This window comes from Rhizobium aouanii (genome assembly GCF_037002925.1).
Taxonomy (GTDB): Bacteria; Pseudomonadota; Alphaproteobacteria; order Rhizobiales; family Rhizobiaceae; genus Rhizobium; species Rhizobium aouanii.
Genome location: NZ_JBAMYD010000002.1, coordinates 1 through 55582, shown reverse-complemented (window position 1 = coordinate 55582; position 55582 = coordinate 1). Strand labels below are relative to the sequence as shown.

58 protein-coding genes (1 of these 58 cut by a window edge) are annotated in these 55582 nt (G+C 61.6%); 24 read left to right on the top strand and 34 right to left on the bottom strand.

Annotation, left to right across the window (positions count from 1 at the left end; all coding sequences use genetic code 11):
* From mctS to V8P77_RS03695, 3 genes are all read right to left on the bottom strand, one after another.
* Window positions 1-189, bottom strand: partial view of a two-component system sensor histidine kinase MctS gene (gene mctS, locus V8P77_RS03705; RefSeq protein ID WP_335910775.1) — the 5' portion only. Its footprint begins 1197 nt before the window's first position; only the first 189 of its 1386 coding nucleotides appear in the window; its start codon is at window positions 187-189; the stop codon falls past the left edge of the window.
* A 179-nt stretch (window positions 190-368) separates the two neighbouring features.
* Complete coding sequence (locus V8P77_RS03700; protein WP_335910774.1) at window positions 369-632, bottom strand: hypothetical protein; 264 nt, start codon at window positions 630-632, stop codon at window positions 369-371.
* Between the two features lie 128 nt (window positions 633-760).
* Complete coding sequence (locus tag V8P77_RS03695) at window positions 761-1546, bottom strand: IclR family transcriptional regulator (RefSeq protein ID WP_335910773.1); 786 nt, start codon at window positions 1544-1546, stop codon at window positions 761-763.
* A gap of 218 nt (window positions 1547-1764) precedes the next feature.
* Here V8P77_RS03695 and V8P77_RS03690 point away from each other — a divergent pair, with 218 nt between their 5' ends.
* The 8 genes from V8P77_RS03690 to V8P77_RS03655 all read left to right on the top strand — a co-directional run bounded on the left by V8P77_RS03690 (window position 1765) and on the right by V8P77_RS03655 (window position 10059).
* The gene (locus V8P77_RS03690; RefSeq protein WP_335910772.1) at window positions 1765-2838 is read left to right on the top strand and encodes an ABC transporter substrate-binding protein; all 1074 of its coding nucleotides are present in this window, start codon (window positions 1765-1767) and stop codon (window positions 2836-2838) included.
* Window positions 2839-2872: 34 nt separating this feature from the next.
* Window positions 2873-4387, top strand: coding sequence for a sugar ABC transporter ATP-binding protein (locus V8P77_RS03685; protein WP_335910771.1), 1515 nt, complete (start codon window positions 2873-2875; stop codon window positions 4385-4387).
* Window positions 4384-5346, top strand: a complete 963-nt coding sequence (locus tag V8P77_RS03680) for an ABC transporter permease (RefSeq protein WP_335910770.1) — start codon at window positions 4384-4386, stop codon at window positions 5344-5346. The genes V8P77_RS03685 and V8P77_RS03680 overlap by 4 nt, the downstream gene beginning before the upstream one ends.
* Window positions 5343-6284 (top strand): ABC transporter permease, encoded by a 942-nt coding sequence (locus V8P77_RS03675; protein WP_335910768.1) that lies wholly within the window; start codon window positions 5343-5345, stop codon window positions 6282-6284. The genes V8P77_RS03680 and V8P77_RS03675 overlap by 4 nt, the downstream gene beginning before the upstream one ends.
* Window positions 6281-7225: an amidohydrolase family protein gene (locus tag V8P77_RS03670; protein ID WP_335910767.1), complete on the top strand. Its 945-nt coding sequence runs from the start codon at window positions 6281-6283 to the stop codon at window positions 7223-7225. The genes V8P77_RS03675 and V8P77_RS03670 overlap by 4 nt, the downstream gene beginning before the upstream one ends.
* Window positions 7218-8528 (top strand): alanine racemase, encoded by a 1311-nt coding sequence (locus V8P77_RS03665; protein WP_335910766.1) that lies wholly within the window; start codon window positions 7218-7220, stop codon window positions 8526-8528. Before V8P77_RS03670 ends, V8P77_RS03665 begins: the two co-directional genes overlap by 8 nt.
* Window positions 8529-8564: 36 nt before the next feature.
* On the top strand, window positions 8565-8909 hold the full coding sequence (locus tag V8P77_RS03660; RefSeq protein ID WP_335910765.1) for a RidA family protein: 345 nt from the start codon (window positions 8565-8567) through the stop codon (window positions 8907-8909).
* A gap of 136 nt (window positions 8910-9045) precedes the next feature.
* Entirely contained in the window at window positions 9046-10059 is a 1014-nt protein-coding gene (locus tag V8P77_RS03655) for a succinylglutamate desuccinylase/aspartoacylase family protein (protein WP_335910764.1), read from the top strand.
* A gap of 15 nt (window positions 10060-10074) precedes the next feature.
* Here the strand turns inward: V8P77_RS03655 and V8P77_RS03650 are convergent, their stop codons facing one another.
* The 11 genes from V8P77_RS03650 to V8P77_RS03600 form a co-directional block, all read right to left on the bottom strand.
* Window positions 10075-11259, bottom strand: a complete 1185-nt coding sequence (locus V8P77_RS03650; RefSeq protein ID WP_335910763.1) for a hypothetical protein — start codon at window positions 11257-11259, stop codon at window positions 10075-10077.
* Window positions 11260-11378: 119 nt separating this feature from the next.
* A complete protein-coding gene (iolD, locus tag V8P77_RS03645; protein ID WP_335910761.1) occupies window positions 11379-13214 on the bottom strand; it encodes a 3D-(3,5/4)-trihydroxycyclohexane-1,2-dione acylhydrolase (decyclizing) in 1836 nt (611 codons plus the stop codon).
* Window positions 13211-15124 carry a bifunctional 5-dehydro-2-deoxygluconokinase/5-dehydro-2-deoxyphosphogluconate aldolase gene (locus tag V8P77_RS03640; protein WP_335910760.1) on the bottom strand — a complete coding sequence of 638 codons (1914 nt, stop codon included), beginning with the start codon at window positions 15122-15124 and terminating at the stop codon, window positions 13211-13213. Before V8P77_RS03640 ends, iolD begins: the two co-directional genes overlap by 4 nt.
* Window positions 15125-15240: 116 nt before the next feature.
* The gene (locus V8P77_RS03635; RefSeq protein ID WP_335910758.1) at window positions 15241-16182 is read right to left on the bottom strand and encodes a sugar phosphate isomerase/epimerase family protein; all 942 of its coding nucleotides are present in this window, start codon (window positions 16180-16182) and stop codon (window positions 15241-15243) included.
* 96 nt (window positions 16183-16278) lie between these two features.
* A complete protein-coding gene (locus tag V8P77_RS03630; RefSeq protein ID WP_335910757.1) occupies window positions 16279-17451 on the bottom strand; it encodes a Gfo/Idh/MocA family protein in 1173 nt (390 codons plus the stop codon).
* A gap of 31 nt (window positions 17452-17482) precedes the next feature.
* Window positions 17483-18508: a Gfo/Idh/MocA family oxidoreductase gene (locus tag V8P77_RS03625; RefSeq protein ID WP_335910756.1), complete on the bottom strand. Its 1026-nt coding sequence runs from the start codon at window positions 18506-18508 to the stop codon at window positions 17483-17485.
* On the bottom strand, window positions 18505-19410 hold the full coding sequence (locus tag V8P77_RS03620; RefSeq protein ID WP_335910755.1) for a sugar phosphate isomerase/epimerase family protein: 906 nt from the start codon (window positions 19408-19410) through the stop codon (window positions 18505-18507). The genes V8P77_RS03625 and V8P77_RS03620 overlap by 4 nt, the downstream gene beginning before the upstream one ends.
* A gap of 108 nt (window positions 19411-19518) precedes the next feature.
* Complete coding sequence (locus V8P77_RS03615) at window positions 19519-20340, bottom strand: ATP-binding cassette domain-containing protein (protein ID WP_335910754.1); 822 nt, start codon at window positions 20338-20340, stop codon at window positions 19519-19521.
* A 10-nt stretch (window positions 20341-20350) separates the two neighbouring features.
* Window positions 20351-21349 carry an ABC transporter permease gene (locus tag V8P77_RS03610; protein ID WP_335910753.1) on the bottom strand — a complete coding sequence of 333 codons (999 nt, stop codon included), beginning with the start codon at window positions 21347-21349 and terminating at the stop codon, window positions 20351-20353.
* A 10-nt stretch (window positions 21350-21359) separates the two neighbouring features.
* Entirely contained in the window at window positions 21360-22409 is a 1050-nt protein-coding gene (locus V8P77_RS03605) for an ABC transporter permease (protein WP_335910751.1), read from the bottom strand.
* Window positions 22410-22511: 102 nt separating this feature from the next.
* Window positions 22512-23486, bottom strand: a complete 975-nt coding sequence (locus V8P77_RS03600) for a sugar ABC transporter substrate-binding protein (protein WP_335910750.1) — start codon at window positions 23484-23486, stop codon at window positions 22512-22514.
* A gap of 157 nt (window positions 23487-23643) precedes the next feature.
* Here V8P77_RS03600 and V8P77_RS03595 point away from each other — a divergent pair, with 157 nt between their 5' ends.
* A complete protein-coding gene (locus tag V8P77_RS03595) occupies window positions 23644-24678 on the top strand; it encodes a LacI family DNA-binding transcriptional regulator (RefSeq protein ID WP_335910748.1) in 1035 nt (344 codons plus the stop codon).
* Between the two features lie 84 nt (window positions 24679-24762).
* Here V8P77_RS03595 and V8P77_RS03590 read toward each other — a convergent pair whose 3' ends face one another.
* From V8P77_RS03590 to V8P77_RS03565, 6 genes are all read right to left on the bottom strand, one after another.
* Window positions 24763-25437, bottom strand: coding sequence for a 4-carboxy-4-hydroxy-2-oxoadipate aldolase/oxaloacetate decarboxylase (locus V8P77_RS03590; protein ID WP_335910747.1), 675 nt, complete (start codon window positions 25435-25437; stop codon window positions 24763-24765).
* A gap of 90 nt (window positions 25438-25527) precedes the next feature.
* Window positions 25528-26364, bottom strand: a complete 837-nt coding sequence (locus tag V8P77_RS03585; protein WP_335910745.1) for an ABC transporter substrate-binding protein — start codon at window positions 26362-26364, stop codon at window positions 25528-25530.
* 31 nt (window positions 26365-26395) lie between these two features.
* Window positions 26396-27160, bottom strand: a complete 765-nt coding sequence (locus tag V8P77_RS03580) for an amino acid ABC transporter ATP-binding protein (protein WP_335910744.1) — start codon at window positions 27158-27160, stop codon at window positions 26396-26398.
* Complete coding sequence (locus V8P77_RS03575; RefSeq protein WP_168303959.1) at window positions 27157-27915, bottom strand: amino acid ABC transporter permease; 759 nt, start codon at window positions 27913-27915, stop codon at window positions 27157-27159. The genes V8P77_RS03580 and V8P77_RS03575 overlap by 4 nt, the downstream gene beginning before the upstream one ends.
* Window positions 27912-28619, bottom strand: coding sequence for an amino acid ABC transporter permease (locus tag V8P77_RS03570; RefSeq protein WP_335910742.1), 708 nt, complete (start codon window positions 28617-28619; stop codon window positions 27912-27914). The genes V8P77_RS03575 and V8P77_RS03570 overlap by 4 nt, the downstream gene beginning before the upstream one ends.
* Window positions 28616-29419, bottom strand: coding sequence for an SDR family oxidoreductase (locus V8P77_RS03565; protein ID WP_335910741.1), 804 nt, complete (start codon window positions 29417-29419; stop codon window positions 28616-28618). The genes V8P77_RS03570 and V8P77_RS03565 overlap by 4 nt, the downstream gene beginning before the upstream one ends.
* A 248-nt stretch (window positions 29420-29667) precedes the next feature.
* Here V8P77_RS03565 and nac point away from each other — a divergent pair, with 248 nt between their 5' ends.
* Entirely contained in the window at window positions 29668-30573 is a 906-nt protein-coding gene (gene nac / locus V8P77_RS03560; protein ID WP_041472690.1) for a nitrogen assimilation transcriptional regulator NAC, read from the top strand.
* A 13-nt stretch (window positions 30574-30586) separates the two neighbouring features.
* Here nac and V8P77_RS03555 read toward each other — a convergent pair whose 3' ends face one another.
* The 7 genes from V8P77_RS03555 to V8P77_RS03525 all read right to left on the bottom strand — a co-directional run bounded on the left by V8P77_RS03555 (window position 30587) and on the right by V8P77_RS03525 (window position 36617).
* Window positions 30587-31789 (bottom strand): pyridoxal phosphate-dependent aminotransferase, encoded by a 1203-nt coding sequence (locus V8P77_RS03555; protein ID WP_335910740.1) that lies wholly within the window; start codon window positions 31787-31789, stop codon window positions 30587-30589.
* A 61-nt stretch (window positions 31790-31850) separates the two neighbouring features.
* Window positions 31851-32618 carry a 5-oxoprolinase subunit PxpA gene (locus tag V8P77_RS03550; RefSeq protein WP_025398259.1) on the bottom strand — a complete coding sequence of 256 codons (768 nt, stop codon included), beginning with the start codon at window positions 32616-32618 and terminating at the stop codon, window positions 31851-31853.
* 52 nt (window positions 32619-32670) lie between these two features.
* Entirely contained in the window at window positions 32671-33666 is a 996-nt protein-coding gene (locus V8P77_RS03545; RefSeq protein WP_335910739.1) for a 5-oxoprolinase subunit C family protein, read from the bottom strand.
* Window positions 33663-34370: a 5-oxoprolinase subunit PxpB gene (gene pxpB, locus V8P77_RS03540; RefSeq protein ID WP_221985364.1), complete on the bottom strand. Its 708-nt coding sequence runs from the start codon at window positions 34368-34370 to the stop codon at window positions 33663-33665. The genes V8P77_RS03545 and pxpB overlap by 4 nt, the downstream gene beginning before the upstream one ends.
* Window positions 34367-34789 carry an acetyl-CoA carboxylase gene (locus V8P77_RS03535; RefSeq protein ID WP_335910737.1) on the bottom strand — a complete coding sequence of 141 codons (423 nt, stop codon included), beginning with the start codon at window positions 34787-34789 and terminating at the stop codon, window positions 34367-34369. The genes pxpB and V8P77_RS03535 overlap by 4 nt, the downstream gene beginning before the upstream one ends.
* A complete protein-coding gene (locus V8P77_RS03530; RefSeq protein ID WP_335910736.1) occupies window positions 34786-36177 on the bottom strand; it encodes an acetyl-CoA carboxylase biotin carboxylase subunit in 1392 nt (463 codons plus the stop codon). Before V8P77_RS03530 ends, V8P77_RS03535 begins: the two co-directional genes overlap by 4 nt.
* Complete coding sequence (locus tag V8P77_RS03525) at window positions 36177-36617, bottom strand: acetyl-CoA carboxylase biotin carboxyl carrier protein (protein WP_221962868.1); 441 nt, start codon at window positions 36615-36617, stop codon at window positions 36177-36179. Before V8P77_RS03525 ends, V8P77_RS03530 begins: the two co-directional genes overlap by 1 nt.
* A gap of 278 nt (window positions 36618-36895) precedes the next feature.
* Here V8P77_RS03525 and V8P77_RS03520 point away from each other — a divergent pair, with 278 nt between their 5' ends.
* Window positions 36896-37150, top strand: coding sequence for a type II toxin-antitoxin system prevent-host-death family antitoxin (locus V8P77_RS03520; protein ID WP_335910732.1), 255 nt, complete (start codon window positions 36896-36898; stop codon window positions 37148-37150).
* Complete coding sequence (locus tag V8P77_RS03515; protein WP_335910730.1) at window positions 37147-37578, top strand: type II toxin-antitoxin system VapC family toxin; 432 nt, start codon at window positions 37147-37149, stop codon at window positions 37576-37578. The genes V8P77_RS03520 and V8P77_RS03515 overlap by 4 nt, the downstream gene beginning before the upstream one ends.
* An 86-nt stretch (window positions 37579-37664) precedes the next feature.
* On the opposite strand, the gene V8P77_RS03510 is transcribed toward V8P77_RS03515, so the two are convergent.
* A complete protein-coding gene (locus tag V8P77_RS03510) occupies window positions 37665-38735 on the bottom strand; it encodes a LacI family DNA-binding transcriptional regulator (protein WP_025398251.1) in 1071 nt (356 codons plus the stop codon).
* 222 nt (window positions 38736-38957) lie between these two features.
* Between V8P77_RS03510 and V8P77_RS03505 the strand changes: the two genes are divergently transcribed.
* From V8P77_RS03505 to ppk2, 7 genes are all read left to right on the top strand, one after another.
* Window positions 38958-39911 carry a sugar phosphate isomerase/epimerase family protein gene (locus tag V8P77_RS03505; RefSeq protein ID WP_335910728.1) on the top strand — a complete coding sequence of 318 codons (954 nt, stop codon included), beginning with the start codon at window positions 38958-38960 and terminating at the stop codon, window positions 39909-39911.
* A 58-nt stretch (window positions 39912-39969) separates the two neighbouring features.
* Window positions 39970-41202, top strand: a complete 1233-nt coding sequence (locus V8P77_RS03500) for an ABC transporter substrate-binding protein (protein WP_335910727.1) — start codon at window positions 39970-39972, stop codon at window positions 41200-41202.
* A gap of 105 nt (window positions 41203-41307) precedes the next feature.
* Window positions 41308-42195, top strand: a complete 888-nt coding sequence (locus V8P77_RS03495) for a carbohydrate ABC transporter permease (protein WP_335911192.1) — start codon at window positions 41308-41310, stop codon at window positions 42193-42195.
* The gene (locus V8P77_RS03490; protein WP_025398247.1) at window positions 42195-43079 is read left to right on the top strand and encodes a carbohydrate ABC transporter permease; all 885 of its coding nucleotides are present in this window, start codon (window positions 42195-42197) and stop codon (window positions 43077-43079) included. The genes V8P77_RS03495 and V8P77_RS03490 overlap by 1 nt, the downstream gene beginning before the upstream one ends.
* A gap of 7 nt (window positions 43080-43086) precedes the next feature.
* Window positions 43087-44169: an ABC transporter ATP-binding protein gene (locus tag V8P77_RS03485; protein WP_335910726.1), complete on the top strand. Its 1083-nt coding sequence runs from the start codon at window positions 43087-43089 to the stop codon at window positions 44167-44169.
* 83 nt (window positions 44170-44252) lie between these two features.
* Entirely contained in the window at window positions 44253-45905 is a 1653-nt protein-coding gene (locus tag V8P77_RS03480; RefSeq protein WP_335910725.1) for a GMC oxidoreductase, read from the top strand.
* A gap of 109 nt (window positions 45906-46014) precedes the next feature.
* Entirely contained in the window at window positions 46015-46929 is a 915-nt protein-coding gene (gene ppk2, locus V8P77_RS03475; protein ID WP_335911191.1) for a polyphosphate kinase 2, read from the top strand.
* A gap of 103 nt (window positions 46930-47032) precedes the next feature.
* On the opposite strand, the gene V8P77_RS03470 is transcribed toward ppk2, so the two are convergent.
* Window positions 47033-47908: an aldo/keto reductase family oxidoreductase gene (locus tag V8P77_RS03470; protein ID WP_335910724.1), complete on the bottom strand. Its 876-nt coding sequence runs from the start codon at window positions 47906-47908 to the stop codon at window positions 47033-47035.
* Window positions 47909-48015: 107 nt separating this feature from the next.
* On the opposite strand from V8P77_RS03470, the gene V8P77_RS03465 reads away from it, so the two are divergent.
* A complete protein-coding gene (locus V8P77_RS03465; RefSeq protein WP_335910723.1) occupies window positions 48016-48924 on the top strand; it encodes a LysR family transcriptional regulator in 909 nt (302 codons plus the stop codon).
* Window positions 48925-49143: 219 nt separating this feature from the next.
* Here the strand turns inward: V8P77_RS03465 and V8P77_RS03460 are convergent, their stop codons facing one another.
* From V8P77_RS03460 to V8P77_RS03445, 4 genes are all read right to left on the bottom strand, one after another.
* On the bottom strand, window positions 49144-49623 hold the full coding sequence (locus V8P77_RS03460; RefSeq protein WP_077980891.1) for a pyridoxamine 5'-phosphate oxidase family protein: 480 nt from the start codon (window positions 49621-49623) through the stop codon (window positions 49144-49146).
* Window positions 49624-49733: 110 nt separating this feature from the next.
* Window positions 49734-49928, bottom strand: coding sequence for a hypothetical protein (locus V8P77_RS03455; RefSeq protein ID WP_020047796.1), 195 nt, complete (start codon window positions 49926-49928; stop codon window positions 49734-49736).
* Window positions 49929-49989: 61 nt separating this feature from the next.
* Entirely contained in the window at window positions 49990-50226 is a 237-nt protein-coding gene (rpsU, locus tag V8P77_RS03450) for a 30S ribosomal protein S21 (protein WP_003538346.1), read from the bottom strand.
* 40 nt (window positions 50227-50266) lie between these two features.
* Entirely contained in the window at window positions 50267-50419 is a 153-nt protein-coding gene (locus tag V8P77_RS03445) for a hypothetical protein (RefSeq protein ID WP_165503840.1), read from the bottom strand.
* Window positions 50420-50871: 452 nt separating this feature from the next.
* On the opposite strand from V8P77_RS03445, the gene rapA2 reads away from it, so the two are divergent.
* The 3 genes from rapA2 (at window position 50872) to V8P77_RS03430 (ending at window position 53314) form a co-directional block, all read left to right on the top strand.
* Window positions 50872-51585, top strand: coding sequence for a calcium-binding lectin RapA2 (rapA2, locus tag V8P77_RS03440; protein WP_025398239.1), 714 nt, complete (start codon window positions 50872-50874; stop codon window positions 51583-51585).
* A gap of 164 nt (window positions 51586-51749) precedes the next feature.
* Entirely contained in the window at window positions 51750-51938 is a 189-nt protein-coding gene (locus V8P77_RS03435; protein WP_025398238.1) for a hypothetical protein, read from the top strand.
* A gap of 86 nt (window positions 51939-52024) precedes the next feature.
* Window positions 52025-53314 (top strand): helix-turn-helix transcriptional regulator, encoded by a 1290-nt coding sequence (locus tag V8P77_RS03430; protein ID WP_373694571.1) that lies wholly within the window; start codon window positions 52025-52027, stop codon window positions 53312-53314.
* A gap of 188 nt (window positions 53315-53502) precedes the next feature.
* Here the strand turns inward: V8P77_RS03430 and otsB are convergent, their stop codons facing one another.
* A complete protein-coding gene (gene otsB, locus V8P77_RS03425; protein WP_335910721.1) occupies window positions 53503-54282 on the bottom strand; it encodes a trehalose-phosphatase in 780 nt (259 codons plus the stop codon).
* A 122-nt stretch (window positions 54283-54404) separates the two neighbouring features.
* Between otsB and V8P77_RS03420 the strand changes: the two genes are divergently transcribed.
* A complete protein-coding gene (locus V8P77_RS03420; RefSeq protein ID WP_335910720.1) occupies window positions 54405-55490 on the top strand; it encodes an ROK family protein in 1086 nt (361 codons plus the stop codon).
* Window positions 55491-55582 lie beyond the last annotated feature (92 nt).

Sequence of the window (55582 nt, the reverse complement as noted above, 5' to 3'; positions counted from 1 at the left end):
GGCGGATAGAGCAAGGTAGGTCAGATTGAGGATTTCGGCTTCCTTGGTCTTCAGCATATTCTGCTCGAACGTGTCGATGCTGTTCTTGGCGAGGTTTGCCGATTGCCAGGTGATGAAGGTGGTGATCGCAAGGATCGAAATGACGAGCGGAACGATCGCCAATGCGATGATCTGGTGTCGTAACGTCAACGATCATTCCTCCCGAGAATTTGCGCCGGGAATTATGCCCTTTGTCAAATGCGAGTCCAGCGGCTTGTCGGAGCGCGATCCGTGACAGTCGGAACCCACTACCGGCGGGCATCGCGCGCTAGTCCAGGGGCACGAACAGGCCGAGCTTGACGTAGCGCGATACTTGTCCCGCTCGATCTTCATCCGGCGGTGAGCACTTTCGCTCTCCCCGTCGCCTCGCGGTCGCCGACGGGCACCTCCGCCCTGATGCCCGCTTCCTCGCGCAGGCTCTTCAATCGCGTCTGCACGGCCGAGACCGATAGTCCGATCCGCTTGGCAATCGTTTCGGCTTTCTGCGGGCAGTAGTCGCGCTGAGGACATTGAGAATCTCGCGGCGGCCGCTCGCGCCGGCACTGATATCGATCCTGCTGGTGAAGACCACCATCTGGCTGTTGCCCTGTCATGTGTGGCCTGATCGCACGTAAGAATCTGCTGCGGCAGCGGAGCTCCTACACATCCGCGGAACTCGATTGGCGACCGTATCTGACTGTCGGGCCGAAGAGCGAGTCGCGATAGCCGCGCCGCTCAGGCATCAGCCCCGTTTCGGCCGGGTCGGAGCGTGGTCGAGGCCGGCGGCGGCCTCCTTCAGGCAGTCGAGGTAGCGGTCGCGGTTGGCGATGCCATCGTCGCGCGGGGTGACGAGGCAGAGCGTTGCGGCTGCATGGCCTTCCTCGCCCCGCACCGGTACGGCAAAACAGTGGGTGAAGCTGTCGACGATACTGTTGAAGGTGAAGAGACCTTCACGTTCGGCCTGGCGCACCTCGGCGATGAAGGTTTGCGGCTCCAGCCATTCGCCGTTCGGCAGGCGAAAATCCTGCGGCGGAATGAAGTTCAGGATGTCCTGATCCGACAGATGCGCAACGAGCAGGCGGCCCGACGCCGTCCACGGGATCGGCACCGATTGCCCGACATCCGTCGAAATGCGGAAGGGGCGCGCGCCTTCGCGCATGCGAACGACGGTGTATCTGTTTCCATCCAGCATGCAGAACTGCGCCGTCTCCCGCGTCTCGTCGGCAAGCTGTTCCAGTGCGGCCTCGCATTCGCGGGTGAAATCAAAATGGTTCTCATAGGCTGCGCCGAGGAAATACAGCTTGCGGCCGAGATAGACACGCCCCTCGCCGCCGGTGAATTCGAGGATGCCATTTTGCAGCAGCAGGTTGACGAGCTCGTAAACCGATGAGCGTGGCGCGCCGATCTGCGCGGCGATTTCATTCGGCTTCAGGGCCTGGCGTTTCTGGCGCAGGAAATCGAGGATCTCGAAGGCGCGGTCGAGCCCTCGGGCGCGTTTGCCGGCTGCTTCGTCCTGAACTGCATCCATTGCTTCGATCCCTTTTTTGTCCGGCCAAGCTTTTCAAACCGACTGCCGCATCTGTCAATCGATCCCGTGTTTCCTAGCGAATGAAATTATCCCACCCCTCTTGCGAGGTAGAAAAATCGGCATAAGATCACATCGTCCAATATATAGATCACATGTACGATATATTGGACACGAATGGCAAGCCGTCAACGCTGCCGCACACAAAAAAGGGGATCGACATGAAAAATCTTGAAAACGGTATTTCCGCTTCGCTGCGCCGCCGCCTTCTGGCGGGTGCTGCCGCCGCTGCGGCACTCCTCGTTTTTTCGGCCGGCACGGCCTCGGCCGCCGCCAATTGCATCAAGGGTGACAGGAAAGCGCCCTACACGGTCGGCTGGGCAAACATCTATTCGGTGCCGACCTGGATGAAGCAGACCGAAGGCACCATCACGGCTGAAGTGGAGGAGCTGAAGAAGGCGGGGCTTGTGAAGGACCTGATGATCACGGACGCGCAGGGTAACGCGCAGACGCAGATCCAGCATATCCAGTCGATGATCGACGCCAATGTCGACGCCATCGTCGTGATCGCCGGTTCCTCCAACGCACTCGACCGTGTCATATCAGATGCCTGCGACAAGGGCATCGCGGTCGTGAATTTCGACAGCCTCGTTAACACCGACAAGGTGACGGCGAAGATCAACACCGATTCCAACGAATGGGGCGCGACTGCTGCCAAGTGGATGGTCAGCCAGCTCGGCGGCAAGGGCAAGATCATCATCATGAACGGCCCGGCCGGCATTTCGGTGAGCGACGACCGCCGCAAGGGCGCCCAGCCGGTCCTCGACGCCAATCCCGGTCTCCAGGTGATCACCGAGACGAACACGGAATATAACGTCGCGCCAGCACAGGAAGCGATGACCAGCCTGCTCTTCGCCAATCCCGAAATCGACGGCGTGCTGTCGCTCGGCGGCGCACTGTCGGCCGGCTCGGTGCTGGCCTTCGAGCGCCAGGGCCGCGACCAGGTGCCGACCACAGGCGAAAACGCCAGGCAGTTCCTGGAACTCTGGAAGGAGAAGGGACTGAAGGGCTGGGCGACCATGCAGCCCAACTGGCTCGGCGCGCTTTCCGTTTACACCGCCGTGCAGGCGCTGGAAGGCAAGGACGTTCCGGCCTTCGTCAAGGTGCCGCTGCCTGTCATCGACGACAGCACAATCGGCAGCTATCTCGCACGGGCCGACAAGTTTCCGGCTGACGGGTATATCTACTCGGACTACGACAAGGCGCTCTTCGACAAGCTGCTTGCCGCCAAGTAATCCGCCCAAATAACTCGGGTTAAGGAAAGCCGTCATGACGGAAGAAAGACCCCTGCTGGAAGCCCGGCAGGTGTTCAGGGGATTTTTCGGCAATCCCGTTTTGAAGGGCGTCGACATTGCCCTTCTGCCGGGCAGGGTCCACGCCCTGCTCGGCGAAAACGGCGCCGGCAAGTCCACGCTGATCAACCTCCTGTCCGGCGCTCTCCAGCCGGACGGCGGTTCCATCCTCGTCGACGGCAAGCCGGTCGAGCGCTTCAGCCCGGCGGCTGCGCGCGCGGCCGGTATTGCCGTCGTTCAGCAGGAACTGAGCCTGACGGCCAGTCTCTCGATTGCCGAAAACATCGGGCTCGGCGCCTTTCCAAGACGGTTCGGTCTCATCGATTACAGAGCGCTCCATCGCGGCGTGCGCGATGTTTGCGACATGGTCGGGCTCACCGAGCCGCTCGATATGCCGGTCGCCGATCTGGCGCTCGGCCGCCGTCAGATGGTGGAGATCGCCAAGGCGCTATTCCGCAAGCCGCGTGTACTGATCCTGGACGAACCGACTTCGTCGCTTTCCGCGCATGAAGCCGGCATCCTTGCCCGCCTGATCGAGACGCTGAGGGACCGCGGCACCGCACTTCTCTATATTTCCCACCGGCTCAACGAGGTGCAGGCGCTCTGCTCACATGTCACGGTGCTGAAGGATGGCTTGGTCACCGCCGACCAGTCGCTGTCCGGCATCGACGGCGAAGGCCTGGTGCGCCTGATGGTCGGTCGTGAGACCGGCAACCTGTTCCCGCCGCGCCTGACAGCAGCACCCGGCCCGATGCGCATCAACGTCGAAGGTTTTTCCGCCGGCATGGTGCGTGACGTCGGCTTCTTCGCCCGCGCCGGCGAGATCGTCGGTATCGGCGGGCTGGTGGGACAGGGGCAGGAAGACCTGCTGCTCGGCCTCTACGGCGCGATTCCGGCCGCGGCGTCCAGAGCGGAGGTATCCGGCAAGCCCGCCCTGCCCGCTGATGTCGGCGAGGCGAATGCCGCCGGCATCGTCTATGTCCCGGCCGACCGCAAGCATGAGGGGCTGGTGCTGCCCCACTCCATCGCCTCCAATCTCATCCTGCCCTCGCTTGGACGGCTCGCCCGCAAGGGGCTGCGCGACCGGCCGGCGGAAAACGGCCTGGTCGCCGATCTCGCCCGCCGGCTGACGATCAAGGGTGATACGACCCGCCCGGTGCAGGCGCTTTCCGGCGGCAACCAGCAGAAGGTGGCGCTCGCCAAATGGCTGCCGCTCGATCCTTCCGTTCTGCTCCTCAATGATCCGACGCGCGGCGTCGACATCGAGACCAAGCGGGAAATCTACCTCATGCTCCGCGCCTTCGCCGCCGAGGGGCGGCTCGTCATTCTGGCCAGTTCCGATACGCCGGAGCTCGTGCATCTCTGCGACCGTGTCGTGGTTCTGCGCGAGGGGCGTGTCGCCGCGGTGCTGTCGCAGGATGAAATCAGCGAAGGGGCGATTGTCGGCGCGGCCATGGGCATCACCACCGCGACGCAGGGTGAGGCAGCATGAGCACAACTTCGTCATCCTGGCTCTACGGCGCGATCCAGCTCCGCCGCAACCGCGGCCTTGCGGGCCTCTATCTGGTTGTCGCCGCCTTTCTCATCCTCTATGCGCTGCTCTTTCCCGGGATCCTTTCGATCGGCGGCTTCTCCAAATTCACGCAGAACTGGTTCCCGCTCGCGCTCGTCACCATGGCGCAGGCGCTGCTCATGCTGAACGGCGGCATCACGCTGGCGATCGGCCCTCTCGTCAGCTTGGGAGCCGTGATCGCTGCGACGACGATGGAAGGGGCGCTCGGCGTGCCGGGCGGCATTCTTGCGGTAGCACTTGCCGGCCTTTCGATCGGCGCCGTCATCGGCGCTATCGTCACGCATCTGAGGCTTCCCGCAATCATCGTCACGCTTGCCGGCTCCTTCATCATCGGCGGGGTCGCACTCATCCTGCTGCCGCGGCCGGGCGGGTTCATTCCCGATTGGCTGTCGACGACGCTGGCCGGCCACACGCCGGTCGCCTTCCTGCTGCTGGTCTTGATCCTGGCGCTCTGGAAGATCTTTCTTGCAACGCCGCTCGGCCTCGGCATCTACGCAGCCGGCGACAATCCGGTCGGCGCATTCCGCTCAGGCGTCCCGGTCGAACGGGTGAAGGTTGTCGCCTTCGCCCTGTCCGGTCTTCTCGCCGCCCTGACCGGTCTCTTCGTCGCTGCGCAGACCGGCTCGGGTGATCCGGTCATCGGCACGCCCTTCACGCTGAACTCGATCGCCGCCGCCGTGCTCGGCGGCGTGGGTTTCCTCGGCGGCAAGGGCACGATGCGCGGGGCGATCTGCGGCAGCCTGCTGCTCTCGGTGATGATCAACGTCATGTTCTTCCTGGGCTTCCCGCCGGTCGCCCAATATGTCGCGCAAGGGTTGATCATCGTCGGCGCGGTCGCCGTCCCGGAACTTCTTGGGGCTTGGAGGGCAAGACGATGAACATCATCAGGTCTGCATTCCGCAATCCACCGCTGCTGACCTTCCTTCTGGTCGCGCTCGTCTGGATCGTCGCAAGCCTCACACTGCGCGGTTTCGGCGCCTATGGCCACCTGCGCTATCTGCTCGAACTCGCCGCGGTGATCGGCATTGCCGCCGCCGGCCAGACGCTCGTCATCCTGATGGGCGGCATCGATCTCTCCGTCGGCGCGGTCATAACAGTCACGGCGATCCTGCTGCCGCTGATCTCGCCCGCCTGGGACCCGACCGGCCTCGCCGGCATCGCGGCGGCCCTTGCCATCGCCACCGGCATCGGTCTGATGAACGGTGCCGGTGCTGCTTATCTTCGCGTGCCGCCAATCATCATGACGCTGGCCATGGCGACCTTCCTGCAGGGCCTGCTCGTCATCGTCGCCGGCGGCAGCGCGGTCACCGTCAGCAACCCGGCGGTCATTCTGCTCGGGCAGGCGCGGCCGCTCGGCATTCCCTCGGGCATCATTTTGTGGCTCGTCGTCTCGATCGTCGTCCTGCTGCTCGTCCACCGCATGCCGATCGGCGCACGGTTCCTGGCGCTTGGGGCGAACCCGCTGGCGGCCCGGCTTTCCGGCGTCAGCGTCACTCGCAATACGCTGATCGTCCACTCTCTGTCGGGTTTTTTCGCAGGGCTTGCCGGCATTCTCGTGCTCGGCATGAACCGGCAAGGTTATGTCGGCATCGGCGACCCCTATCTGCTGACCTCGATCGCCGCCGTCGTGCTCGGCGGCACCTCCATCCTCGGCGGCCGCGGCACCTATGCCGGGACCATTCCCGGGGCAATCCTGCTCGTTACGACGACGGCGCTGATCACTGTCGTCAACGCCTCGCCCGGCTGGCGGTCGATCATGTTCGGCACGCTGATCCTCGCCCTTTTGCTGGTTTCCGGCCGCGAGGCGCGCAGATGACGGAGCTCTATAACGGGCCGGTGATCGACCCGCATCACCATCTCTGGGACCTCAGCTTGCAACGCCATCCCTGGCTGCAGAAGGGCGAAGAGATGGTCTTCGGAAGCCTCGCACCGATCCTGCGCGACTATGGCATCGACGATTATCGCGCCGATGCTGCCCGCCAGAACGTGATTGCAACCGTGCATGTCGAGGCCGGCTGGTCCGTTGCGTACCCGCTGGAAGAGAGCCGCTGGCTGGATCTCCTCGACCGCAGCTCCGGCGTGGCGCATCGTTATATCGCGCGCGTACCCCTCGACGGGCCGGACGCCATGCGCCTGCTCGAGGCGGAAGCGGCGAACCCGAATGTCGTCGGCATCCGCGATATTTTGAGCTGGCATCCGGACGCGGCGAAGAGTTTTGCGCCGCGCCCGAACCGCATGGGCGATCCCGCCTGGCGGGTGGGGCTTGCCCATGCCACCCGGCTCGGGCTGGTCTTCGACCTGATGCTCTATCCCTGGCAGATGAGCGAGGCGCTCGAACTGGTGCGGGCTTTTCCGGAAACGCTTTTCGTGCTCAACCACGGCGGCAGCCCGGCTGACCGGACGGAGGACGGAATGGCGCTCTGGCGCCGCGGCCTGCGGGCGCTCGGCAGCGAGCCGAATCTGCGCCTGAAGATTTCCGACCTCGTCGCCTATGACAATAAGTGGACGCTCGAAAGCCTGCGGCCGGTGATCGAGCATTGCCTCGATTGTTTCGGCCCGGCGCGCGCCATGTTCGCGAGCGACTTTCCGGTCGCGGGCCTGCACGCCTCTTTCGACGAGGTCTACCAGGTTTTCCGAGCTGTCGCCTCGCAGCTCTCTTGCGACGAGCAGCGCGCCCTGTTCTTTGCCACCGCCAACGACACTTATCGCCTCGGTATCGCCGATCCGGCCGAGATCAGGAGTGGCTGCGATGTCTGACCTTCATACCGCGACGGAAAACGTCCTGATCGACGAGCGGGTGCGCGGCTTTCCGCCCGGCAATCCGCCGCTTCCGCTTGCTGCAATCGGCGAGCAGGGATGGAAGCCCTATGACGGCAGGATGGCCCTGCCGCTGATCTCACTCGACCGGCAGGCATTCGCCAGCAATGTCGAACTGATGATGACCTATGTGAAGAGCCACGGTGTCGACATCGCTCCGCACGCCAAGACACCGATGTCGACGGCGCTGGCGGACGCGCTTCTGGCGGCAGGCGCCTGGGGCACGACCGTCGCCGACATCCGTCAAGCCGCCGTTCAGCTGAGGGCGGGGCAGCGCCGGCTGATCCTTGCCAACGAGATCGGCGGGGCTGCCGCCGCCTGCCGGCTCGCGGCCCTGCTTGGCCGCTATCCCGATGCGGAACTGCATATCTTCGTGGATTCCGCAGCGCTGGTCGAGGCTCTTCGCTCGGCATGGCAGGAGCGTGGCGGTTTGCCGCCCCTCGGCCTGCTGGTGGAGTTCGGCGCCGGCCGTGCCGGTGCCCGCAGCGTCGACGCCGCCGAGGTAATTCTCGAGGCGATCCTTGCCACGGAGACGCCGGCGTTCCGGCTGACCGGCATCGCGGCCTATGAAGGCGCGGCCGCGACCACCGATGCGGAAGAAACGATGCGTCGCATCGACGCGCTGATGGCGGTGACATCAGGTTTCCTGCCGAAGGTGCGCGCCCGCATAGGCAAGGAGCGGCCGCTCCTCGTCACGGCCGGCGGCTCGGTGTTTTTCGATGTGGTGATTGCCAGGCTTTCAGCCGCCGTCGCGGCCGATCCCGCCTGCCGGCTGGTGCTGCGCAGCGGCGCGATCTTCTTCCACGATCACGGCATCTACGAGCGCGGCCTTGCCGGTCTCGATGCACGCGGCGGTTTCCGCATCGGCGGCGAGACGATCTCGGCCGCCGCAGCCTTCCGTCCGGCACTGCGGGTCTGGGCCGAGGTCCTCTCCCGGCCGGAGGCGCGGCTGGCGATCTGCGGCATGGGCATGCGCGACGTGGCGATGGACCAGGGCCTGCCGCGGCCGTTGGCGCTCTATCGCAATGGGGCGTATCTCGCCGATCTCGAAAACGCCGAGGTGTTTCGCCTCAACGATCAGCACGCCTTCGTGGCCCTTGCCGACGGCAGCGACGTCGCGGTCGGCGACGTTGTCGAGTACGGCATCTCGCATCCCTGCACCTGCCTTGACCGGCATGCCATTCTTTACGGCCTCGACCCGGACCATTCGGTGACCGCGGCCTATCTGACCAGCTTCGGCTGAACTCTCCCTCCAAAAGCAAGAAAAGGAAAACCCGCCATGATCCAGCGTTATCAGAAAGGTTCGCGTATGAGCCAAGCCGTCAGCTACGGCGGTCTCGTCTATATTGCCGGCCAGGTCGCGGAAAATCGCAAGGCTGATATCGAGGAGCAGACCCGCGACGTGCTCGGCAAGATCGACGCCCTCTTGAAGGAGGCGGGCGTCGACCGCTCGCGCCTCATCGCCGTCAATGTCTTCCTGCCGGCGATCGTTGATTTCGAGGCGATGAACAGCGTCTATGATGACTGGATCGACATCGAAAACCCGCCGGCCCGCGCCTGCACCGAAGCTCGTCTCGCCGATCCCGATCTGCGCGTCGAAATGACCGCGATCGCCGCCCTCTAGCGCATCGGCCCGAAAATCGGATTTCGATTTTCGGAAAGCACGATGCGTAAGTTGAAAGTGTTACAGCGTCCTTTGCGCGTCTCAAAAAGACGCGCGGCGCTGTAACGGCATCGCAACCGTCCGCACTGGAGACATCATGCATAACGGTCTCGTCAATCCGATCGACTTTTCGCGCGAGGGCCGGCAGGCCGGCCACCTCGCCATTCCCTATTCGATCGACCGTTCGCCCTATTATCAGATCCGCATTCCGATCCTCCGCCTGAAAAATGGCGAGGGACCTTCTTTGCTGCTGATGGCCGGCAATCATGGCGACGAATATGAGGGCGAACTCCAGCTCGGCCGGCTGATGCGTCTGTTGGATGTCGCCGAAATCCGCGGCGCTGTCACCATCCTGCCGATAGCGAACCTGCCGGCGGTGATGGCGGCCAAGCGCTGCTCGCCCTTCGACGGCGGCAACCTCAATCGGGCATTTCCCGGCGATCCCACCGGGTCGCCGACGGCGCGGATGGCGCATTTCCTCGAACATGAACTTTTTCCGCGCCATGACGTCGTGCTCGATCTGCATTCAGGCGGCACCTCAATGGCCCACCTGCCCTGCACGCTGATCGAGCGGCAGGCCGATGCCGCCCGCTTCGAACGGTCGGCTTCGCTGATGCGCGCCATGGGTTCGGCGCATGCCTTCATCGCCGATAACGGGCCGACCGCACCAACATCGATGGGGGCTGCGGCAAGGGCCGGAACCATCGGTCTTTCCGGCGAATTCGGCGGCGGCGGCACCGTGACGCCTGAGACAATGGGTTTCACCGCGGCGGCGATCGACCGGCTGCTCGTCACACTCGGCATTGTCGAGCGTCCGGTCCTCTCGCGCGCGGTGCTCGCCGAGCCGGGACCGTTGCAACTGCTGTCGCTATCCCGGCACAGCCAGGGCATCTATGCGAACCGCAGAGGCTGGTTCGAGCCGGCCGTAGTCCTCGGCGCCATCGTTGCCGCCGGCGAGCTTGCCGGATGGTATCATGATCTGGAACGCCTGGAGCAGCCGGAGGAAGAGCTGCGTTTTGCCGAGAGCGGCATTGTCATTTCCCGCAGGCTGCATTGCGACAGCCAGGCCGGCGACTGCCTGATCCAGGTCGCCGAACCCATCGCATCCTGAGAAGCGCTGATCTGCTCAAGCGATTGCGTCTACCGCTGCCTTGACCCAGTCGAGACGCTTTGCCGGTATCAGGCCGTAATTGTAGAAGTTCACGCCGTCAGCGCCGGCATTGACGGCCGCCTTGGCGCGTGCAGCGAGCACCGCCGGCCCGTTGACCTCGGGATAAAAGACGCGCAGGCCCACCCCGAGGAACTTGCCGGGTCCGATTGCCGCCCGGCCTGTCCGGATGACATCGCCGATGGCGTCCGGTTCCATGTCGTAGCAGCAGAGCATCGCCCCGTCGCAGAGCCTGCCGACGGCTGCGAGATCGACGCCGCCGAGCCAGCCGTCCTTCAGGTCGATGAGCACGATGCGTGTTGCCGGATCGGCCGCCGCCTTGATCTCGCCGATCAGGCTGGTCACCGGTTCGCTGCGCCAGGTGAGATAAGCATGCAGCTCGGGATGATCGCGAAAGGCATTGATGCCGGCGGCCGGGAAGTCGGAGAATTGCCGTTCCGGGACAGCTCGTTCGCAGAGTTCGGCGATGAAGCGCGCGACCGTTCCGCGCGCGCCTTCGACCGGCGCGCCGGCCTTTTCGGCGCGCGCCGTGCAATGGTCGCAGAAGCAGAGCGACAGCAGGAAATCGTCTTCGGCATTCAGGCCGACGCCGTCCTTCTCGTGATGGTATTCGTGCGCGAATCCCATGAAGTTCGGGCTCTCGAGTTCCACCATATCGGGCCGGTAGTTGGTCGTGATGTCGCGCACGAGAGTGACGGCATAGTCCCGCGCTGCCGGGCTGGAGGGGCAAAGATTGTAATAGTTGGGATTGCCGAAGGCGTTCCGCGTCACATGATCGGGATGCAGCATGCCGAGACGGGTATTGTGCAGGCAGACCGTCCAGCAGGAGACCTTTAGACCCGTCGCCCCGCGTCCCTTGACGAGTGCTTCCAGCATGTCGCCGCGCTCAGTGACATTCCCAGCCATCAGCGGCCGGATCAGCTTGTCCCGCCACAGGCTCTCATCCGGCCGGAAGTAGACCGTCCCGTCCTCGGGGAAATAGGCCTTCTGCCGCGGGCTCCGCGGCTGCAGAAACCGGCCGGCGTGATAGGAGGTCGCCAGGCTGACCGTGTTAAGGCAGGCGCGGCCGAGAAGCTCGGCGGCAAAGGCGTCAAAACCCTGGTCCTGAATGTCCCAGGGGTAGGTCCACATGGAAAGATGCATGGCGAGCTCCCGTCAAGTCTGTCCATTTTATAGAACACGTGTCCATAATAGTGTCCAGATTTGATTTTTGGGGGCGGGCGTACGCAGACGCCGGCCGTGTAACGGGAGCACGCTGTCCTTCAATCGAACGCGCGTTGGTTGGCGGCATTTTCGTTGTAACGCGCGCGGGCCTGCTCGAGCCGCTCCGGGCCGCCGACCTGCGGGACGGCAACGTCCCACCAGTGGCCACCTGCGTCGGTCCCGGGAACCGCATCGGTGTCGATCACCAGAACACTCGGAATGTTCCGTTCCCGCGCCGCCACGATGCGTGCCTCGAGCTCGGCGATGGACCCTATCTTTTCGGCATGGGCGCCCATCGAAGCGGCATGCGCGACAAAATCGATCTCGGGCTGCACGTCGACATTGCAGTCCTTGTACATGTTGTTGAATTCGGCACCGCCGCACTCGATCTGAAGACGGTTGATGCAGCCGTAACCGCGGTTGTCGGTCAACACGACGGTGAACGGCACCCGCCGCATGACGGCGGTTGCGAGTTCCGAATTGGCCATCATGTAGGAGCCGTCGCCGACGAAGCAGATGACCTCCTTGTCAGGCCGGGCAAGCTTGATGCCCATGGCGCCCGCCACTTCGTACCCCATGCAGGAGAAACCATATTCCATGTGATATCCGCCCTTGGCAGATTGCCAGAGCACCTGCAGTGCGCCCGGCATGGTGCCCGCCGCACACATGACCACGGAGTTTTCCGTCGCCACCCGCTGCACGGCGCCGATGACCTGCGCATCGGTGGGCAGATTGGCAGGTCCATCAGCCTCCGGTGCCGCCGTCACGCGCTCGACCGTTTGGTGCCAGTCGGTCCTGCTCCCGGCATCGACGTCAGGCCCGCGATACGCCTCGAGCGCGGTGGACAGGCGCTTGAGCGTGACCTTGGCATCACCGACACAGGGCAATGCCGAATGCTTTGTTGCATCATATCCGGCAAGGTTGATCGAAGCGAGCCGGCGCGAGGGATTGCGGAAGAGCGCCCAGCTGCCTGTCGTGAAATCCTGGAAGCGCGTGCCGATGCCGATCACGAGGTCCGCGTCGGCGCAAAGCACATTGGCCGACGCCGATCCGGTCACACCAGGCGACCCGAAATTCAGCGGGTGCTCCCAGCTGTTGGCACCCTTCCCGGCTTGTGTTTCGACAAATGGGATATGATGCTTTTCCGCGAATGCGGCGAACTCGGCCTCGGCCTCAGAATAGATGACGCCGCCACCGGAAATGATCACTGGCCTGCGTGCAGCCCGGATGGCATCGGCAAGATCTGCGACTTCCCGCGGATCCGGTTCGGGACGGCGGATGCGCCACACCTTCGGTTCGAAAAATGCTTGCGGGTAGTCGTAGAGCTCTGCTTGCACATCCTGGCAGAAGGCGAGCGTCACGGGGCCGCAACTGCCGGGATCGGTCATGACGGCCAGGGCTCGCGGCAGGCAAGTCAGGAGATGCTCGGGACGGGCGATCCGGTCGAAATAGGCCGAGACCGGCCGGAAGCAGTCATTGGCGCTGACGGTTCCGTCGTTCATATCCTCGATCTGCTGCAACACGGGCTCGGGGCGGCGATTGGCGAATACATCGCCGGGTACGAAAAGCACGGGTAATCTGTTGACATGGGCAAGCGCGCAAGCCGTGACCATATTGGTGGCGCCCGGGCCGATCGACGATGTCACCGCCTGGGCGCGCCGGCGCTTCAGCGTCTTCGCATAGGCGATTGCCGCATGCGCCATGGTCTGTTCGTTCTGGCCGCGCCACGTGGGAAGGGCGTCGCCGATCCCATGCAGCGCCTCTCCGATGCCGGCGACGTTGCCGTGACCGAAGATTGCCCAGACGCCTTCGATGAAGCGTTCGCCATTCTCCGTCATCTGGACCGAGAGCCATTTTACCATAGCCTGCGCGGCGGTCAGTCGTATCGTTGTCATTCTGCTGCCTCCTGCACGCGCGCCCGCGCGCCGTCCCAGACCGTGCAAAGGCGGGAATATCGTTTCGCCATCTCCTCGACGGCCTCTTCGTCACTGATCGAGCCCTCGAACCAGCCGCGGGCGACCGAGCCGAAGATTGTCCGGCCGACGGCAAATCCCTTGACGAGCGGGAAGCGCGCGGCAACTTCGAAGCTCGCCTTCAACACGTCCTCCGGCGCATCCAGGCCGAGGACGACGATCCCTCTTGTATGACGATCGTTGTCCTCGATGGCGGCACAGACCCGCGTCCAAGCTTCGGGCTCGTCCATCGGTTCCAGCTTCCACCAGTCAGGATAGATGCCTTCGGCGTAGAAGCTGCGGATCAGTGTCGCTGTCGTGTCCGTGGTGATGCTTGCGACCTTGGAAGGGATGACCTCGAGCAGGAATTCCAGCCTGTTGCGTCGCGAGGCCACGTAAAGTCGCCGCACTTCCGCCAGTTGCCGAGCCCAGGTCGCATCGTCGTCATCGGGGTGGCAGAAGCAGAGCACCTTGACGACATTCTCGCGTGCCCATTCCGAGAGCCCCCCGCAATCTGGACCAAGCGACGGCTCCAGGCTAAGCGGTCGAGACCCCGGCCACTCGCAGGGACGACCGATCCAGAGGCCGGTCCCGGAGGCGGCGTGGAGTGCGCGCCGGCCGATCCGGTCGTCGCAGAGGATTCCGTAGCCGGAACGCCCGTTCTGTACCTTGAGTGCCGCTTCAAGGCAAAGCTCCTTGAAGGCGCCGCCCTTCGACGGCGTGTAGCCCGCCATGCTTTCGAGCTGCATCCGGTGATCGAAGGCGAAGACGCGCATCTCAGACCAGTCGCCATGCCGGTTGGTCGACCAGTGTATCTGCTCCAGCGCGGGGTCATTGCGCAGGTCGGGGCGCGTCATGCCGCGCTCGAGGAAGAAATTCAGCTCCTCAAGTGACGGATATGCCGGCGTGCAGCCGTGACGAGAGACGGCAAAAGCGCCGCAGGCATTGGCGTATCTGAGCGCGGTCGACCAATCCTCGCCATCGAGCCAGCCTTTCAGCAGCCCGGCGAAAAAACCGTCTCCGGCGCCGAGAACATTGAAGACTTCGACCGGGAAACCTTCGCCGGAAATGCCCTCGTCCAGATTGTCCGGTATTGCATCTTCGAATGCGACCGCCCCTTTGGCGCCGCGTTTGCAGACGAGCGTCGCCGCAGTCACGGCGCGCACGGCCCGCAGAGCCGCCACGGTATCGGTCGTCCCGCCGGCGATGTGGAATTCTTCCTCTGTCCCGACGATCAAATCGAACAGGTAAAGAGTCGTCTGGAGCTTTTCGGTCACCTGCCCGCTTGCCACATAGCGGCTTTCCCCTTCGCCATGGCCGGCCATTCCCCAAAGGTTTGGACGATAGTCGATGTCGAGCGCCGTCTTGGCGCCATGCTTGCGCGCAAAGCCGAGCGCCTTGAGCACGGCCGCTTCCGTGCGCGGATGGGAGAGGTGTGTTCCCGTCACCAACACCGAACGGGCGCCGGAAACGAAAGTCTCGTCGATATCCTTCTCGCAAAGCGCCATGTCGGCACAGTTTTCCCGATAGAATATCAGCGGGAAACGTTCCTCGTCCCGAATCCCGAGAATGACCAGTGCCGTCAGCCGCTCGGGATCCGTCACGACGCCCCTGCCATCGACGCCATGCCGGGCAAGCTCCTCGCGAATGAAGCGGCCCATATGCTCATCGCCCACCCGGGAGATCAGCGCCGACTTGAGGCCCAGTCGCGCCGTCCCGCAGGCAATGTTGGTCGGACTGCCGCCGATATATTTTTCGAAGGATCCCATATCCTCCAGCCGTCCTCCGACCTGTGCCCCATAGAGGTCGACGCCGGCTCGCCCGATCGTGATCACGTCCAATGTCTTGGTCATGTCGGTTTCCTCGCAATAGTATTGAATTCGGTCATGGTGATCGGGTTTGGTATCGTCGGCGTCTCACAAGAAACGACGAATCGGGGCGCGGGCGAACGACCGCCCGCGCCTGTCCATCAACGGCTGATTGTTGCCTGCAGCGCGTCGATGGAGGATTGGATGCCCGCCTCGGTCGACATGGTGAAGTCTTCCATCTCGAGGCTGACCCAATCGTTGTAGCCGACCATGCGCACCACGGAGAAGAACTCCTTCCACCATTGCAGGTCATGGCCGGCGCCGACGGCGACATAGTTCCAGCTGCGATTGGCGACGTCGGTCACGTCCTTGAGCTCGAGCAAGCCGTTGACATCGGCCAGGCCCCGCTCGATGCGGGTATCCTTGCCATGGCAATGATGGATGGCATCGCCCAGCGCACGGGCGGAGGCGATCGGGTCGGCGCCCATCCACATCAGGTGCGACGGGTCGAGGTTCATGCCGACTTTGGGGCCGACTTCGTTGCGCAGGCGGAAGAGGGTTTCGGGATTCCAGACGAGCATGGCCGAGAAGTTTTCCAGCGCGTATTTTTCGACTCCGACTTCTTCGGCGAGCTTGACAAGGCCGTGCCAGAGCGGGAAGGCTCGATCTTCCCACTGATATCGGTCGCGCTCAGGCATCTCGTTCGGCCAGCTCTTGGTGTAGACGAGCCAGTTCGGCACCGTGTCGCCGGGGGCGGCTTCCGGCAGGCCGGACATGGTGACGATCTTCTTCACGCCGATTTCGCCGGCGAGCCGGATGGTGTCTTCCATTTCCTTGCGGTGGCGCTTGCCCATGTCACCCGGGTCGAGCGGGTTTGCCGAGCAATTCAACGCGGCGACTTCCAGGCCGCGGGCTCCGATTTCCTTCAGCTTGGTCTTGAGCAGGCCCCTGTCGGCCAGCAACTCGTCCGCACGGAAGTGCGGCCCGCGCGACCAGCCGCCGCCGGTCATCTCGATACCCTCAACACCGAGTTTGACGCATTTGTCGAGCATGTCGGTGAAGGAGAGGTCGCCCATCACGTCGGTGCAGATCGAAAGTTTCATGTCATTGTCTTTCTAAAAAGGGTGTCAGACTAAAAGAGAGTGTCGGGGACGCGCCTGGGAGGAGGATGGAGGAGATCCGGCACGCCCCCTGTTCGATCACTTGAACTCGACCCAGGCCGAACCTGCGTCTGCCGAGCGGACGCAGTTTTCCAGCCAGCGCACACCTTCGGTGCCGGCTTTGATGCCGGGATAATGATGGCGCTTGAGGAAGGCCTCGTCGCCGCGGCGTCTTGCGTCGATCGCCTGGGCGATCCAGAGGTAGATGTTCGCCCAGCTGTCGCCGAGCCCTTCGGTGTGCAGCGCGCCCATGCGATCGAAGGCGAGGCTTTCCTCTTCGAGGTAGGGCATGCCGTGGTGCAGGGTTCGGTTCGGCTCGCCCTGTATTTCGTAAATCAGCTGGTCGGGGTGGGAATCCGACCATTCGATCGAGGCTTTGGAGCCGACGAAACGATAGCGCTGCGAACCCATATTGCCGGCATTCACCGAGGACACCCAAAGACGGCCGCGGGCGCCGTTGTCGTAATGCATGAGAACGGTCGCATGGTCTTCGAGCGGTGCACGGGTCGGAATGAAGGCCTTGCGGTCGCAGAGCAGCTTTTCGATCTTCATATGCGGCAGCACCACTTCGGAGAGATAGTAGAGGTGCGTGCCGATATCGCCCAGAACGAAGGTCGGGCCAGCCGTCTTGGGATTGGTGCGCCATTTCACGGCTTCGCCGGCGCCCGCATCGTCACCCGCGTTGAAGCCGTGGGTATATTGCATGTCGACGATGCGGATATCGCCGAGCATGCCCTTCTTGACCATCGCCGCCATCTGATGAACCAGCGGATGGCCGGTGAAGCCATAGGTGACGCCGACGATCAGGCCCTGCTCTTCGGCGAGCCTCGCGACCTCGTCGCATTCGGCGACGGTGAAGAACAGCGGCTTTTCGCAGATCACGTGAAGACCGGCTTCGAGGCACGCCTTGGTGATCTCGTAATGGGTGAAGTTCGGCGTGGCGATCGAGACGACCTCGATACCGTCCTCACGCCCGGCCTCCTTGGCGATCAGCTCCTTATAATCGCCGTAGCACCTGCCCGCAGCGACGCCGAGCTTCGTGCCGAAGTCGCGTCCGCGCTCGGCGTCGAGATCGAAGGCTCCGCAGATGAGCCGGTAGGTGCCGTCCCGCGTTGCGCCGGTTCTATGCTTGTAGCCCACCTGCCCGGTACGGCCGCCGCCGACCATGCCCCAGCGCAGGGAGCGCTCGATGGATCTTTCTCCGTTGATCATCCGATCATCGCTCCTGTAGTAGCCAATAGTGTCATTCCGCCGCCATGGCGGTCGGAGGTCCGTAAAGATTGGCTTTCGGTATCATCGCGACCGGTTCGAGGCGGCCGCTCACCACGGCACGAAGAGCGGCATCGGCCACGAGCGTGGCCGCGTATCCGTCCCAGGTGGAAGGGCCGCTCGCCGTGCCCTCAGAGGCGGCTGCGATCCATTCACGGAATTCCTGGTCGTAAGCGTCGATGAAGCGCTCGCGCCAATCCTCGGGGATCGCCTGACGAATGCCGTTCGAATCTGAAATCACGGTTGCCGGGCGGTTCGGCAGCGCGGCGACACCTGCCTCGCAGCTGATCTCACCGCGGATGTCATAGCCATAGGCGATGTTCACCGAAATCTCGACGTCAACAAGCGCGCCCGAGGCCATGTGCAGGAGCACGAAAACCGGATCGCGCAATTCCCCACCGCGCGAGGAGCGGCGCGGAACACGCACCTCCACTCCATTGACCTCGTCCGACAGCAGCCAGCGGGAAATATCCGCATCATGGACGAGCGTGTCATTCAGCGGCATCTCCGACGTGTACAGCCCCTCGGGAACCGAAGCATTGCGATGCACGGAATGGAACATGAGCGGCGCGCCAAGTTTTCCGCCGTCGATGACCGCCTTCAGGCGGCGATAATCGGCATCGAAGCGGCGCATGAAGCCCACCTGCACGAGCCGCCGGCCGAAGGCCACTTCGGCCTCCATCACGCGAAGCGCGGCCGCCTCGGATGTCACCAGGGGCTTTTCGCAGAAGACCGGCTTGCTGGCGGCGATGCAGGCGAGCAGCTGCTCCTCATGTGCCGGCCCCCATGAGCAGATGATCACGGCCTGCACTTTTTCCGAAGAGATCAGAGCCGAGGGGGTGGCGAACACCTCCGCCCCTGCGGGGGCGGCAGCGGCAGCGCGGGCCTGGTCGATATCGGTAACACCCACGATTTCGACACCGGAAACGACGTTCGTCAGGCGGCGGATATGATCCTGGCCAATCATACCCGTGCCGATTATGCCAACCTGAAGGGTCATTTTGCCCCCCGGTACTTATCAATGTAACGCTGCATTTCGGCGCGCATGAAGGTGCTGCTCTGGTCTGCCTTGTCTTCCCAGGCAAAGACGCAGGCGGTCATGATGCCGTCGAAGCCGATCTCGGCCAGCGTGCCGAAGAAATCGTCCCACGGAACCTCTCCCTGCCCGATATTGAGGTGCTGGTGCACCCGGGCGTTGGTGCCGGGCGGGTTGAGGATATAACGAAGGCCGGACGAGGCTTTGTGGTTGAAGGTGTCGCCGACATGCACATGGGCCAGAACGTCCTTGGCCTCACGCAGCATCGCCTTCGTATCATCGCCGAAATAGAAGGTGTGCGGAGCGCAGTAGAGAAATTTGACGCTCTTCGAATTGACCGTGCGGATGATGTCGAGCGCTGGCTGCAGCGTCTCGCACCAGTCCTCCGGATGCGGTTCGACATGGAGGGTGATGCCTTCCTTTTCGAAGATCGGCACCAGTTCCTCCATAGAGCGCCACCAGGCGTCCTCGCATGCCTCGATCATAGACCCGGTATGGCAGCAGTAGCACGATCCCTTATCCGGGTGCGGGCCGCGGCCGAACTCCGAATTCATCGTGTCGACTTCCATCTCGACGGCGATCTCAATCGCGCGCTTCCAATGCTTCACCGCCGCCTGGCGCTCAACTTCATCATTGGAGGCCCAGCGGTACATTGGCAGGATCGACGCAATGCCGACGTCCGCCTCCGTCAGTGCGCGCTTGAACGACTTGATCCGTTCAGGAAACACACGCGGCGCCTTGAACCATTCGAGGAAATCTCCGCGCGGGGATAGTTCGATCCAGTCGTAACCGAGTTCCCTCACCTTCCTGGGCAACTCCTCGAGGGAGAGATGCCGATGCATGAAGGGGTCGAGTGCGATCTTCATTTTGACCTCCAGATTCCGGACATGATTTTCCTTCCCCGGCGGCGGTATTTTCTGGCGCTGCCGGATATTGTGCGTTTTGCGCTGTCTCGTTTGTGGTGCCGTCAGCGGTTACTGGGCCGGCGGCGGATGCCCCTCGTGGCTTGCCATGTAAGTGTCGATTTGGGCCTCGAGGTCGGCCATGGTTTCCCCGCCGGCCATCAGGTCGGTAATCTCCTCGCGGGTCTTGTCGCCCTTGCGGAAATCAGCGGCGATTGCCCCACGGATGAGCACGGCGAAATGATCACCCACCGCCATCGCATGCATGACCTGGTGGGTGATGAAGACTACGGCCAGACCTCGCCGCTTCGCCTCGTTGACGATCCGCAGCACATGCGCCGCCTGTTTGACGCCGAGGGCTGCGGTCGGCTCGTCGAGGATGAGCACACGCGCCCCGAAATGCACGGCCCGGGCGATCGCAAGCGATTGGCGTTCGCCGCCGGAAAGCCCACCGACGAGACGATCGCCGTCGTCGATGCGGGTGATTCCGAAGTCCTGCACGGCCTTGACGGCGATCTCGTTGGCCTTCCTGCGGTCATAGATCTTGAACGGACCCCAGCCCTTGGTCGGTTCGACGCCGACGAAAAAGGAGCGGCCGATCGACATCAGCGGAAATGTGCCGCCGAATTGATGCACCGTCGAGATGCCCTTCTCCTGCGCGTCGCGCGGTCCGCTGAATTCGACCGGCTTTGCGTCCATCAGGATGGTGCCGCGCGTCGGTTTGTGAACGCCGGCAAGCGTCTTGATGAGTGTCGATTTGCCGGCGCCGTTGTCGCCGAGCAGGCAGAGCACTTCGCCGGCACGGACCTTGAGCGAGATGTCGTGCAGGACGTCGATCGGACCGAAGCTCTTGTCGACATTTTGAAGTTCAAGGATCGGAATATTGTCGGACATTGTTGCATACTCACTTGTTTTTCTTCGGCGCGAAGCTCAACGCCATCTGCCGGAACGTGTCGTTCATCAGAACGGCGGCCATCAGCATCACGCCGATGATCAAGTTGGACCAGTTTCGGTCGATATCGGTGAAGTAGATGCCCTGGTTGACGACGGCGAAGGTCAGCGCGCCGAGAAAGATCCCGGCGACCGAACCGAAGCCGCCGGTGAGCAGCACGCCGCCCACCACGATCGAGACGACCGTATTGAAGATGTAGTTCATGCCGCCCGAAACCTGCGCGGAATTGAACAGGATGGCGCCGCACATGCCGACGAAAGAGGCGGCCGTGCTCGATAGAACGAAGAGAGCGATCCTGAGCCGGTCGGTCGGGATGCCGGCATTGCGCGCACTCACCTCGTCTCCTCCCATCGCAAAAATCCAGTTGCCGTAGCGCGTGGCGTGAAGCACGAAACCAAAGACCACCGTGAGCGCAAACCACCACAGGATGATCACCTGGAATTTGCCCTGAATGAGGTCGCCGAACACCGTCTTGGCCCAGGCCGGCGCATTGAGCGGAACCGAAGCTGCCCCGGTCAAAATGACCGATCCTGCAAGGACGAGACCCTGCACCGCAACCAGCGTACCCAAGGTAATGATCAGCGAGGGCACGCTCGTGCGCACCGCCAGGAAACCATTGAGCAGTCCCACGAGAACGCCGATGGCAAGCGCCCCAAACATGCCGATGACGATCGGCAACTCGTAATAGCCCGAGAGGATGGCGATCGACATCGAGCCCGCCGGGATCATCGCGCCGATCGAGATGTCGAGCTCGCCGGCGATCATCAGAAGACCGACGGGCAAGGCGACGATGCCGAGATTGGCCGCGAAGTTGACCCAGCTTGCCGCGCCGAAGAGCGTGCCGAGGCTCACGCCGCCGAAGGCGACATAAAAAGCAATCACTGCGGCGAAGCTCAAGACGGCACCGAATTCCGGCCGGCGCACGAATAGTCCAATGGAAAAGCCACTCATCTGCCCGCCCTCACTTTTTCTTTTTCGCTGCGTAGGACATCGCCATCAGCCGGAACTTGTCATTCATCATCACGGCGAGCAGCAGGAGCGCCCCTATGATGACGCTGCCGAGGTTCGGGTCGATGCCGGTGAAATAGATGCCCTGATTGACGATCGCGAAGGTGAGCGTACCGAAAACGATGCCCACCACCGATCCGGCACCTCCGGTCAGGAGCACACCGCCGATGACCACGCACATGATCGAGTTGAAGATGAACGATTGGCCGCCGAGCACCTGCGCACTTTGATAGACAAGCACCTGGCTGACGCCGACGAAAGCGGCAGAAATGCCCGACAGCATGTAGAGCGCGATGGTCAGCCTTTCCGTCGGAATGCCGGCGTTGCGGGCCGAGACCTTGTCGCCGCCGAGAGCGAAGATCCAGTTGCCCATGGGCGAGATGTGCAGCAGCCAGAAGAACGCCGCCACGAACAACACCCACCAGAAGATCGTCACCTGAAACATGCCGCCGATGAAATCGCCGAGGATCGCTTTGGCGACCGGGCTCGGCACGAGTGACACGCCGGTGCTGCCGGCGATGAGCACGGTGAAGCCCAGAGTCAGTCCCATGACTGCGAACATCGACCCGATGGTGATGATCAAAGAGGGGACGCGTGTGCGGTTGACCAGGTAACCGTTGAAAAGCCCGACGATGAGCCCGACGCCCAGACCGGCGGAAATGCCCACAATCTCGGGAAGACCGTAATGACCTGATATGATCGCCACCGTCAGGGATGCTGCCGGGATCACCGCGCCGATCGAGAGGTCCATTTCGCCGGCGATCATCAACAGCCCAATGGGAAGCGCGACGATGCCAATTTCGGCTGCGACGTTAAGCCAGCTCGCATAGCCCGCCAAGGACAGAAAGACCTTGCCGCCCACCAAGCCGAAGAAGACGAACACCATGGCCAAGCCCAGCAGCGCGCCCGCTTCAGGGCGGCGGGAAAGCTGACCGATGGTCGCTTTGATATTTTGGCCGCCTGAAGGAGCGGAGGAGGCAAGGACACTGTTTCTCATGTTCATTTGATACCACCAATGAAGCCGATGACCGGTAACGGCCGACGCTTTTGGAAGACGCGAAGCCGCCTGCGTGAGGGGCAGGCAGCTTCACGACGCTCGGCGAAGTCAGCGGGCGCCAGCCTTCACACCCGCCAAGGTGGCGTCTACGTTCGAGGCGTCGATGACGCCGGGGCCGGTCAGGATTTCTCGGGTCGGCACGGTAAGCCCATAGTTGACGTTGCCGTTGAGGATTGAGACTGCGAGGTAGCCCTGCAGATAGCCCTGCTGGTCGATCGCGCAAAGCTGAGTGCCGCCCTTGATATTGTTCAGGATGGTTTCATCCATGTTCATACCGCAGACCTTCACCTGACCCTGCTTGCCGGCTTGCGTCACACCGTTGACCGCCGAATTTGTGTCGACGTTGCCAATCGCGAACACCGCATTGATCTCGGGATGCTGCAGAAGATGCGCCTTCAGCGCCTGCGCCACGGCAGTCGCCGAACCGAAGGAGGTTGCCGGAAGCGGCAGAGACGAGCCTGCGCCGCCGCCTTCCGTTACACCCTCGATCATGCCTTTGCAGAAAGCTTCGATATTTGCCGCACCAGGCAAAGTGTTGAGGCAGACGGCGTTCTTCAATTCATGCTTGGCGAAATAGGTGCCCGCAGCCTTGCCGGACAGATAGTCGTTGGAGCCGACATAGTTCATCGCACCGAGACGGTCGGCAGCTTCGATGCCGCCGGCGTTATAGATGACCAACGGAATTTTTTTGTCGACGACCGCCTTGAAGGCGGGATCCATGGCCTCCGGCACCCAGTCCGGACCAACGATCGCATCAGCGCCCTGGTCGATGGCCTGACGGATCAGTTCAGCCGCATCGACCCCAAGATTGTCGTAGTTCTGAGGCCCGAGCCAGACGACCTTGCCACCCTGCGCCTCCACGACCTTGCCGGCATCCTCGGCGCCACGCTTGACGATCGACCAGAACGGATCGTCCGGCTTACCGCCCACGACGAAAATGTTGGCGGCCAGAACGGCCGTTGCAGCGCAGGTCATAATGGCGGCAGCCGATACGGTTGCCGCGAGGCGGCGAAATTTAGTCATCTCAATTTCCTCCCTTGGTCCGCCTCCCTGGCAGGACCGTGAGGAGAAACATATCACCGCTTGAAATTTCAGAAATGCAAAATCATACTAAACATGTAAAAAGTATCATGGTATATCACTCATAATGATATGAATGCGATGACGATGGAGGGAAAATATGCGTCGGCCGACCATCTCCGATCTTGCCAAAGAGGCGGATGTCTCCATTGCGACCGTCAACAGAATTCTTGGCGGAAGCGCCTCCGTCAAAGGCACAACAGTGCAGCGCGTCCAGGCCGCCGCGGAGCGGATCGGCTTTTACGGCGCCGGCGCGATCGAGGATCGGCTGCGCAAGTCGGTGCCGAAGTATCGGCTTGGCTTTCTGCTGCAGCAATCGAGCCGTGAACTCTATCAGCTCTTCGGCAAGAAAATCGTCGAGGCCTGCCACGCGAGACGTGATGAAGTCGTCGACCCCGTCATCGACTTCGTCGATCTGTTGACGCCGGAGAATATTGCCGGCCGGCTCAAAGCCCTGGGTGCAAATTGTGACGCCGTCGCCGTGATCGCCGCGGATCACCCGGTTATCGCCCAGGCCATCCGAGAGCTGCGCGAGAAGGGCAAGCCGGTCATCGCCTATATTACCGACCAGTCGGCCCGGGAAAGGGCCGCCTACGTCGGTGCCGACAATTGGAAGATGGGACGAACGGCGGCGTGGCTCATCTCGCAAATGACCCACGGGCCAGGACGCATTGCCGTCTTCATCGGCAACCACCGCTACCAATGTCAGGACGTCGCCGATGCAAGCTTCCGCTCCTATGTGCGCGAACATGCGCCGCATCTGACCATTGAGGACAGCCGCCCCACCCACGAGGAGCCGAATGAGGCCTACCGGATGGTCAAGGAATTGTTGGCGACGACAGATGACCTCACGGGCATCCTGATTGTCGGTGGCGGCATTTCGGGCGTCTTGCGGGCTCTGAGAGAAATTCCCCAGGAACGGCGCCGAAGCATCCGTCTCGTTTGCCGGGATATTGGTCCGGAGACACGAATAGGTCTGTCGGAAGGGATGATTACCGCAGCTCTCTGTCATCCGCTGGAACAGACGTCTGCGGTTCTGGTGCAGACGATGATCGAGACGATCACGCAGGGCGCGTCGGGCAGCACGATTCAGCGCACCATTGCCTTCGAAATCGTAACACCCGAGAACATTTGAGAGTCGGTTTCTTCGCCAGGGTCACCGGTCGCCATGGCCGCGACTGAAAAGGCTAGCTTATAAGGATGTGGCCTGGAGGTCGTCTCAGATGTCGGCGACAAGGCCCTTTGCTTTCAGCACCGGTTCCAGATTGCTGACCTCGATGACCGATTTGCCCTGCTTATATGCCGCGATATAGCCGGCCTCTGCCTCTTCTCGGGCCTGTGACAGCCTGGCGACTTCCTGCGCCTCCTGGCGGCGCACGACCACCAGGCCGTCGGCATCGCCGGCGATGATGTCGCCGGGATGGATGATTTCGCCGCCGACGATGATTGTGTCGTTCACCGCCGCAATAGTTTCCTTCACCGTCCCCTTGATGCAGACGCTGAGCGAGAACACCGGAAAGCCAAGTTCCCTCAGCTGAAGCGTGTCGCGCACGCCGGTGTCGGTCACGAGGCCGCCGATGCCCTTTGCCAGGCAGGCATTGGCAAGCACGTCGCCGAAGGATCCGGCCTCCTCGTACTCGCCGGCCGATACGACGATGATATCGCCCGGCTTTGCGTAGTTGATGGCAAGCTGTAGCATGATGTTGTCACGCGGCGCGCACTTCACCGTAAAGGCCGGACCGCAGAGTTTCATGCGGTAGTCGACGGGCTTGAGGCGGGAGGAAAGAGCTCCGCGGCGCCCTTGGGCCTCGTGGATCGTCGCGGGCGAAAATTTGGAAACGGCGTCGATATCGGCTTTGCTTGGCCGTTCGGCAATATCTTTAATATGGATCATGGATGCCTCACATCGTTGGCCGACGGCGGGCGTGTCCCGCCGTCTGATTTCGTTGGATATCGTCATTGGATGGTGCCGCTGCCGATCGGCTTACGGGATCGGGTCGAACTTCAGCTCGGAGAGCGATACGACCTTGTCGGTGCGCGTCATCTTGTATTCGGTATCCGGGCCGAGCCACTTGTCCCAGATCTTGTTGATCTCGCCCGATGTGTCGAGCTTGCGAAGGATCTCGTTGATCTTGGCGGTCAGCGCCGGCTGATCCTTGGCCATGCCGATGCCGATCGGCTGGTACAGCATCGGCTCCTCGATCATCCGCATTGCCTTGCCCTTGCTCTTCGATTCATTGACGAACTTGGTCGTCGTCATGGTGTTGGCCACCATGCCGCGCGCCTTGCCCTGCTGGACGGCGAGATAGGCAGAGGCGGTATCCTGGAAGGTCAGCGGGTCGGATTTGTTGAGCTTGATCGACATCTCGGAGGTCGAACCCTTGGTCGAAGCGATGCGCTGGCCTGCGTAATCGGCCTTCTTCTTGCCGGCATCGTCGGCCGGCACGATCAGCATTTCCTTGGCGAGGTAATAGGGATCGCTGAACTGGATCTGCTCGGCGCGGCTCAGAGTATAGGCGAGGTTGGCAACGGTGATGTCGACGCGGCCGAGCTTGACCTCGGGCACGCGCGCTTCGACCGAAACCGGCTTGATTTCAGCCTTGATGCCCAATTCCTTGGCGATGGCGCCGCAGAGGTCGACGTCGAAACCGGCCATTTCGCGAGTCTTCGGATCGGGCGACGCGAAGGGAGGAACGTCGGCGAAAGTCGCGCAGCGCAGGGTTTTCGCCGACATGATGTTCTCAAGCTGATCGGCTTGTGCGGGCAAGGCCGCCGCCATGCCGGCAAATGCGACGGTGAGGGTTAAGCATTTCCAGTTCATTGCTGTTCTCCTTTGTTTTTGGTGGTTGGTATCAATGCCTGAGATCAGCGAGGAAACGCTGTGCACGGGGATGGCTTGGATTTTTGAAGAATTCCTGGGGTGTCGCCATTTCGAGGATCTGGCCGGCATCGATGAACCAGACCCGATCCGCGACGTCGCGCGCGAAACCCATTTCATGGGTGACGCAGAGCATGGTCATGCCTTCGGACGCCAGGCTCTTCATGACGGCCAGCACTTCGCCGACCATTTCAGGATCGAGCGCGCTGGTCGGTTCGTCGAACAGCATCACCGGCGGTTCCATGGCAAGGGCGCGGGCGATTGCCACCCGCTGCTGCTGGCCGCCTGAGAGTTGGCCGGGATAGGCCCGCGCCTTGTCGGCGAGACCGACCCGATCGAGAAGCGTGAGTGCCTTGTCCTCTGCAACATCCGGCGCCACGCCTTTTACCCGGATCGGCGACATCGACACGTTTTCGACCACCGAAAGGTGCGGAAACAGGTTAAAGTTCTGAAATACGAAGCCGATCCGGCTGCGCAGTGCATTGAGTTCCTTCGCCCGCATGGCGGCGTGGATGTTTTGCCCGTCGAGCGTAATCGATCCGCTGTTGATCTCCTCGAGGCGATTGATCGTGCGGATCAGAGTCGACTTTCCCGAACCGGATGGCCCGCAGATGACCACGACTTCGCCGCGCGAGACCTGCGCATCGATATCCTTCAGGACCGGATAGTCGCCGTAGCTCTTGCAGACCTGCGAAAGCCGGATTGTCTGCAATTCCTGGGCTGGAACTGACATGGTCATAGCTGCTCCGATATGATTTTCGATGGCGCGACCAAGGCGGCAGAGGGAAGGTTGGAAAGTCCCGCACGCCGCCGTGTGATGCTCCGCTCGAGGCGATTTGCGAAGTAGGTGAGCGTCCAGCAGATGGCGAAGTAGACGATCGCCAGAATGAGGAAGACCTGGAAAGGTTGGGTCAGGAGCTGGTTGTTGACCTGGCTTGCGGCAAAGGTCAGGTCCGGCACGTTGATCACGTAGCCGAGTGTCGTGTCCTTGATCGTCGAGACGAAGGTGGAGATGATGCTCGGGATCATGTTGTAGAGCGCCTGCGGCAGGATGATGAAGCGCATCGCACCTAAATAACCGTGGCCAAGCGCACGCCCCGCGTCCATCTGGCCCGGTCCAAGCGCAACGATGCCGGCACGGACGACTTCGCTCAGAAAGGCGCTCTGATAGACAACGAGTGTCGTCAGCATCGTGACGAAGCTCGGCACATCGGCGCCGGTCAGCAGAGGAACGAGGAAATAGCTCCACAGGATGAGCATCAAGAGCGGCACGCCCCTGGTGAAATAGACGAGCGCCGTGACCGGCCAGCGCAGTAGCGGCGACCTGGAGAGCCGGGCCAATGCGAAGAGGATGCTGACCGGAAAGGCGAGAGCGATGCTGAGTGCCGAAAGGATCAGCGTATTGGCGAGCCCGCCAAGCGGCCCGTTCGGATATTGGCCGATCAGCAGCAGCAGCCAGTAGTCTTGGACGATGGCGATCATGTCGTGGATCATGCGCGCGCGCTCCTGGCAGGATCCGCGCGCATGGAGAGATAGGCGCCGATGCTCATGATCACGAGCGAGAAGAAAAGGTAGAGAACCGTGCCGATCAGGTAAATCTCGAAGGTCCGAAAACTGAGGTTCTCGATCTCCTTGACGGCATGCGTCAGTTCCGAGGCTCCGATGACGACGGCGAGGCTGCTGTTCTTGAACAGGGAAACGCTGTGATTGATGAGCGGCGGCAGGGCGTTGCGCACGCCCTGCGGCATGATGACGAAACGCATCGCCGAGATGTAGTCGTGGCCAAGCGCGCGGGCTGCCTGCATTTGGCCGGAATTGACCGAGCGCACGCCCGACCGAAGATCTTCGCTGAAATAGGCCGCCTGGCAGAGCCCGAGCCCGATCACGGCGAAGATGGCTTCGGCATTATGGACGGCCAGCCATTCGGCTACCCCGCTCGGCATCAGGGTAAAAATCCCGAAATACCACAGCATCAGCTGAACCAGGGTGGGGACGTTCCGGTGGTAGGAGACGTAAGCGGCTACTAACGGACCACCGAAGCGAAAGGGCGACAAACGCAAAGCCAGCAGCAGAAGTGCCAGCGCCATCGCCATAGACCAGGAGCCGGCATAGATGATGAAGGTCATCTTAATGCCATGCAGCAGCATGGCGGTATATTCCGGATTTCCGAGGATTGCCGAAAGGTCGAAACCGCTCACGGGTTTGGCTCCCCGGATTGATCCGTCTTCGCCGCAGCGGATTGATCCGGCTTCGCCGCAGACTGGGGCTTTGCTGTCTGCAGCCCGCCCATGACCTGCAGCGTCGGCGTGATCTCCATGTGCCCGATGTTGACGGCGACGGGGGCTGCTATGGCGAAGGCGATTGCGTCGGCGATATCGGCCGCCTGCGGCAGTTCGAAGCCGTCGATGAACCGTTCGCGGATGCTGGGATCATCGCCGTGGACGTGATTGAAAATGTCGGTGGCGACCCGGCCGGGGCAGATTTCCGTGACGCGCACCCGCTTGCCGAAAGCGTCGATGCGCAGCTGGTTGGACAACATGCTGACCCCCGCCTTGGTGGCGTGATAGGATGAGTTGCCGCCAAAATTGTAGGCGCCGGCGATCGACGAGATGTTGATGACGTGTCCACGGTCGCGCGCGACCATGCCGGGCACGACCATGCGGCAGATGTGCAGGACCGCTCGGAGATTGACGTCGACGAGGAGATCGATATCGCCCTCGTCGGCTTCCAGGAATTTCTTCGGCCGGTCGACACCGGCATTGTTGACGAGAATATCGAACTCCACCCGACGTGTGAGCTCTGCCATGGCCTGACGGTCGGTCACATCGATGACGTGGGCGACGCAGCCCGTCCGCGCGGCCAGCTGCTGCAACGCTTCGGCGCTGCGGGCAACGGCATGGACCTCGATGTTCTCCCGGCGGAACCGCTCCACCACGGCTGCGCCGATACCGGAGGATGCGCCGGTCACCAGTGCGGTCTTGTAGTCGGAGAATGGCATTGTCGTTCCCTTGTTGTTGATCGAGACAGTAGCGAAGCTTAAACCCCTTGCCTAAGACCGATTATCTCTGGAGCAATAAGCAACGGTTATGGAGCCGGCGCAGGCTGCTGAAGAAGAGAAAGAGCTGATGCCGGGCATCAGCTTGCGGCGTCCGGGCCTGAGGAAAGCAGTGACGGCGTCGCGTTGCAAAAGCACTGCGTGTCTGCAAACATGTAAGCCGCGCACATCAGAACGGTACCCCGATCCTCATGGACATCAGACGCCTCAAATCTTTCATCGTGATCGTCGACAGCGGCAGCATCACGCGAGCGGCTGACCTTTTGCATATCGCCCAGCCGGCGCTCAGCCAGCAGCTTGCCGCACTGGAGGAGCATTTCGGCCACAAGCTGCTGATCCGCAGCCAGCAGGGCGTCAGCATGACCGATGCGGGACACGCAGTGTACCGCCATGCGCAGATTATTCTTCGGCAGATGGAGCAGGCGCAAGCGGATGCCTCCGCAGCCGGCAATTCGCTTGCCGGGCGTGTGTCCGTCGGTCTCGTGCCCTTCAGCAGTGCGGCCACGCTGTCGGTCGACCTCCTGGCGGAGACCCGCAAACGGCATCCCGGTATTCTGCTGCACCTGACCGAAAGCGTCGGCCAAACCTATAGCCAGATGATCATGAACGGCCGGCTGGAGATGGCGCTTCTCCATGGAACCGGACCGATCAAAGGCGTCCGGTTCGAGCCGATCCTCAGCGAGGAGTTTTTCCTTGTCGCGCATCGGGACTTTGCGATCGAAGCGGATGCGAAACCAGTTCCGGTCAATACTCTCGACGGGATACCGCTGCTGTTGCCGCCGGCCTATAATTTCGTCCGCCGCGCGGTCGATACTGCCTTCACACGCACCCGCACCAATTTGAAAGTTGTGGCGGAAGTCGAAATCGTTCGCACGCTCGCCCGCGCGGTGGGCAGCGGTCTCGGCGCGACGATCATGCCGAAAGCCATCGCCGACCGTATCGTATCGGAATCGAGCGAGCCGCTGATCTGCAGGCTCGTCTCGCCGCGGATCGAAGAAACCCTGTCGCTGTGCGTTTCCGACCAGAATCCCCTATCGGAACCGGCCCTTGCCGTCCGGGACATCCTTCTCGAGCTGACGGCGCGGTTGAAGGGCTGAAACGCGCTGCCGATCAGCGCATATCCCCGCAGAATTGAGCTATGCGCGCGCAGCCTTCGCCGAGTTTCTCCATGCTCGTGGCGTAGGAAATGCGAAAGAACGGGCTCATTCCGTAAGCCGCTCCTTGCACGGTCGCGACATGATGCTCTTCCACGAGCGCCATGACGAAATCGACGTCGGTCTCGATCTTTCGCCCGCCCTTGCTGGTCTTGCCGATCAGCCCGGAAATGTTGGGATAGATGTAGAAAGCGCCTTCGGGCCTATGGCAGCGCAGTCCTTCCACTTCCGACAACCTGTCGAGGACGAAGTTGCGTCTTTCCTTGTAGATCGCGGCACGCTCCTTCAAGAGATCCTGAGGCCCGTCCAGGGCAGCGGTCGCCGCAGCCTGGGTCAGCGTCGCGATGCCGCCGCCATTCTGGCCGTTGACGTTGCTGACGGCGGAGATCAGCTCTTTCGGCCCGGCGCAAAAGCCGAGCCGCCATCCTGTCATCGCGTAAGCCTTGGAGACACCGTTCATCGTCAGGACGCGCTCATAGAGCCTGGGTTCGACTTCGGCGATCGTGCAGAACTGGAAGTCGTCATAGACCAGGTGTTCGTAGATATCGTCGGTCATGATCCAGACATCGGGATGACGCAGCATGACCTCGGCAATGGCAGCCATCTCCGCCCGGGAGCAGGCGGCTCCGGTCGGATTGTTCGGGAAATTCAGGAATAGCCACTTGGTACGCGGCGTGATCGCCGCCTCCAGATCCTCCGGACGCAGCTTGAAGCCGGACTGCTCGTGGCAGGGGACGGCAACCGGGACGCCGCCGGCGAATTTGACGATATCCGCATAGCTGACCCAGGAGGGAGTTGGAATGACGACCTCGTCGCCGGGATTGCAGGTTGCCAGCATGGCATTGAAGATCACCTGCTTACCGCCGCCCGAGACGACGATCTGGCTGGCATCGTAGTCGAGATTATTGTCCCGTTTGAACTTCCTGATGATGGCGGCCTTCAGTGCCGGCGTACCATCCATCGGAGGATATTTCGTATCGCCGGCAAGAGCTGCCGCATGGGCCGCCTCGATCGCGTGGGCCGGAGTGGGGAAATCCGGCTCGCCGGACGAGAGGCTGACGACTTTGATCCCGTTGGCGGCCAGTTCCCTGGCGCGCTGGGTCATGGCGGCGGAGGCGGATATGGAGACGTTTTTCAGGCGGTCTGATATGGCGGACATCGCGATGGTCCTTCAATGAGAGATTGGAACGGGAGACCGCCCGCAGGCGATCAGGATTGTGTCAGTCGGCGAGTTCGGCGGCAGGCGCGATCGTGGCGCCCGCGGCTTCGATCTCGCCGCGCACGATGCCGGCAAGCTCTAAGGCGCCGGGTGTGTCGCTATGGACGAGAATGGAGCGGGCCGGCATTGCGATCACCGCTCCGTCGATTGTCTCGACGGTTCCTTCGAGCAGAAATTTCCGTACGCGTGCACGCACCGAGGCTTCGTCCTTGATGACGGCGCCAGCGAGCCCGCGCGCGACAAGTCTGCCCTCGGCATCATAGGCCCGGTCGGCAAGGAAAAGCGCCAGCGTCTTCAAATGCGCGCGTCTGGCCGCCTGCTGGATCTCGCTGCCTGAAGTGACGAAGACGACGAGGCCGGCATCCACGGTGGCGATCGCATCCATCATCAGGTCGGCCAGCACAGGATCGCGGTTGACCATATTGCCCATGGCTGCGTGGAAGCTGATATGGGACAGCGTGACACCCTCGGCTTTGGCGATCGCCATCAGGGCGCCGAGCTGATAGAGCATCTGCTGGCGAAGCTCATCTGCCGAAAACGCTATTTCGCGGCGGCCGAACCCGAGCCGATCGGGCAAGCCCGGATGCGCGCCGATGCCGACGCCGTTCAGTTTCGCAAGCCGGACCATACGCCCCATCGTATCGGGGTCGCCGCCGTGGAAACCGCAGGCGATATTGGCCGACGAGACGAGTTTCATCATCGCTTCGTCGTCGCACAGCCGGTAGGGGCCAAAACCTTCGCCCATGTCGGAATTCAGATCGATCTTCATCGGTTCTTCCTTTTGACGGCCGGTATCTTTGCTTTCATGCATGCTGCCCGTATCAGGCCATCGCCTTCAGGGCGCCCTTGACCATCCGAGATGTTTGCCTGACGTCGTCAACATAGCGGGCGACGGCCTGTTCCACCCTGCGCGCCTCCGTATGCGTCGAGCGAACGAAGCTCAGACGCGTGCCGATGCGGGCTTGCCCGAGCCGCCACAGGTCGCATTCGATCACGCCGGCGATCTTTGGATAGCCGCCGGCGGTGTTGGCATCGCTCATCTGCACGATCGGCTCGCCGCCGGGGGGGACCTGGATCACGCCGGGCACGACGCCGTGGGAGCGCATCTCAATGGACGCGGTCGGCTTGATCGGCTCGCCTGACAATCGGTAGCCCGTCCGGTCGCTTCGGGAGGAAATCCTCCACGTCTGGTTCCAGAAAGCTTCGCCATCGCCTGCGAAAAGATCGTGCTCGCCGGCCGGCAGGGCACGGATCGGCAGCGTGCCGTCGACAGCAGCCGGAAAGACATCGCGCAGTGCCACGGCCGGTTCGACGACGGCAAGACCCGAGGCCGGCAGCATGGCGATCTCTGCATCCTCGCCGACCGCGATCCGATCGCCCTTCGCCAGAGGCCGGCCGGCATTGCCCCCGAAACCGCCGCGCAGCGACGTACTTCGCGAACCCATGACGATGGGGATATCCAGCCCGCCTCCGACCGAAATATAGGAGCGCGCCAGCCGTGGAGGCTGATTCAGTTCGAGAACCTGTCCGGGCTCCGCGATGTAAGCGCGCCAGGGAAGCAATTCCGATCCGTTAAGATGAGGATTGCCGTCGGCGCCGGTCATGGCAAAGACCACGCGCTGCTCGAAACGCAGGCTGAACGGGAAGGTCTGCACCTCGATCACAGCCGCATTTTCATCATTGCCGACGAGAATGTTGCCGATCCGGACCGCAAGCGGATCCATCGCGCCGCTGGCCGATACGCCGATATCGCGATAGCCGGGGCGGCCAAGATCCTGCACCGTGTTGAACGGGCCGCTTTCGATGATCTCGATCATAGCTCGATCCTTGCCGGCAGGAACCGCACCGTATCTCCCGGCGCCATCATGGCGGGGCTCGGTAAGGTAGGGTCGAACATCTGCAGTGCCGCGAAGCCGATGGAATTCCAGCCATTCGGACCTGTGAGCATGGCGACGCCGGTCTGCATGCCGCCGATGGTCACGCAGCCCTTCGGCATCTTCAACGAGGGCACGGTCTTTCGCGGCATATAGATGCGCGGATCGAGGCCATGCAGATAGCCGAAACCGGGCGCGCTACCCAGGGCGAAGACACGGTAGGTCGCTTCATGATGGATGCGGACGACCTCGCGATCGCTCAAGCCCGAGAGATCGCAAAGGGCCGGCAGATCCATCGCATATTCGCCGCCATAATGGACGGGAATCTCGATGGTCTTGCCGTTGAGATCGATGCTGCGCGCATTCTCCCATGCCTCCAGCAGCCGGGCGACCACCGCATCAGGATCCTCGGGCGTCTCCTTGAAGATCACCAGCAGGTTGGTCATGCCGGGGATGTTTTCGGCAAGGTCCGGCCAGCCTTTCACGGTCTGGGACAGAGCCCAGATCCGCCGCTGCGCGATGAGATCGAAGTCGCCTGGCGCCTCTAGCAGGAAGGATTTGGCGCCGATCGAGGAAACCCGCGCTTGGCGTTTGGTGGCCGGAACGATTTCGCGTTGCGATGCATGTCTGTTCGTCGTGGCGATCATGATGGGAACTCGATTTCGAACAGAGGATCACCGAAGCCGACCAGTGCGTCGGGCTCGGCGAGCAGCCTGGTCAAAACACCGGAACGGCCGGCGCGAAGGGGGAGCAGGATGTGCCCTACCCCGACAAAGCCGACGATATCCGCATTGGACACGGAGCGCGGCAGATTTTGCGGCGTGGTGGAGGTCGGATGCTCGACACAGAAGCGGCCTGCCATTGGCGCCTTCATGACGACCGATGCGAAGCCGAGAGCGCGTGGCGTCGCTCCGGTCGAGCTGATCCGGGCGCCGTCTTTTCCAGCGACGATGATGCGAAGCTGTCCGCCCGGCCGTGAGATTTCGAGACCGTCCACACCGGCGGCCGTCAGCGCCTCGGTGAGCAATGCCATGGTCGCCGGATCGCTGAAATCAATCGCGCTCATGCCGCCCTCCGCAGCTTCAGCCATTGTTCAAGATAATGTATATCCGTCTCGCCGCGCGCGAATGCGCCGTCCTCGAACAGGGCGCGCAGGAAGGGGATATTGGTGGAAATCCCCTCGACCTCAGTGCCGGCAAGCGCTTCGCGCATTCTTGCCATCGCTTCGGCCCGCGTCGGCGCATGGACGATCAGCTTGGCGATCAGAGAATCGTAATAGGGCGAGACCTTGTAGCCGGCATGAATATGCGTATCGACGCGGATGCCTGGTCCCGCAGGCAACGCCAGATGGGTGACGACACCCGCTGACGGCAGGAAACTTTCCGGATCCTCGGCGTTGATGCGGCATTCGAAGGAATGGCCTTCGCAGGTCACATCGCCTTGGATGAGATCCAGGACGTGACCCTGCGCCACCCTTATCTGCGCCTGGACGATATCGACACCACTCGTCATCTCGGTGACGGGATGCTCGACCTGAAGTCGCGTATTCATCTCGATGAAATAGAAAGCGCCATCCTCATAGAGGAATTCGAAGGTTCCGACGCCCCGGTAGCGGATCTGGAGGCAGGCCTTTACGCAAGCCAGGCCGACCGGCTGGATGATGTCGGGCGCAATTCCCGCCGCCGGTGCCTCCTCCACCACTTTCTGATGGCGGCGCTGCATCGAGCAATCCCGATGTCCGAGCCACAGGGCATTGCCGTGATCGTCGCAAATGACCTGTATCTCGATGTGGCGCGGGTGCTCTAAGAATTTCTCCATGTAGAGCGAAGGTGAGCCGAAGGCCTTGCGGGCCTCTTCCCGCGTCAGCGCGATTGCTTCATGCAATAAATCGGCCTTGGGCACGACGCGCATGCCGCGTCCGCCGCCGCCGCCGGCTGCCTTGATGATGACAGGGTATCCGATTTCCAGCGCTATGCGCTCGATCGTGGCGGGGTCATCGGGCAGCGCGGTATCCGGACCGGGAACGCAGGGGACGCCGGCCGCCATCATCGCGCGTTTTGCCGAGATCTTGTCGCCCATAATGGCAATTGACGACGCGGTCGGACCAATGAAGACCAGGCCGGCCTTTTCGACGGCATCGGCGAAGGCGGCGTTCTCCGACAGAAAACCATAACCCGGATGGATGGCGCCGGCCCCGGCGAGACGCGCCGCCAGAATAATAGCATGCTGATTGAGATAGCTCTTGGCAGCACTCGACGGGCCGATACAGAGAAAGCTGTCGGCGGTGCTGCCATAGGGCGCTTCCCTGTCCGCCTCGGAGCAGATGGCGACCGTCTTCAGGCCGAGCTCGCGGCAGGCACGCTCGATCCGGGCTGCGATCTCGCCGCGGTTGGCGATCAGAACGGTATCGAAGCGGTGCCCGGCGGCAGCGGAATGTTCAAGCGTTTCCGGCATCAGGCAATCTCCGCCAGCAGATCGCCAGTCTCGACCTCGCCGTCGTCGATTTCGGTGAGATGCGTGATGCGCCCCGATCGCGGCGCGGCGATCGTGTTGAAGACCTTCATTGCCTCGATGATGAAAAGCGTCTGCCCCTCCTCCACCTCATCACCGATTGCGATGAATGGCGGTTCCCCAGGCGCCGGGGTCCGGTGCAGAACGCCGAAGACCGGCGCCTTCACCGCATAGGTTTTCTCAGGCCTCGAAGGCGAATCGGCGCTGGCATCCTGGGCAAGGCTTGTCGTCGATCCTGCCTCTTGCTGGGGCTCGGCAGCAGCCTCCTGACCCGGCGACGTGCGGAAGATCCGAACCGTCACGTCCTTCTCCGTCACCGTCAGCTCGGTAATGTTCGATCGTCCGACAAAGTCGATCAGCGTCTTGATCTTCGAGAGGTCCATATGGGTGCTCGGAATTTCAAATTCCAACGCGCATAGCTGAAGTTTCAGATCGCCCGGCGTTGTGATTTTCGTAGCACGACGTATGGGCTGATGGGGTCAGACGAAGTTTTGATGGAGCGCAATCCGCGCCCTATGGAGACATATCGCCAAACGTTAGCGAATTCCCTCGACGGCAGCCGGAAGCGGCAGAACCCACCGCAATGGATTCGATGAAGGGGCAATGCTTGTTCTGACGGCTGAAAGTGCTATATGTAGGTAAATACCTACATGAGGCAGCCATGACCATTACGACACTTTCCAGCCGTGAACTCAATCACGATGTCAGCAATGCGAAAAAAGCTGCCAGAAATGGGCCAGTCATCATCACCGACCGCGGCAAGCCTTCCCATGTCCTTCTGACATATGAGGAATTTCAGCGTCTTTCCGGCAGGCGCCAAGGCCTGATCGAGGGACTTTCCATGCCGGGCCTGTCGGAAATCGATTTCATGCCACCGCGGGTCGAGATCAAAACCCGCGAAGTTGACCTGTCTTGAGCTATCTGCTGGATACGAATGTCATTTCCGAACTGCGCAAGGTCGGTGACGGGAAGGCTGATCCGGAAGTCGTGGCATGGATTCAGATGGCAAACGCTTCTGACTTCTATCTCTCTGCAATTACCATTCTTGAATTGGAACGGGGCGTGCTTGCGGTCCAACGACGCGATGCCCGGCAAGGTTCACGCCTGCGTACATGGCTTGATGATCACGTGCGTCCGCAGTTCGCCGGCCGGATACTGCCGATCGATGATGCTATCGCAACGCGTTGCGCGCATCTGCATATTCCCGACCGGCGCAACGAGGCAGATGCGTTGATTGCTGCCACCGCACTGGTGCACAATCTTACTGTGGTCACGCGAAACGTGAGAGATTTCGACGGCACCGGTGTCGTCATTGTCGATCCTTGGCAGGGTAAAGCAATGTAGGCGCCTTAAATGGATGCAAATTGCAGTGTCCAAATTGACAACGCCGGCGGTTCCACACGGATGCGCAGCCGGTTGTTCCCTCATCGTCAGTTCTTCGTGGGGCCGATGCTCTCCCGCAGAATAAGCTCGCTGTGGATGACGGTGCGAACCGCCGCCGTAGTCTCTCTCTGGTCAATGGCGCCGAGCAACAGATCCACCGCCGCGCGACCCATCTCTTCCACCGGCTGCTTGATCGTCGAGAGCGGTGGAGAGCAGAATTCGCAGACGGGGGAACCGTCGAAGGAGACGACGGATAGATCACCGGGGATGCTCAGGCCCGTGCGCTGGATACGGCTGACAAATGAAATGGCCATGTCGTCGCTGGTCGCGATGACGGCCGTTGGCTTTTCGGTCAGTTTCGCGAAATCGTCTGCCGCCTGGACGCCGATGTCGAAGCCGTGCTGATAATCGAGATGACCGCCCGAGCGGCGCACCGAACCCTCTGACAGTCCTGCCGCCTCGAGCGCCTCGAGCACGCCGCCATAACGCTCGACATCGTGGTAATTGCCTTCAGGCCCCGCAAGATAGAAGAACTGTCGATGACCCAATCGGATCAGTTCGGCCGTGACGTCGCGCACGGCTTCGCGGTCGTTGGTAATCACGCTCTGCAGGCCGGCATCACTCATGTCGAGCAGCATCGACACGATCGGCAGGCCGGAATTGGCCAGCGAGCGCCCGTCGACCTCCGGAAGCTTCGACGACAGGATGATGGCTCCGCGCACGCTGCCGCCGAAGGCGAGGTCGAGAATATGCCGTTCTGAAATTTCGTCGCGATCGAGGTTGGCGATCATCAGGTTGTAACCGCCCTGGATCAGCGATTTGTTGATGCTCTGCAGCACCTGCGGGATGATCTGGGAAGCGCCGTAATAGAGCGATCCCGGCAGGATGATCATGATGATGTTGGACTTGCCGACCCTGAGGCCGCGCGCCATGGCGTTCGGCGTGTAGCCCAGTTGCCTGGCTGCGGCATTGATCTTGGCGCGTGTCTTCTCGTTGACCCGTCCGGGATTGGCGAGTGCCCGGCTGACCGTCGATATTGCAACGCCGGCGAGCCGCGCGACATCGGCCATCAATGCACCCGATGGCTCCTCTCCGGCCACATCTTTGTTTTTATTCACGTTTATTTCTGTCTCCCAGATGCTTCGATTTGCAACTCTAAGGCAGGGGGCGATTTATTGCAAACGTTTGCCAAAAACTGCTTGCTTAAAAAACCGGCTTGGCTATTATCTAGCCATGGCAAACGATTGCCATTTCTTAATGCGTTGAAAATCCATGGCTTATTGGACGCGGAATGGCTGTTCCGCACGCGGGTAGGTCATGCCTCGAGAAATGGACAGGTTATGGCAACTGGCGACAGGCTGCGCTTCGGCGTCGATCTCGTGACATTCTTTCATCCCGGCTTCTGGGGCGTCGACAGCCACGATGCGATCGTCGACTATGCCCGCGCCGAGCCACGCGCCTTCTGGGAAAAGATTCTCGACGGCGTCCAGGCTTCCGGCGTTACCGGCGTCGAGCTGACCTTCTCTCCTTTCAACTGGCAGGACGCGATCAAGACCTATGGTTCCGTCGACGCCTTCGCGGCCGAGTTGGCAAGACGTGGCCTGACGCTGTGCAGCGGCTTCTTCGCTGAACTGGAGGCGGCCGGCGACTTTGCTGAGCCCGAGGCCCAGTGCGCGCTGATCGACAAGGCGGAACGATATGCCGACTTCCTGAAAGCCTGCGGCAGCGACATCATGGTGATCGGCGCTCCCTTGCGCCAGACGCTCGGCGCCCAGCCGGTGCAGTTCTACGATTTCGACCGCGCCAAGGTGATCGCCGATTTCCTGAACCGGCTCGGCGCGACCCTCTATGCCAGGGGCGTGCGGCTTGCTCTGCACACCGAGGCGCACTCGATCTTTGCCGCCGCGCGCGACGTCGATCTGATGATGCTGCTCACCGATCCGGCCTATGTGCACATGTGCCCGGACACAGCCCATATCATCGTTGCCGGCTCCGATCCCGTCCAGCTCGTCGATCGTCATCACGAGCGTATGATCATCGCCCATTGGAAGGATGCGATCGGTCCTATGCCCGCCGACACACCGATCGACAAACATATCCATGAACGCCACCAGCCCTATTTCTGCAGCTTCGGCATCGGACGGGTCGATTGGCCGGCCTGGATACGGCTGCTGCGCGACCGGGCCTTTGAAGGCTGGGCGATCCTCGAACTCGATGCCGCGCCCGATCCCGTCCGCGACATCGCCAACGGGCTCACGCTCGTCCGGCAGGCGCTCCTGCCGATCTATCGCTGACAATCATCCCTAAGACAACAAACGCCCCGCAAAGAGGGCATTTTCAAGAGGTGGAACAATGAAGAACATGATGAAGCTTTTTCTAGCCGGCGCAGCAATCGTCGGCCTATCCGGCTCGGCCCATGCCGAGGACAAGCCGACGATCGAGATCATGTCGTCCTGGACGTCGGGCGGCGAAGCAGCAGCGCTTAACGTTATCAAGACCGAGTTCGAAAAGCGCGGTGGCGTCTGGAAGGATTTCTCGATCGCCGGCTTCGGCGCGGCCGATGCCGCCTTCCAAAACCGGATCGTTGCCGGTGACGCGCCGGGCGCCAAGCAGGGCGTCATCGGTCTCGCTGCCGCAGATTTCATCAACCAGGGACTGTTCAATCCGATCGACGACGTGGCGGCCGCAGGCAAATGGGCCGATGCTCTGCCGAAATCGATCCACGATCTCATCACCTATGACGGCAAGGTCTATCTTTCGCCGACCGGCGCCCATGGCGAAAGCTGGATCTTTTATTCGAAGGAAGCCTTCGAGAAGGCCGGCATTTCGCAAGAGCCCAAGACCTGGGACGAGCTCTTTGCCGATTTCGACAAGCTGAAGGCCGCCGGCATGGTTCCGGTCGCCTGGGGTGGCCAGCCCTGGCAGCAAACCAAGGTCTTCAATATGATCCTGCTCTCGCAGGTGGGGATCGACGGCTTCCTGAAGATCTATGTCGATAAGGACAAGAGCCCGGTATCCGTCGAAGGCGTGAAGAAGACCCTTGAGATCCTCGGCAAGCTGCGCGGTTATGTCGATGCGGGCGCAGCCGGCCGCAACTGGAACGACGCCACCGCCATGCTGATCACCGCCAAAGCCGGCGTGCAGTTCATGGGCGACTGGGCCAAGGGCGAATTCACCGTTGCCGGCAAGGAGCCGGGCAAAGACTATGGCTGCATGATCGTGCCGGAGTCGAAGGGCATGGTCTACATCGCCGACGCCCTCTGGTTCCCGAAAACCGGCAAGGCCGAGACCGACAAAGCACAAAAACTTCTCGCCGAAGTCGTCATGGACCCGGCTATCCAGGTCGAATTCGCGCTCAAGAAGGGTTCGGTTCCGATGCGCTCCGACGTCGACAAGTCGAAACTGGACGTCTGCGCCCAGAAGGGTGTCGAGCTGATGGCCGCGGGTGCGATCGTGCCGGATCAGGCGATCGTGCTGACGCCCCAGCAGGTCGGCGCACTCGACGACTTCGTCGACGAGTACTGGAGCGGCGGCTCGAATGATGCGGCCGCCGCGGCCGAGAATTTCTTCGCCATCTTCGAGTAGCATAGCGCCTGTGGCGTCGGCCTGATGTCGACGCCACAGCTGCTGCCGGCTGCCGCCTCGCGCGGTGGTGCGAGCCCTGCTTTCCACCCGTCAACGAGCTGGCCGATGTCCATCAAACGCAAGCCCAATCTTTCCGCGACCATCGCCCTTTTGCCGACCTGGTTCGTCGCGGTCGTGGTCTTCATCGGCACCATGGCCTGGTCGATCCGCCTGTCCTTCACCAATTCCACACTTTTTCCGTCTTCCACCTATGTCGGCTTGGCGCAGTATTCGAAGCTCTTCTCTTCCGCCAAGTGGCTGGCATCGCTGCAAAACGTGTTGATCTTCGGTGTCCTTTACGTCGCAGGCTGTTTGCTGCTGGGCTTCCTGCTGGCCGCGGCGCTCGATCGCAAGATCCGCTTCGAAAGCGCCTTCAGGACCATATTCCTCTATCCCTACGCCATGTCCTTCGTGGTGACCGGGCTGATCTGGCAATGGATGCTCAATCCGACGCTCGGCGTCCAGGCAAGCGTGCGTTCGCTCGGCTGGGAAAGCTTCGTCCTCGACTGGGTGGTCAATCGCGACATGGCGATCTATGCGCTGGTGCTTGCCGGCGTGTGGCAGGGCGCGGGGCTCGTCATGGTCATTGCGCTCGCCGGTATGCGTGGCATCGAAGCCGAGCAATGGAAGGCGGCGCGGATCGACGGCATTCCCGTCTGGCGGATCTATGTCTCGATCATCCTACCGCAGCTCGGGCCGGCGCTGGCCGCGGCCGGCATGCTGCTCGCCATGGGCGTGATCAAGACCTACGACATCGTCGTCGCCATGACCAATGGCGGCCCCGGCAATGCGACGGAGGTGCCGGCGAAATTCATCATGGACAATCTGTTCGGGCGCCAGAACCTCGGCCTCGCCACAGCAGGTGCGACGGTGCTTGTCCTCGGCGTGATCATCGCAGTCGCCCCGTTCCGCTACGCGATGCACATGCGTGACAAAGCAAAGGGGGCTGCGTGATGGCCCGTCCTCATCCGAACGGCCCGAAGCCGGCACAGATCACCGCCGGGCGCATCGGCCTCTATGCCTTCCTTGTCGTCGCCGCGCTTTTCTTTCTTTTGCCGCTCTACACCATGGTCGTCACCTCGCTGAAGTCCATGGACGAAATCCGGCTCGGGCAGATCTTTGCCCTGCCGGCCACGCTCGATTTCTCCGCCTGGGCTACCGCCTGGTCGGGCGCCTGCATGGGAACCGTCTGCGTCGGTATTCGCAGCGGCTTCTGGAATTCGGTGGCGATCACCCTCCCCTCGGTCGCGCTCTCGGTCTTCATCGGCGCCGTCAACGGCTATGCGCTGTCGCTCTGGCGGCCGCGCGGGGCAAACCTGCTCTTTGGCCTGCTGATGGCCGGCGGCCTGATCCCCTACCAGATCTTCCTCTATCCGATGGTCCGGGCGATGGCGAATATCGATCTCTACAATTCGCTGGCCGGTATCATTCTCGTGCATGTGATCTTCGGCCTGCCGCTGGTGACGCTGCTCTTCCGTAACTATTTCGTCAGCGTGCCGGAGGAGCTCTGCAAGGCGGCGCGCGTCGACGGCGCGGGCTTCTGGCGCATCTTTTTCGAGATCATGCTGCCGATTGCCGTGCCGATGGTCGTCGTGGTCTCAATGCTGCAGTTCACCGGCATCTGGAACGACTTCCTGCTCGGTCTCGTCTTTGCCGGGCGCGATAACCTGCCAATGACCGTGCAGCTCAACAATATCGTCAACACCACGATGGGCGAGCGAACCTACAACGTGAACATGGCCGCGACGATCCTCACCGCCATCGTTCCGCTCGCCATCTATTTCCTGTCCGGCCGCTGGTTCGTGCGCGGCATCGCGGCCGGCGCAGTCAAGGGGTAACGCTTCCATGCAATCTGCCGTCTCCGTCAAGGACCTGAAGATCGCCTATGGCGATCACACGGTGATCGAGAAGATGTCGATCGACATCGCGCCGCGGGAGTTCCTGGTGCTGCTCGGCCCTTCCGGCTGCGGCAAGTCCACGCTTCTGAACGCCATTGCCGGTCTCCAGGACATCACATCAGGCGAGGTCTGGATCTCGGGCAAGAACGTCAGCTGGGAGGAGCCGAAGGATCGCGGCATCGGCATGGTCTTCCAGTCCTACGCGCTCTACCCCCGCATGTCGGTCCGCAAGAACCTTTCCTTCGGACTTCGCGTAGCCGGCCTGCCGAAGGCCGAAATCGAGTCCCGTGTCGCTCGCACCGCCGACCTCCTCCAGCTCGACAAGCTGCTCGATCGGCGTCCTGCCGAGCTGTCGGGCGGTCAGCGCCAGCGTGTCGCCATCGGCCGGGCGCTGGTGCGTGAAGTGGATGTCTTTCTGTTCGACGAACCACTGTCGAACCTCGATGCCAAGCTGCGCAACGAATTGCGCGTCGAGATCAAGAAACTGCACCAGCGCCTCGGCAACACCATGATCTACGTCACCCACGACCAGGTCGAGGCCCTGACGCTGGCCGACCGCATCGCCATCATGCGCGACGGCGTGATCCAGCAACTCGCCTCGCCGGCCGAGATCTACCGCCGTCCGATAAATCTCTTCGTCGCCGGCTTCATCGGCGCTCCTGCGATGAATTTCGTCGAGGGCCGGATCGAGCGCGACAACGGCGCGCTGGTTTTCCAGAGCAAGGAGCTCGCTGTCGACCTCTCCGGTTATTCCTTTCGAGCGGACGCAGCGGAAGGACCGGCAACGCTCGGCTTTCGCCCGGAACACCTTGTGCTCGATGGCGCCACGAGCGGTCTGCCCACCATTCCGGGTCGCGTTTCCGTCGTCGAGCCGATGGGTTCGGACGCCGTCGTCTGGTTCGACTGGGCAGACCAGAGCCTCTCGCTCCGGCTCATGGGCGATGTCACCCTGCAGCCCGGCGATGCTCTAGCTCCCGGGCTCGATATCGCCAAGGCGTCCCTCTTCGGCGCTGACGGATCGCGGCTGTGACGCACCATCCCATTGTTTTCCCGCAATTCCGGGCGCGTTTCGCGCCGGTTTGCGGATTGCCCCAGGACAGGATTTGAAAAGACATGTCTGAGATCGTCTATGATGCGCTGGTGATCGGCTCCGGCGCGGCGGGTTCCTTTGCGGTAAAGGAACTGACGGCACAGGGATTATCGGTGCTGCTGCTCGAGGCAGGCCCCGCCGTCGGGGCGAAGGATTTCGATCCCGCCCGTAAGAAGGCGCCGGTAAGCAGCATCAATATCTGGGAGCGCGCGCGGGCCACCCTCAAGGGTCAGCCGATCCAGGCGCGCGCAGCCTTTTTCACCGAGCGCTTCAGCCACTTCTTCGTCAACGACCGCAAGAACCCCTATACGACGCCGAAGGGCGAGCCCTTCCTCTGGATTCGCGGCCGCCAGAGCGGCGGGCGCCTCCACAGTTTCGGCCGGGTGCTGCTGCGCTGGACCGACGACGATTTCAAGATCCGCTCACGCGCCGGAAAGGGCGTGGACTGGCCGGTTTCCTATGACGAGCTGGTGCCTTTCTACGACGAAGTGGAGACCTATCTCGGGCTCTACGGCAACAAGGACAACGTGGCCACCCTGCCGGACGGCATCTATGCGAAGCCGGCAAACCTGACGCCCGCCGAGCAGATATTCAAGCAGGCGGTTGAAAACCGCTGGCCGGAAAGGCGCGTCGTCTCCTGGCGCTACATCGCGCCGGACGCCGAGCGCATGCCGCGGCCGCTGCGAGAAGCAAAGGCGACCGGCGAGCTGACCATCCGCTACGACGCCGTCGTTCGCCGCATCACCACGGATGAGAAGACCGGCCGCGCCACCGGCGCGGAATATATCGATCGCAACACGGGCGCGGTATCGACGGCCCGCGCTGCGACGGTGGTACTTTCCGCCTCGCCGATAGAGAGCGTGCGGCTGCTCTTGAATTCGGCTTCGGCGAAACATCCGGGTGGGCTCGGCAACAGCTCAGGCGCTCTCGGTCGCTATTTCATGGATCAGCTGCCGTGCCTCGCCTTCGGCTCCTTTTCGAAGGCGAAGGGCTGGGCGCCCGACGACTCCGCGCCGACCGACCCCTTCTACAATCCGTCGGGCGGGATCTTCATTCCCCGTTTCGGCGAGGGCGACGCCGCCCGCGGCGATTTCGATTACCAGGGAAGCGTCGGGCGCGCGCCGGTCTCAGGGGACACAGATGCGCGTCTCGCCTTCTTCGGTTTCGGCCGTATGCTGCCCTATGCCGACAACCGCATCACGCTCGACGTCAGCCGTAGGGATGCCTGGAACATTCCCGTGCCGCATATCCGCTGCGTCATGCAAGAGGAGGAGCAGGCACTGCTCAAAAGGCAGGAGGAGATGCTGATCGCCATGATCAGGGAGATTGGCGGCGACCTCGAATTCATCGGCTCGCCAACCGGCCTCAAGGAAATGGGCAAGGGCGCCTTTCCCGAAGCCGATGCCTTCAGCCGCTTCATGTTCCGCAAATGGTTCCGCAAGACCATGTGCATGGGCGCGGCAATCCATGAGACGGGCGGCGCGCGCATGGGCGAAACCCCTGAGGCTTCGGTGCTCAACCCCTACAACCAGGTCTGGGATGCCCCGAACCTCATCGTCACCGACGCCAGCGCCTTCCCCGGCAGCGGCATCGCCGGCACCACGCTCACCGTCATGGCCCTGACGATCCGCGCCTGCCGGAATCTTGTCGACCAGTACCGGACGGGACGGCTGTAGCCGCGCATGGAACGAGGGACCCGGGTTAACCGTTTCAGCCTTCGATCAGTGTCGTCATATAAACTTCGCACTGACATGCTCCTGTCAACAAAAGCAGGAAGGGAAATCTATGTCTCAAACACCTCAGGACCAGCTCAGCCGCATAAAAGCCGAAATCGCCGACAGCTTCGATGAAGAGCTGGAAATGCAGATGGAGGAAGACCGGCTGGACGATCTGGTCGCCGAAGGGATGTCGGAACCGGCGGAGCAGACGCTCGAGCGAAAGATCTACTTCCGGGAACTTTTCCGGCTGCAGCACGAACTGGTGCGGCTGCAGGATTGGGTTCAGCATAAAAAGCTGAAGGTGGTGGTGCTTTTCGAAGGCCGGGATTCGGCCGGCAAGGGAGGCGCGATCAAGCGCGTGACCCAGCGGCTCAATCCGCGCGTTTGTCGGACGGTCGCACTGCCCGCGCCCACCGAGCGGGAACGTCATCAATGGTATTTCCAACGTTATGTCCCGCACCTTCCGACCGCCGGCGAAATGGTGCTCTTTGACCGAAGCTGGTACAATCGCGCCGGTGTCGAGCGTGTCATGGGGTTCTGCACAGAGGAAGAACTCGAGGAGTTCTTCCGCTCGGTGCCTGAATTCGAACGGATGCTGGTCCGCTCCGGAATCGTGCTGATCAAATACTGGTTTTCGATCACCGACGAGGAGCAGGAATTCCGATTCAAGATGCGTATTCACGATCCGCTGAAGCAATGGAAGCTCTCACCGATGGATATGGAAAGCCGGGTCCATTGGGAGGAATACACCAAAGCCAAGGAAGAGATGCTGGCGCGGACGCACACAGAGGACGCACCTTGGTGGGTGGTGCAGGCCGTGGACAAGAAACGGGCGCGGTTGAACTGCATCGCCCATCTTCTCGAACAGATCCCTTACGAGGATGTTCCGAAACCGGAGATCCAGTTGCCGGACCGCATCCGTCACGCCGATTACAACAGGGCGCCGGTTCCGCCTGAAATGCTCGTGCCGGAGCGATATTGACAGCGTAGCCGCAACGGGGGACGGCCGTAAATCGGAATCGATTTAGGGGTTGCTACGCTACGCCACGGAAGAGCGTGGCGTAGCGTTGGACCGTCGGCGACCTTCAGGCGGCGACATCAGCCATGCGGTTTAATTCCGAGACGGCGTCATCCGGCAGCACGAGTTCGGCGGCGGCGAGGTTCTCCCTGAGATGGCCGACGGACGACGTGCCGGGGATCAGCAGGATGTTTTCCGCGCGACGCAGCAGCCAGGCGAGCGCTACCTGCATAGGCGTGGCATTAAGGCGTGCGGCGACATCGGACAGGGTGGAAGACTGCAGTGGGCTGAACCCGCCGAGCGGGAAGAACGGCACATAGGCAATGCCGTCGCGCGCGAGATCGTCGATCAGGGCATCGTCGGCCCGATGCGCCAGATTGTACTGGTTCTGCACGCAGACGATCTCGGTGATCCCACGCCCTTCGGCGATTTGTTTGGATGTGACGTTGCTCAACCCGACGTGACGGACCAGGCCTTGCCGCTGGAGATCGGCGAGCACCGTCAGGGGCGCTTCGATCGACCCTTCGGCCGGACCGTGCACGTCGAACATGATCCTGAGATTGACGACATCAAGCACGTCGAGGCCGAGATTGCGGAGGTTGTCGTGCACTGCCTCCGTCAGCTCTTCGCGCGAGAAGGCCGGAATCCAGGATCCATCCGCGCCGCGCCGGGCGCCGATCTTGGTGACGATGACGAGATCGTCGCGATAGGGATGCAGTGCTTCGCGGATGATCTGGTTGGTGACGTGCGGGCCGTAGAAGTCGCTGGTGTCGATGTGGTTTACGCCGCTTGCGACCGCCTCTCGCAACACGGCCAAGGCCGCGCCATGATCCTTGGGCGGACCAAATACGCCAGGCCCGGCAAGCTGCATGGCGCCATAGCCAAGCCGCTTCACGCGGCCGCCGCCGAGGTTGAACGTGCCGGACTGATCGATAGTGGACATGATCTAACTCCTTTCAAGAGATGACGCCAAGATAGGCCCAAGATAAGCATTGTCGGCGCGCGTGAAAATTGGCTACAATCCGCACGGGCTGTGCGGAGTGGCGAACAATGAAAGCAGATCTGGGTGATCTCAATGCCTTTGTTGCCGTGGCACGTGCCGGCGGTTTTCGCGAAGGCGCGCGCGTCAGCGGCAGCAGCGCCTCCTTCCTCAGCGAAGCGGTGCGTCGCCTGGAGGGCCAGCTCGGCGTCAGGCTGCTCAACCGGACGACACGCAGCGTCGTCCCGACCGAAGCGGGCAAGGGCTTGCTGGAGCGGCTCGGCCCTGCTTTGAGCGAGGTGGAGTCTGCCCTCGACGTCGTCAACGGATTTCGCGACAGGCCGGTCGGTGCCTTGCGCCTCAATGTGCCGGTCAGCGCGGCGCGGCTGGTGCTGCCCGCCATCGTTCCGCCGTTCCTTGCCGCCTATCCCGATATTCGGCTGGAAGTGGTCACCGACGAGAGCTTTGTCGACGTGATCGCGGCCGGCTGCGACGCCGGCATCCGCTATGACGAGCGGTTGGAGCAGGATATGATCGCGATACCGATCGGGCCACGCGTCCAGCGCTTTGCCATCGCAGCCTCCCCGGACTACCTCGATCGCCGTGGCCGGCCGCAACATCCGAGCGAGCTGCTCGGCCATGCCTGTCTATTGGGTCGCTTTGCCAGCGGCGCGATGACGGCGCCGTGGGAGTTCGAGCGCGATGGCGAGATAGTGCGAGTGGACCCGACGGGGCCGCTGATCGTGCGGGTCGGCGGGGCGACCGATTTGGCCGTCGATGCAGCGATATCAGGAACAGGGATAGTCTGCCTCTTCGAGGACTGGCTGCGCCCGCATATCGACAGTGGCGCGCTCGAGCCCATCCTCGAACCGTGGTGGCAGCGTTTCTCCGGGCCATTCCTCTACTATCCCGGGCGTCGGCTGGTACCGGCGCCGCTCCGCGCATTCATCGACTTTGTCAAGGCGTCGGCTCCGGCATAATTCTTTAACCGGAATCGATCTAGGGATAAAATGATGTCGCAATTCAAGGTGTTACAGCATCCTTTGCGCGTCTAAAAGATGCGGCGCTGTAAGCGGCCTTAATGGCCGACGATGCGCTAAAGCATGTCTCGCAAAAGTGTGCAGCGGTTTTGCGGCAAAGACATGCGGAAAACAAAGACCTAAAGCGCGGCACGCGAATCTGAAAGATCGCGACGCGCTTTAGAGCTTGACCTCGGCATTGTCGCCCATATCAGGTTTGCTGTTCGAGACTGCTGCGGCCGCCATCTTGATATAGCTGATGATCGTGCCCGGGCTGTCCCAATATTCCGCCGAAGCCGGCGTCATCTTGAGGATGCGGATGGAAGGATCGTCGGGATTGTCCCACCAGGCCTTTGCCGGCGTCGCCCATAATTCCCTGATTCTCTCCCGGTCGTTTTGCACCTCGGCCGTCCCCGATACGGAAACATATTTCTGTCCCTTGGTGTCGGCAAAGGCGAGGCACACGTTTGGCCAGCGAGTGATTTCATCGTCCTTGTGACTGCCGACATCCGTCAGAAAATAGATCGCATTCTCGAGCTGCGCGGTATAGGCGGACATCGGGCGGGCTCGCAGATCGTCGCCGCTGCGGGTCGTCAGCATGCAAAACCCGATCTTGTCGATCAATTCCCATACCCGTATCGCATCGTCTTGATTGGCCATCGTCATCTCCGTCTGTGCAAGAGACGAAGTATAACCATCAGCCGCGGCCGATGTTCCCAGTCGGCGGGCCTCATGAGCCGATTCCCAAGGCGATCGAGGCACGCAGTCGATCAATGGACGCTTGGGGTTTTCATGACAATTGCGAAATCTTCGGCGACCAGTTCGCTGACGGCGATGAGAACTTCCTCCCGGGAAAAGCCCGATGTCAGAGCGCGTTGAATCAGATCCTGCAGATCCGGCTCCACGACATCGCGGCAATCCTCGAGGCGTTCTTCCGAAACGGTGAGGCTATTGAGTTCGTCCATTGTCTGTCCTTTCAGGGAATGTAACCACCAAAGCCCGGGAAGGCTGGCGAGGATAAAGCCGTTAACGGGCGGCCACCGCCCGCTTCGGACCGGGCAGCAGGCCTTCACGCTGCATCTGCTTGCGTGCAGCCTTGCGATGTCGGCTGATCGCCTGTGCCTTTTCCCTGACGCGCCGTTCGGACGGCTTCTCATAGGCGCGCCGTTCCTTCATTTCGCGGAACAGCCCTTCGCGCTGCATTTTCTTTTTCAAGACTCTGAGCGCTTGATCGACATTATTGTCTCTGACGAGTACCTGCATTTCGAGTTCTCCTTGTTTGGGATGGTGCGCCAGTCGCCGCTCAGCCGAGCTGCTCGGCGATCAGAGCCTGCAATTCGCGGCGGGTGAGAAGGCAGGGAAACGGCTTCCAGCTCCTGGGAGCATTGCGGACAGCCTCGTCATCCTCACGCGGATTCGCCGCCGCAACCGCGGTGGCTGTATGTGTGTTGTTCAAAAAGAAATCCTTTGCCGGCCTTGGCCGGCGTTATCGATTGTTTGTGGGATTGCCCATCACGCAGCCTTAAGGCGCGCGCCGATGCATAAGCGTCTCAATCAGCAGCCGGCAACGGCTTGGATTTCCGCTTGGATCGGGTACATCGGCAACATAGGGCTCAGCGAGCAGAATTGCAACGGATAGCCCGGATGGTTGGCTCGAGGCATCGCCGATCGCCTTCAGATATACTCGGTGCCATTTTATTCAAGTTAGCCGGGTATAGTTTTTGCCGAATTTTCTTCAATTTTGCGCGAGAGTGACATTATTCCGCCGGAATGGAAGCAACGCGAAGACCGCCATCGAAATTAACCTTCTGTTAAATAGACCATTGACTTGTAGTATTAATAGGTTGTTAAAGGAGCCGCTCGCTGAGGTCGAAATTGACCCGCCAATAAACATTTTAGGAGAGAGCCATGGCTTCGCTGATACATGCAACTGATGATAGTGCAACATTTCAAGAAACTGATGTTATTTCCGGAAACCTGCTTTCCAACGATTCTTCCGACAACGGCCACCTGTTCCTGCGCGCATTCGATGGCGCAAGTGTTGGCGCCAAGAGCGGCAACAGCCAGGTTACTGAAATCCAGGGCGATTACGGCACCTTCTTCGTCAAGCCGGACGGCAGCTACACCTATGTCCTGAGCGACGCTGCCAAGATCGGTTTCGCCAACGGCGAATCGTTCCAAGAGAAGGTTTCCTACAAGATCTCCGACGGCAGCGGTCACACCGACGTCGGCCTGTTCACTTTGAACATCCAGGGCGTAACCAAGCCGATCGCAGTCGACGATACCTTCAGCTTCACCGAAGGCAACGCCATCGGCGGCAACGTTCTGGATAACGACATTGCCGGCGACAACGGCAAGATGTTCCTGCGTCAGTTCCTGACCGAGCAGGTAGACGGCAAGGATGGCGCCGTTACCGACGTTGCCGGCACCTACGGCATGTTCCACGTCAAGGCGGACGGCACATTCACCTATGAACTGACCTCCGATCTGGATGCAGGTCAGACGTACACGGAAGTTCTCCGTTACTACAAGATCTCCGATGGCGAAGGCCACACGGACACTGCCAAGGTGACGCTCAACATCACCGGCACGGATGCTCATCCCGACGGCGTCGGTGTTTGATCCGCAGCGATAGATCAGTGAGACACGACGCCCGCCGCGCAATCGGCGGGCGTCCGCATTTCGCCACTTGATACAAGGCCCGGCGGGAGCCGGTATATAATCCTTTTTAGCTAGTTCTTATAGACGCAGGGGAGGCGTAGTCTCGAAGTTCGGAGGACAGGCCCTTGACCGAACACATCGAACCCAAGCAAATCGAGACAGACGATCTGACGAAAGTCTGGTCCGTAACAGAGTTCTGCGCTCGCCATCGGATAGATGACGAGGAGCAGGCGCTGTTGCTGAAACTCTTCGGCCCGTTCGCGACCGCCTCCGAATTGCTTCACAATGCCAAGCGCGCGCCAAGATTCAGATGAAGCCCTCTCCATTTCTTCAACGATCTTCTCACAAATCCCGGTAAGTCATTCGGTGAACGAGACGGCGCAAGATATCGCCTGATCGGGTGAGGCTCGCTATCTTGCCTCTCAGACATTTAGGCAGTAATCGAAATGGTGCGATCGTTGCATTTGGCGGAACCATCATCGTGAAAACGAGCGGCGCTGATATGGATCATGTCGATATCGTTGATGCTGTCTATCAGGCGGCGGTCCGTTCAGAACTATGGCCGGATACGCTGTGCGCGATCGTTGATTACGTTGGTGCCGTCGCCGGAAATATTGTCTATCAGGCACCTGATGGCCGCGGCAGCTTTCTGATCCCCGGCCGCATGCGTGAAGATTTGAATGCGCTCTATCTTCAGCATTACACGGGCAACCCCTATGCCCGCGCATTCGAGAAGGTAAAGCCGGGCGAGATTGCAGTCGGCAATAGGTTGATCGATGCAGAGGCCGTAAGGCATTCCGCGTTTTACGCCGATATCTGCGAGCCTCAAAACATCTTCAATCAGCTCTTCCTGCCGCATGCGAGCCTGCACGAGCGGGGAGGTATCGGCGGTGTCGCTCTGTTCCTGTCTCGTCAGCAAGACGAGCACGCCGCGGAAGCGGCAGCACGGTTAGAGCGGCTGAGCCCGCATATGGCGCGGGCGATCGATCTTTCTTTTCAGGTAAACCGGATCGCCCGCGCACCCGAATTGCCGCAACGGCTGATCGATGCAATCGCGGATGCGGCCGTGCTGATCGATAGTCGGGGTGCCGTCCTTCTCTTGAATGCGGCTGCCGAAGCACTGCTCAAGCAGGCCGACGGCATTTTTCTCAGCCGATCCGAGAGACCCTCGCTTGCCGCCCATATTTCGAAGACATCCACCCGCCTAGTGAACGCCATTCGTCAGGCTTTGCTGATAGCCGATGGCGAAGACACGCCTTTCGACGGGGCATTGTCGATCTCCCGGCCATCGGGTTTGCCGCCCTATCTGGTGATGATCACGCCGCTTGCACCGACAGCGGTTTCGATATGGGATGCGGTTGATAGTGGAGCGCGCGTCCTCATTCATATCGTCGATCCGGAAGCGAAGACGTGTCGGCAAGCGCAACAACTGCAACACATCTTTGGCCTGACCGAAGCCGAAGCCCGGGTCGCCGCACTGATCGGCAGCGGAATGAATCTGCCCGAGATTGCCCGGGTTCTTGGAATTTCGTCCAACACGGTAAAAACCCACACCGGCCGATGCTTTGGCAAAACGGGGGTACGATCCCAGGCGGCGCTCGCCAGGCTGATTGCCTCGATCCCGATCGCCGGAAACAGGCAGGCGACGCCGTCCCGCACGAATGGAAAGAGCCGTCCGCGGGAATCCTAAGTTACAATCCACAACAATGTAAACTGTTGTGACAGGCGGCGTCATTCGTGCGCCTGACGATTAGCATCTCCCTCGCCGACCTTCGCCGCAGCATCGGCCTGTGCTGCGGCTCGGCCTTTGCGTCGAGGTCTATTCGCTGACGGTACTGCGTATCGCCGCCTGTCTCTGAATAGTCCTCTTGGCCCGCCTCAGTCGGCCAAGGCGGCAATGACGTTTCTGACCAGCGCAGCTGACGACAGCCTGCTTGTGGCGCAGCTCGGGGCGCCGATTGCACCGACACGCACGGAAACGCCGCCGCGCGCATTGGCGATAGCAAACATCGACTCGTCGGTCAGGTCATCGCCGATGGTAATCGGGGAGCGGTTCTTGAACGGGTCGGACTGGAAGAATCGCTCCAGCGCATCGCCCTTGCTCGACCGTGCCGGACGCAGCTCGAATACCATCTTGCCGAGCTGCAATGCCCAGTTCGGCCCGGCGAGCTCGGCATAATGGTGCATGCGGTCTTCGAGCACCTTTTCATATTCGGGCGCGAGCCGGTAGTGGGCGGCAACAGCCGCGCCCTTGTCCTCGATCAAGACGCCGGGGTAGTGCTCGGCTTCTGCGGTCAGCGCATGCTTCAGCGCCTGAAATTCAGGTGTCGCCTCGATCGTCTGCATTCCAGCGGCATTCCTGATTTCTGCACCGTGCAGCCCTGCTGTCGGAAATGCAAAGGGCTTGAACAGCGCGTCTGCATAAGCAAGCGACCGTCCGGTGACTAGCGCCAAGGCGCCGCCGAGCTTGTTCGACAGGCGATGCAGTTGTCCGGGAAGCGCCTCCGGGACCTCGATCGCATCCGGTGTGGGCGCAAGATTGAGCAGCGTCCCGTCGATATCGAGAAACATTGCCCAGCGGTCCGGCTCCTCCAAGACCATTGAAAGCATTTCCTGGGTAGCGGCATCGTCCTGCACGGCATTCTCCAAACTCTGCAATATTGAAGCTAGGTCGCCGGCCGACAAGGGCAAGGTGACTCTTCAGACTCCGGAACATCCAGAGCTAGTCCGCGTTGTATCTCGCCGCCTGTTCGAGACCTCGCGCGGCAGAAGGTACATTGATGGCCAAAGGCAGTTCCGAATCCCGTGATGAGATCAATGCGCCATTGGCGCATGGCGCCATGGTCCTGCCGTTGGTGACCATCGACGATTACAACAATGAACTGCGTGACAAGAATGGTTTCGTTGGCGACAACGCCAATAAGAAGACCTTCCAGCAGAAACTCGACGATTGGCGAAAACGCATCCGCAAGTTTGGGGAGGATCCGATCGGCAAGACCGCGACAACAAAGCTTTCCAAGAAAAAGATCGAGGCCCTCTTGACGGGCGACGACATGGAGGCTGCCGCGTTGGTCATGGGAGCGGTGGAGGACTTTGCCCAGGACTTTGCCGAGGTGATCGGAAAGTTCCTCAAGGACGAGCGCTGGGCCAAGACCGAGCGCATTGTCGTCGGCGGAGGCTTCAGGCGAAGTCGCTTCGGAGAACTGGCGATCGCCAGGACCATGGTTCTTCTCAAGGCGGCCGGCCTCAATATCGAGGTTGTGCCGATCGCCCATCATCCCGACGAGGCGGGGCTGATCGGCTCAGTCCATCTCATGCCGGGGTGGATGTTCAAGGGTTATGAGGCGATCCTTGCCGTCGATATTGGCGGCACGAACGTGCGCGCCGGCGTCGTCGAGTTCGGAAAGGAAAAGACACCGCACTTTGCGGATGCCAGTGTCTGGGAATCGGCGATCTGGCGCCATGCCGATGACGAGCCAAGCCGCAGCGGAACGGTAGAGAGGCTGGCGGCGATGTTGCAGGACCTGATCGACAAGGCCGAAAAGGCCAATCTGAAACTTGCTCCCATTATCGGGATCGCCTGTCCGGGCATCATCAAGGCCGATGGCTCGATCGAACGCGGTGGACAAAACCTGCCGGGCGGAAATTGGGAAAGTGACAGCTTCAACCTTCCCGCCGCACTGATCAAGGCCATTCCCGAGATCGGCGACCACAGCACATTCGTAATGATGCACAACGATGCCGTGGTGCAGGGATTGTCGCAGATCCCTTTTATGAACGACGTGTCGAGATGGGCGGTGCTGACCATCGGCACCGGGTTGGGCAATGCGCATTTTACGAATCGCGAGGGAACGAAGGCGCGATAGTGGAATGCCTGTCTCGCGCAACTCTGCACGCAATGAACGCGTAACTGGAGCAGATCTGGTGGCACGGGGGATTCCGATTTTTTGTGAATCAT

What these genes read in the sequence shown, in the direction of transcription:
- V8P77_RS03660 (WP_335910765.1), top strand. Translation starts at nt 8,565, where the DNA reads ATGATCCAGCGTTATCAGAAAGGTTCGCGTATGAGCCAAGCCGTCAGC.
- V8P77_RS03480 (WP_335910725.1), top strand. Translation starts at nt 44,253, where the DNA reads ATGTCTGAGATCGTCTATGATGCGCTGGTGATCGGCTCCGGCGCGGCG.
- V8P77_RS03455 (WP_020047796.1), bottom strand. Translation starts at nt 49,928, where the DNA reads ATGGACGAACTCAATAGCCTCACCGTTTCGGAAGAACGCCTCGAGGAT.
- V8P77_RS03585 (WP_335910745.1), bottom strand. Translation starts at nt 26,364, where the DNA reads ATGAACTGGAAATGCTTAACCCTCACCGTCGCATTTGCCGGCATGGCG.
- iolD (WP_335910761.1), bottom strand. Translation starts at nt 13,214, where the DNA reads ATGACAACGATACGACTGACCGCCGCGCAGGCTATGGTAAAATGGCTC.
- V8P77_RS03545 (WP_335910739.1), bottom strand. Translation starts at nt 33,666, where the DNA reads ATGATCGAGATCATCGAAAGCGGCCCGTTCAACACGGTGCAGGATCTT.
- V8P77_RS03655 (WP_335910764.1), top strand. Translation starts at nt 9,046, where the DNA reads ATGCATAACGGTCTCGTCAATCCGATCGACTTTTCGCGCGAGGGCCGG.
- V8P77_RS03605 (WP_335910751.1), bottom strand. Translation starts at nt 22,409, where the DNA reads ATGAACATGAGAAACAGTGTCCTTGCCTCCTCCGCTCCTTCAGGCGGC.
- V8P77_RS03460 (WP_077980891.1), bottom strand. Translation starts at nt 49,623, where the DNA reads ATGGCCAATCAAGACGATGCGATACGGGTATGGGAATTGATCGACAAG.
- V8P77_RS03700 (WP_335910774.1), bottom strand. Translation starts at nt 632, where the DNA reads ATGACAGGGCAACAGCCAGATGGTGGTCTTCACCAGCAGGATCGATAT.
- V8P77_RS03465 (WP_335910723.1), top strand. Translation starts at nt 48,016, where the DNA reads ATGAAAGCAGATCTGGGTGATCTCAATGCCTTTGTTGCCGTGGCACGT.
- V8P77_RS03490 (WP_025398247.1), top strand. Translation starts at nt 42,195, where the DNA reads ATGGCCCGTCCTCATCCGAACGGCCCGAAGCCGGCACAGATCACCGCC.
- V8P77_RS03530 (WP_335910736.1), bottom strand. Translation starts at nt 36,177, where the DNA reads ATGCCGGAAACGCTTGAACATTCCGCTGCCGCCGGGCACCGCTTCGAT.
- V8P77_RS03555 (WP_335910740.1), bottom strand. Translation starts at nt 31,789, where the DNA reads ATGTCCGCCATATCAGACCGCCTGAAAAACGTCTCCATATCCGCCTCC.
- V8P77_RS03635 (WP_335910758.1), bottom strand. Translation starts at nt 16,182, where the DNA reads ATGAAACTTTCGATCTGCACCGACGTGATGGGCGACCTCTCCTTCACC.
- V8P77_RS03670 (WP_335910767.1), top strand. Translation starts at nt 6,281, where the DNA reads ATGACGGAGCTCTATAACGGGCCGGTGATCGACCCGCATCACCATCTC.
- V8P77_RS03690 (WP_335910772.1), top strand. Translation starts at nt 1,765, where the DNA reads ATGAAAAATCTTGAAAACGGTATTTCCGCTTCGCTGCGCCGCCGCCTT.
- V8P77_RS03650 (WP_335910763.1), bottom strand. Translation starts at nt 11,259, where the DNA reads ATGCATCTTTCCATGTGGACCTACCCCTGGGACATTCAGGACCAGGGT.
- V8P77_RS03535 (WP_335910737.1), bottom strand. Translation starts at nt 34,789, where the DNA reads ATGAGCGCGATTGATTTCAGCGATCCGGCGACCATGGCATTGCTCACC.
- V8P77_RS03680 (WP_335910770.1), top strand. Translation starts at nt 4,384, where the DNA reads ATGAGCACAACTTCGTCATCCTGGCTCTACGGCGCGATCCAGCTCCGC.
- V8P77_RS03595 (WP_335910748.1), top strand. Translation starts at nt 23,644, where the DNA reads ATGCGTCGGCCGACCATCTCCGATCTTGCCAAAGAGGCGGATGTCTCC.
- V8P77_RS03580 (WP_335910744.1), bottom strand. Translation starts at nt 27,160, where the DNA reads ATGACCATGTCAGTTCCAGCCCAGGAATTGCAGACAATCCGGCTTTCG.
- nac (WP_041472690.1), top strand. Translation starts at nt 29,668, where the DNA reads ATGGACATCAGACGCCTCAAATCTTTCATCGTGATCGTCGACAGCGGC.
- V8P77_RS03525 (WP_221962868.1), bottom strand. Translation starts at nt 36,617, where the DNA reads ATGGACCTCTCGAAGATCAAGACGCTGATCGACTTTGTCGGACGATCG.
- V8P77_RS03695 (WP_335910773.1), bottom strand. Translation starts at nt 1,546, where the DNA reads ATGGATGCAGTTCAGGACGAAGCAGCCGGCAAACGCGCCCGAGGGCTC.
- V8P77_RS03485 (WP_335910726.1), top strand. Translation starts at nt 43,087, where the DNA reads ATGCAATCTGCCGTCTCCGTCAAGGACCTGAAGATCGCCTATGGCGAT.
- V8P77_RS03495 (WP_335911192.1), top strand. Translation starts at nt 41,308, where the DNA reads ATGTCCATCAAACGCAAGCCCAATCTTTCCGCGACCATCGCCCTTTTG.
- V8P77_RS03550 (WP_025398259.1), bottom strand. Translation starts at nt 32,618, where the DNA reads ATGAAGATCGATCTGAATTCCGACATGGGCGAAGGTTTTGGCCCCTAC.
- rapA2 (WP_025398239.1), top strand. Translation starts at nt 50,872, where the DNA reads ATGGCTTCGCTGATACATGCAACTGATGATAGTGCAACATTTCAAGAA.
- V8P77_RS03640 (WP_335910760.1), bottom strand. Translation starts at nt 15,124, where the DNA reads ATGACCAAGACATTGGACGTGATCACGATCGGGCGAGCCGGCGTCGAC.
- V8P77_RS03630 (WP_335910757.1), bottom strand. Translation starts at nt 17,451, where the DNA reads ATGATCAACGGAGAAAGATCCATCGAGCGCTCCCTGCGCTGGGGCATG.
- V8P77_RS03610 (WP_335910753.1), bottom strand. Translation starts at nt 21,349, where the DNA reads ATGAGTGGCTTTTCCATTGGACTATTCGTGCGCCGGCCGGAATTCGGT.
- pxpB (WP_221985364.1), bottom strand. Translation starts at nt 34,370, where the DNA reads ATGATCGCCACGACGAACAGACATGCATCGCAACGCGAAATCGTTCCG.
- V8P77_RS03565 (WP_335910741.1), bottom strand. Translation starts at nt 29,419, where the DNA reads ATGCCATTCTCCGACTACAAGACCGCACTGGTGACCGGCGCATCCTCC.
- ppk2 (WP_335911191.1), top strand. Translation starts at nt 46,015, where the DNA reads ATGTCTCAAACACCTCAGGACCAGCTCAGCCGCATAAAAGCCGAAATC.
- V8P77_RS03520 (WP_335910732.1), top strand. Translation starts at nt 36,896, where the DNA reads ATGACCATTACGACACTTTCCAGCCGTGAACTCAATCACGATGTCAGC.
- V8P77_RS03470 (WP_335910724.1), bottom strand. Translation starts at nt 47,908, where the DNA reads ATGTCCACTATCGATCAGTCCGGCACGTTCAACCTCGGCGGCGGCCGC.
- V8P77_RS03590 (WP_335910747.1), bottom strand. Translation starts at nt 25,437, where the DNA reads ATGATCCATATTAAAGATATTGCCGAACGGCCAAGCAAAGCCGATATC.
- V8P77_RS03420 (WP_335910720.1), top strand. Translation starts at nt 54,405, where the DNA reads ATGGCCAAAGGCAGTTCCGAATCCCGTGATGAGATCAATGCGCCATTG.
- V8P77_RS03675 (WP_335910768.1), top strand. Translation starts at nt 5,343, where the DNA reads ATGAACATCATCAGGTCTGCATTCCGCAATCCACCGCTGCTGACCTTC.
- V8P77_RS03500 (WP_335910727.1), top strand. Translation starts at nt 39,970, where the DNA reads ATGAAGAACATGATGAAGCTTTTTCTAGCCGGCGCAGCAATCGTCGGC.
- rpsU (WP_003538346.1), bottom strand. Translation starts at nt 50,226, where the DNA reads ATGCAGGTACTCGTCAGAGACAATAATGTCGATCAAGCGCTCAGAGTC.
- V8P77_RS03600 (WP_335910750.1), bottom strand. Translation starts at nt 23,486, where the DNA reads ATGACTAAATTTCGCCGCCTCGCGGCAACCGTATCGGCTGCCGCCATT.
- V8P77_RS03505 (WP_335910728.1), top strand. Translation starts at nt 38,958, where the DNA reads ATGGCAACTGGCGACAGGCTGCGCTTCGGCGTCGATCTCGTGACATTC.
- V8P77_RS03685 (WP_335910771.1), top strand. Translation starts at nt 2,873, where the DNA reads ATGACGGAAGAAAGACCCCTGCTGGAAGCCCGGCAGGTGTTCAGGGGA.
- V8P77_RS03615 (WP_335910754.1), bottom strand. Translation starts at nt 20,340, where the DNA reads ATGTCCGACAATATTCCGATCCTTGAACTTCAAAATGTCGACAAGAGC.
- V8P77_RS03620 (WP_335910755.1), bottom strand. Translation starts at nt 19,410, where the DNA reads ATGAAGATCGCACTCGACCCCTTCATGCATCGGCATCTCTCCCTCGAG.
- V8P77_RS03625 (WP_335910756.1), bottom strand. Translation starts at nt 18,508, where the DNA reads ATGACCCTTCAGGTTGGCATAATCGGCACGGGTATGATTGGCCAGGAT.
- V8P77_RS03575 (WP_168303959.1), bottom strand. Translation starts at nt 27,915, where the DNA reads ATGATCCACGACATGATCGCCATCGTCCAAGACTACTGGCTGCTGCTG.
- V8P77_RS03665 (WP_335910766.1), top strand. Translation starts at nt 7,218, where the DNA reads ATGTCTGACCTTCATACCGCGACGGAAAACGTCCTGATCGACGAGCGG.